40 protein-coding genes and 2 pseudogenes (1 of these 42 running past the window's edge) are annotated in these 57,671 nt (G+C 51.3%); 29 read left to right on the top strand and 13 right to left on the bottom strand.

All coding sequences use genetic code 11. The features are described 5' to 3' along the window. Positions 1-77: 77 nt before the first annotated feature. Together QW71_RS19795 and QW71_RS38115 are read right to left on the bottom strand one after the other, a co-directional pair. Positions 78-551, bottom strand: coding sequence for an S-layer homology domain-containing protein (locus QW71_RS19795; protein ID WP_235441508.1), 474 nt, complete (start codon positions 549-551; stop codon positions 78-80). Between the two features lie 68 nt (positions 552-619). Next, entirely contained in the window at positions 620-5,710 is a 5,091-nt protein-coding gene (locus QW71_RS38115) for a CBM35 domain-containing protein (RefSeq protein ID WP_052770095.1), read from the bottom strand. A 363-nt stretch (positions 5,711-6,073) separates the two neighbouring features. Between QW71_RS38115 and QW71_RS19805 the strand changes: the two genes are divergently transcribed. From QW71_RS19805 to QW71_RS19815, 3 genes are all read left to right on the top strand, one after another. Further along, positions 6,074-6,388: a DUF6442 family protein gene (locus QW71_RS19805; RefSeq protein WP_039302483.1), complete on the top strand. Its 315-nt coding sequence runs from the start codon at positions 6,074-6,076 to the stop codon at positions 6,386-6,388. An 8-nt stretch (positions 6,389-6,396) separates the two neighbouring features. Then, positions 6,397-6,609, top strand: a complete 213-nt coding sequence (locus QW71_RS19810) for a helix-turn-helix transcriptional regulator (protein ID WP_039302486.1) — start codon at positions 6,397-6,399, stop codon at positions 6,607-6,609. Positions 6,610-6,745: 136 nt separating this feature from the next. Then, the gene (locus QW71_RS19815; protein ID WP_039302489.1) at positions 6,746-7,522 is read left to right on the top strand and encodes an NAD(P)-dependent oxidoreductase; all 777 of its coding nucleotides are present in this window, start codon (positions 6,746-6,748) and stop codon (positions 7,520-7,522) included. Between the two features lie 55 nt (positions 7,523-7,577). Here QW71_RS19815 and QW71_RS19820 read toward each other — a convergent pair whose 3' ends face one another. Continuing rightward, positions 7,578-8,261 carry a hypothetical protein gene (locus QW71_RS19820; protein WP_235441505.1) on the bottom strand — a complete coding sequence of 228 codons (684 nt, stop codon included), beginning with the start codon at positions 8,259-8,261 and terminating at the stop codon, positions 7,578-7,580. A gap of 350 nt (positions 8,262-8,611) precedes the next feature. On the opposite strand from QW71_RS19820, the gene QW71_RS19825 reads away from it, so the two are divergent. After that, on the top strand, positions 8,612-9,034 hold the full coding sequence (locus tag QW71_RS19825; protein ID WP_039302492.1) for a hypothetical protein: 423 nt from the start codon (positions 8,612-8,614) through the stop codon (positions 9,032-9,034). Between the two features lie 41 nt (positions 9,035-9,075). Next, on the top strand, positions 9,076-9,363 hold the full coding sequence (locus QW71_RS19830; RefSeq protein WP_039302495.1) for a hypothetical protein: 288 nt from the start codon (positions 9,076-9,078) through the stop codon (positions 9,361-9,363). A gap of 475 nt (positions 9,364-9,838) precedes the next feature. On the opposite strand, the gene QW71_RS19835 is transcribed toward QW71_RS19830, so the two are convergent. Further along, entirely contained in the window at positions 9,839-10,228 is a 390-nt protein-coding gene (locus tag QW71_RS19835) for a DNA-directed RNA polymerase subunit alpha C-terminal domain-containing protein (RefSeq protein ID WP_039302498.1), read from the bottom strand. 703 nt (positions 10,229-10,931) lie between these two features. Here QW71_RS19835 and QW71_RS41435 point away from each other — a divergent pair. After that, complete coding sequence (locus QW71_RS41435) at positions 10,932-11,045, top strand: YjcZ family sporulation protein (protein WP_235441509.1); 114 nt, start codon at positions 10,932-10,934, stop codon at positions 11,043-11,045. A gap of 29 nt (positions 11,046-11,074) precedes the next feature. On the opposite strand, the pseudogene QW71_RS39090 reads toward QW71_RS41435, so the two are convergent. Together QW71_RS39090 and QW71_RS19845 are read right to left on the bottom strand one after the other, a co-directional pair. Beyond that, positions 11,075-11,284: pseudogene (locus tag QW71_RS39090) on the bottom strand (SOS response-associated peptidase family protein); the annotation flags it as partial. 102 nt (positions 11,285-11,386) lie between these two features. After that, on the bottom strand, positions 11,387-12,028 hold the full coding sequence (locus tag QW71_RS19845) for a pectate lyase (protein ID WP_200905945.1): 642 nt from the start codon (positions 12,026-12,028) through the stop codon (positions 11,387-11,389). Between the two features lie 266 nt (positions 12,029-12,294). Here QW71_RS19845 and QW71_RS19850 point away from each other — a divergent pair, with 266 nt between their 5' ends. Further along, the gene (locus QW71_RS19850; RefSeq protein ID WP_039302505.1) at positions 12,295-12,978 is read left to right on the top strand and encodes a GDSL-type esterase/lipase family protein; all 684 of its coding nucleotides are present in this window, start codon (positions 12,295-12,297) and stop codon (positions 12,976-12,978) included. Between the two features lie 68 nt (positions 12,979-13,046). Here QW71_RS19850 and QW71_RS19855 read toward each other — a convergent pair whose 3' ends face one another. The 3 genes from QW71_RS19855 to QW71_RS19865 form a co-directional block, all read right to left on the bottom strand. Beyond that, the gene (locus QW71_RS19855; RefSeq protein WP_047013874.1) at positions 13,047-14,246 is read right to left on the bottom strand and encodes a sugar MFS transporter; all 1,200 of its coding nucleotides are present in this window, start codon (positions 14,244-14,246) and stop codon (positions 13,047-13,049) included. Between the two features lie 89 nt (positions 14,247-14,335). Beyond that, the gene (locus tag QW71_RS19860) at positions 14,336-15,367 is read right to left on the bottom strand and encodes an ROK family protein (protein WP_039302508.1); all 1,032 of its coding nucleotides are present in this window, start codon (positions 15,365-15,367) and stop codon (positions 14,336-14,338) included. A 128-nt stretch (positions 15,368-15,495) separates the two neighbouring features. Beyond that, positions 15,496-16,329, bottom strand: coding sequence for a helix-turn-helix domain-containing protein (locus QW71_RS19865; protein WP_039302511.1), 834 nt, complete (start codon positions 16,327-16,329; stop codon positions 15,496-15,498). Positions 16,330-16,504: 175 nt separating this feature from the next. Between QW71_RS19865 and QW71_RS19870 the strand changes: the two genes are divergently transcribed. The 5 genes from QW71_RS19870 (at position 16,505) to treR (ending at position 23,595) form a co-directional block, all read left to right on the top strand. Next, a complete protein-coding gene (locus QW71_RS19870; RefSeq protein WP_039302514.1) occupies positions 16,505-17,164 on the top strand; it encodes a ThuA domain-containing protein in 660 nt (219 codons plus the stop codon). A 23-nt stretch (positions 17,165-17,187) separates the two neighbouring features. Beyond that, positions 17,188-18,291 (top strand): Gfo/Idh/MocA family protein, encoded by a 1,104-nt coding sequence (locus tag QW71_RS19875; protein ID WP_200905944.1) that lies wholly within the window; start codon positions 17,188-17,190, stop codon positions 18,289-18,291. Positions 18,292-19,084: 793 nt separating this feature from the next. Then, on the top strand, positions 19,085-20,806 hold the full coding sequence (treC, locus tag QW71_RS19880; RefSeq protein WP_235441507.1) for an alpha,alpha-phosphotrehalase: 1,722 nt from the start codon (positions 19,085-19,087) through the stop codon (positions 20,804-20,806). 11 nt (positions 20,807-20,817) lie between these two features. Next, the gene (gene treP / locus QW71_RS19885; RefSeq protein ID WP_039302519.1) at positions 20,818-22,803 is read left to right on the top strand and encodes a PTS system trehalose-specific EIIBC component; all 1,986 of its coding nucleotides are present in this window, start codon (positions 20,818-20,820) and stop codon (positions 22,801-22,803) included. A gap of 72 nt (positions 22,804-22,875) precedes the next feature. Beyond that, the gene (gene treR, locus QW71_RS19890) at positions 22,876-23,595 is read left to right on the top strand and encodes a trehalose operon repressor (protein ID WP_039302521.1); all 720 of its coding nucleotides are present in this window, start codon (positions 22,876-22,878) and stop codon (positions 23,593-23,595) included. Between the two features lie 2 nt (positions 23,596-23,597). Here the strand turns inward: treR and QW71_RS19895 are convergent, their stop codons facing one another. From QW71_RS19895 to QW71_RS19910, 4 genes are all read right to left on the bottom strand, one after another. Continuing rightward, positions 23,598-24,665, bottom strand: coding sequence for a cell wall metabolism sensor histidine kinase WalK (locus tag QW71_RS19895; RefSeq protein ID WP_039302524.1), 1,068 nt, complete (start codon positions 24,663-24,665; stop codon positions 23,598-23,600). Then, the gene (locus tag QW71_RS19900) at positions 24,666-25,364 is read right to left on the bottom strand and encodes a response regulator transcription factor (protein WP_039302528.1); all 699 of its coding nucleotides are present in this window, start codon (positions 25,362-25,364) and stop codon (positions 24,666-24,668) included. A 303-nt stretch (positions 25,365-25,667) separates the two neighbouring features. Then, a complete protein-coding gene (locus QW71_RS19905; RefSeq protein ID WP_039302530.1) occupies positions 25,668-26,423 on the bottom strand; it encodes an ABC transporter permease in 756 nt (251 codons plus the stop codon). Beyond that, positions 26,401-27,339 (bottom strand): ATP-binding cassette domain-containing protein, encoded by a 939-nt coding sequence (locus tag QW71_RS19910; protein WP_039302532.1) that lies wholly within the window; start codon positions 27,337-27,339, stop codon positions 26,401-26,403. Before QW71_RS19910 ends, QW71_RS19905 begins: the two co-directional genes overlap by 23 nt. A 331-nt stretch (positions 27,340-27,670) precedes the next feature. On the opposite strand from QW71_RS19910, the gene QW71_RS19915 reads away from it, so the two are divergent. The 17 genes and pseudogenes from QW71_RS19915 to QW71_RS19995 form a co-directional block, all read left to right on the top strand. Next, the gene (locus tag QW71_RS19915; protein WP_039302536.1) at positions 27,671-29,191 is read left to right on the top strand and encodes a glycoside hydrolase family 43 protein; all 1,521 of its coding nucleotides are present in this window, start codon (positions 27,671-27,673) and stop codon (positions 29,189-29,191) included. After that, positions 29,188-30,189: a glycoside hydrolase family 43 protein gene (locus QW71_RS19920; protein ID WP_039302539.1), complete on the top strand. Its 1,002-nt coding sequence runs from the start codon at positions 29,188-29,190 to the stop codon at positions 30,187-30,189. The genes QW71_RS19915 and QW71_RS19920 overlap by 4 nt, the downstream gene beginning before the upstream one ends. Before the next feature lie 745 nt (positions 30,190-30,934). After that, positions 30,935-35,680: an InlB B-repeat-containing protein gene (locus QW71_RS38570; RefSeq protein WP_063776460.1), complete on the top strand. Its 4,746-nt coding sequence runs from the start codon at positions 30,935-30,937 to the stop codon at positions 35,678-35,680. Continuing rightward, positions 35,634-36,089 (top strand): S-layer homology domain-containing protein, encoded by a 456-nt coding sequence (locus QW71_RS19930; RefSeq protein ID WP_373604783.1) that lies wholly within the window; start codon positions 35,634-35,636, stop codon positions 36,087-36,089. The genes QW71_RS38570 and QW71_RS19930 overlap by 47 nt, the downstream gene beginning before the upstream one ends. A 127-nt stretch (positions 36,090-36,216) precedes the next feature. Then, entirely contained in the window at positions 36,217-38,040 is a 1,824-nt protein-coding gene (locus QW71_RS19935) for a sensor histidine kinase (RefSeq protein ID WP_039302545.1), read from the top strand. Then, positions 38,033-39,550 carry a response regulator transcription factor gene (locus QW71_RS19940; protein ID WP_039302549.1) on the top strand — a complete coding sequence of 506 codons (1,518 nt, stop codon included), beginning with the start codon at positions 38,033-38,035 and terminating at the stop codon, positions 39,548-39,550. Before QW71_RS19935 ends, QW71_RS19940 begins: the two co-directional genes overlap by 8 nt. Before the next feature lie 443 nt (positions 39,551-39,993). Next, the gene (locus QW71_RS19945) at positions 39,994-40,953 is read left to right on the top strand and encodes a sugar ABC transporter permease (RefSeq protein ID WP_039302551.1); all 960 of its coding nucleotides are present in this window, start codon (positions 39,994-39,996) and stop codon (positions 40,951-40,953) included. A gap of 25 nt (positions 40,954-40,978) precedes the next feature. Then, entirely contained in the window at positions 40,979-41,908 is a 930-nt protein-coding gene (locus QW71_RS19950; protein ID WP_039302555.1) for a carbohydrate ABC transporter permease, read from the top strand. A 79-nt stretch (positions 41,909-41,987) separates the two neighbouring features. Continuing rightward, positions 41,988-43,511 (top strand): ABC transporter substrate-binding protein, encoded by a 1,524-nt coding sequence (locus tag QW71_RS19955; protein ID WP_039302558.1) that lies wholly within the window; start codon positions 41,988-41,990, stop codon positions 43,509-43,511. Positions 43,512-43,634: 123 nt separating this feature from the next. Further along, entirely contained in the window at positions 43,635-45,107 is a 1,473-nt protein-coding gene (locus QW71_RS19960; RefSeq protein ID WP_039302561.1) for an ABC transporter substrate-binding protein, read from the top strand. A 125-nt stretch (positions 45,108-45,232) separates the two neighbouring features. Continuing rightward, positions 45,233-46,102, top strand: coding sequence for a sugar ABC transporter permease (locus tag QW71_RS19965; RefSeq protein WP_047013875.1), 870 nt, complete (start codon positions 45,233-45,235; stop codon positions 46,100-46,102). Between the two features lie 28 nt (positions 46,103-46,130). Continuing rightward, positions 46,131-47,048 (top strand): carbohydrate ABC transporter permease, encoded by a 918-nt coding sequence (locus QW71_RS19970; RefSeq protein ID WP_039302564.1) that lies wholly within the window; start codon positions 46,131-46,133, stop codon positions 47,046-47,048. A 90-nt stretch (positions 47,049-47,138) separates the two neighbouring features. Further along, on the top strand, positions 47,139-49,379 hold the full coding sequence (locus tag QW71_RS19975; protein WP_200905947.1) for a glycoside hydrolase family 3 N-terminal domain-containing protein: 2,241 nt from the start codon (positions 47,139-47,141) through the stop codon (positions 49,377-49,379). Positions 49,380-49,390: 11 nt separating this feature from the next. Beyond that, positions 49,391-52,676, top strand: a pseudogene (locus QW71_RS37200) (alpha-mannosidase). Between the two features lie 363 nt (positions 52,677-53,039). Beyond that, positions 53,040-54,359, top strand: coding sequence for a glycoside hydrolase family 125 protein (locus QW71_RS19985; protein WP_039302569.1), 1,320 nt, complete (start codon positions 53,040-53,042; stop codon positions 54,357-54,359). A gap of 82 nt (positions 54,360-54,441) precedes the next feature. Continuing rightward, entirely contained in the window at positions 54,442-55,440 is a 999-nt protein-coding gene (locus tag QW71_RS19990) for a glycoside hydrolase family 130 protein (protein ID WP_039302572.1), read from the top strand. 5 nt (positions 55,441-55,445) lie between these two features. Beyond that, positions 55,446-57,671, top strand: the 5' portion of a protein-coding gene (locus QW71_RS19995) for an alpha-mannosidase (RefSeq protein WP_039302575.1). The gene runs 693 nt beyond the window's last position; only the first 2,226 of its 2,919 coding nucleotides appear in the window; its start codon is at positions 55,446-55,448; its stop codon lies beyond the right edge, outside the window.

Genomic DNA, 57,671 nt, shown 5'->3' on the forward strand with positions numbered 1-57,671 from the left:
CTCCCCCGGATACTGTTCCAGGGGGAGCGCCTTGTTTATGCCTTGCAGAGCCGGCAATATCCGCTTCCGCGCAAAGCCTATTTCAAATAATTCAGCAGGATCTGCGCAGCTTCTGCACGGGTGGCGGCAGCCTTTGGAGCAAGGTTACCGTCCGCCCGTCCGTTCACGAAGCCCAGTGAAGCGGCTGCGGCTACATGTTCTGCTGCCCAGCCGGAGATGCTTGCAGCATCCTTCATAGAAATGATGTCCGCAGCAGCCGGCATTGCACCATGCTGGAGCTTGTAAGCCCGCATCAGAATAACAGTCATCTCTTCACGGCTGATCTCTGCATTCGGCTGGAAGGACACCGGACTCCGTCCGGTAATCAGCCCGGCCTGCACCATGCCGGAGAGAGCGTCCCTGTACCAGGCATCTTGTGGAACATCGGCGAATGCGATGTTGCCACTGCTGTCGCCGTTCCCGCTGTTCCCGCTGGTGCCACTGCCGGCACCGTTCCCGATGCCGTTACCACTGCTGCCGCCGCTGCCGCCCAGCTGCAGCGCACCGGCCATCAGCTGCACGAATTCAGCCCGGGTAATATTCCGGCCCGGCTGATAAACCTGCTCCGAGATTCCCTTGATCAGATGTTTCGCAGACAGCTCACGCAGCTGCCGCCGCTGCCGCCCAGCTGCAGCGCACCGGCCATCAGCTGCACGAATTCAGCCCGGGTAATATTCCGGCCCGGCTGATAAACCTGCTCCGAGATTCCCTTGATCAGATGTTTCGCAGACAGCTCACGCAAGGCTTCAAAGGCCCAGTGTGTAAGCGGAACATCGCTGAATTGCTTGGAATACTCCAGCAGCGCGTATGTGCCGCTGCCGTCAAGAAGTCCCGTCAGCCCGCCCGCTTCAGCTGCTCCGCCCAGATAGGTGAGTGTACCGTCACTGCTCACACGGTACAGGCCAAGCAGCCTCGAATCAAGCCCATCCGCTGGCCAGCGGACGCTTACCGGAACCGGATAATCCTCCAGATGGAGCGCTGTCCCGTCTGCCCTTACCAGACTCAGGTCATAATCCATTAGCTTGCCTTTGAGTGCTACGCCAGCTTCTGTCTTCAGCTTCGCAGCTTCCAGTGTCTTGGGCTGCACCTTCAGCACAATCTTGGCACCGCTGCTCCCGGCAGCAGGCACGGTTTCCGCCAGCTGCTTCAGCAGCTCCGGCGCCAGCACAAGCTCTATTCCGTCTCCCTGCACACGCAGGGAATGAGTTCCCAGCAGCTCTCCGGCATTCACCGGAAGCTCAACCACAGCCGCTTGCCCCGCCTGCACTGTAACTACTCCATTCACCGCAGGACTGCTCAGCTGAGCGGCTGTAATGACTGCAGCCGAAGGACCCGACGTTGCGGTAGGCTGTGGTGTTGCCGCAGGCTTCGTCGTAGATGAAGGCGGACTTGTTGCTGTCACCGGCGGGTCCGTTGGTGTCACCGGCGGATCTGTCGGCGTTACCTGCTGACGGCTGACAGTCAGCTCAATCGTCGCTGTAGGGACCGTATCCACATAAGTATGCTCCCCGATCATACGGGTGTTCATGACCTCAACCTTGTATGCCCCCGCATCAGATATAGCAGCCTTATCCAGTGTCAGACTGCTCCCGGCCGCACCGTCCAGCACAAGATCGTTCTTCAGCCAGCGGTAGCTCAGCTCTCCATACACAGAATTGGCTACAATGTTAAAGGTAACTGAATCCCCTTCCTTTACCGGATTTACACTTGCCGTGAACGTCTGGACCACCGGTATTTCATGTGCCGGATAGACCTTGAGTACCAGCTCTGTTCCGGTGATACGTTCCGGATTCACCTCCGCTTTGCCGGTCAGCACAACACGGTAAGCTGTCCCGTTCTCTTCCATTCCCGGCGTGAAACGGTATACTGCACCGGTAACACTCGTTAGCGGCAGCCAATCGCCGCTGTCCGGCCGCTTCATTTCCCAGCCGATAGACGCCACGTCACCTGTTGCATCAACAAGCAGCGTCAAAGGTTCGCCCTCAACGGCGTCCATGGCAGAAGGTAAATCTACCGCGAAGGCAGGGGTAATCCACTCTACTGCAGCCGGGAGCACTTGCAATATATATTCCTGCTCGCCGGTTAAGCCGCTATCGTCTGCCACAACCGCCTTATAACGGTAGCCGCTCATCGCTTCCGTCAACGCCGCCAGCGTCAGGCTGTCGCCCGAACCGACCGGCTCGCCATAACCATAGCCATCGCCCTTGTCGAGGTACCAGGTGAAGGACAGTGTTCCTTCTCCTTTACCGGCGGCGCGGAGTACTCCAGCTGAACCCGCCCGCATCAAGCCTTCACTGACAATCTGCACCTCCGGCGCCTTTTGGTTCCATTTCGCAGTCAGCGTCATTACTCCCGGCACGGTCTGATTGGCAAAATCCCATTTTTCTGAATCGTTGTACCAGCCCTCCAGCACATAACCTTTATTCATTACGGCCGGAGCAGTTAACTGCTCGCCGTATGCAGCCTGAACGACTGTCTGCGCCGGACTTCCGCCACCCGCATCAAAAGTAATATCATAGCGCCCGTTCAGCTCGGTCAGAGCGCTGATTTCACTATTGCTGAGGTTACGGACTTCAATTTTCATCCGCTGGTTATCCTTCGCCTGATCATCCGCTACTCTCACTGCTGCACCGTCACTCTTGGACGCTCCTTCTACAGTGATTACTTTATTATTGCTTTTGTTAATGATCTTGTAGTAATCTCCGTCTTTCTCCAGCTTCCACTGCTGCGTATCCGGTATCGTTCCGGAAGCTTTCGTATTCTGACACAGCTGCTGGATTGCTGAACCGGGAAGAATGTCGAGCACATGGCCGCTTTGGACCGATTGGATCTGATAATAGCCTGTACCGAGATCAAGTAATCTCCACAGCTGATTATTACCGTCACCGTTAGACCACTGGTTAATCACCGCCAGCGGATCACTGGAGACTCTGTCCACATCCAATGCTTTTCCGCTGTGCTTGGGCTGGATTTTAACCATTTTCTCCGGAATGATCTTCCCCGCAATCGAGCTCATAAATCCGCCGCTCGTCTTATCAATCGTGAGACTGTCGACATTGAATCTGCCGGTATCTCCTTGTTCGCGGATGAATTCAATCGTATTCTTGCCGGCTTTGAGGTTCACGGACTCCGTACTGTTAGCCCAGATATCCCAATTCGCTGTCGGAGTTAAGGACACTTGCTTGATTCTCTGTCCATTGACCATCATCGACATGGTAATATTCGAGCTTTGTACCCCGGAATAACGCAAAGTTGACGTATAGTCAGCCGTATTAGGAACATTTACTTCAAACTTCAGCGTGTCCCCGGTCTGCTCGAATCCGCCTACGAACCCGTTGCCTTCATACCATAAATGATCCCTGACAACCTTGAGGCTTCCTTGCCGGGTGGCATCTTCGGCCTGATACCTCCACGGAGTACGCTTGTTAAGATGAATACTGTCCATATTTAGAATGCCGGAGTTTCCTGTTTCATTCTTATAAGTAATTGTGTTTTTACCCGCCTTCAGGCTTAACGTGTCAAGCTGCTCCTTCCAAATGGTAAGTCCGCCGGTAGAAGGGAGGGTAATATTCTTAATCTTCGTGCCGTTCAAATACAGGCCATAGGTTGTGCCTGCAGCTTCCTTGGCATATCTCAGCTTCACATCATAGGAGGCCGCATTCTCAACATTTACCGCAAACTCCACGGAAGAGTTCGCTTTGGACAGCCCAGTGACATATCCGGTTCCCAGATTGCCGTCTTTGGCGTAAACGACTGCTGCATCATTCGCTCCGGACAGTTTGGCATCTTCAGCTCCATAATGCCAGGTTGTAGCTTCGGTCACTGTTATAAAATCCAGATTGACGTTGCCGGTGTCGCCTTCGTCATATTTATAAGTGATTGTATTTTCCCCTTCTTGAAGAAAAATATTGTCATAGCGGTCGGCCCAGCTGTCCCAGCTTTTTAGGCTGAAGAAATCGACCTGCTTAATCTTTTGCCCGTTTACATACATAGTCAGCGTCCGGTCATCGTTGAATCCCAGGCTGTAGCCCAGCTTAACCGAATAGCTGCCGGCAGCAGCGGCATTTACTTTGAAGGAAACTGCAGAGCTAGAGGTCCAGAGCCCTCCGGCAAATCCCGTTCCGCTGTAACCCGGATGATCTGCATCAACCTTTGCATTTCCGGACAGCACGGCATTTTCTGCTTCATACAAGGTGCTGCGCTTGATAATCATGGCATCCAGAGCCAAAGCACTCTTGCCGGACAGGCGGATTGTGTTGCTTCCGGCGTTAAGCGGAAGGTTATAAACGGATTTCAGATCGAAATTCGCCTCAAATCCGGCATTCGAAGGGAAGGAAAGATCGCGGGGTGCTCCCCCATTAACGCCTAATTTCATGGTAACCGGATTCGCCGTGTTATTGTTGTATCTGAAATCCAGCGAGTAGGTCCCGCCAGCCGTAGTGTTTACTGTAAACTCTATATAGTCATTAGTGCTGCTGTTATTGTATTTTTGGTATACGCCGCCCGAAGCATAAGCGGTTCCTCCGGGGATTCTCGCTACTCCTGACAGCTTTGCCTCCTCGGCTTCATAGATTTCGCTTCTCTCTTCTCCGGAAGGTCTGTTCAGAACTGTGCCGGGGTTGGAAGGAATGCCAAGATTGATGAAATCATGATCATCCCAGTGAATCCGCTGGGCTCTTATGCCTCTGTTCCCGCCGCCTTGCCCATGGGTCGGTATGCCGTGATACAGAATCCAATCCTCGCTGTCGTCTTCGGACTTCAGGAACAGGGGAGAGCCGGGGCCATACGAGCTGTTCTCATCCGATCTTTTCATCACAGGCTCAGGATATTTGACCCATGAATCCGCATTCATCACATCCGAGGATGCATCTGCAACGGATACGCCAACCGCATAGTTATCATTCATGAAGCTGCTGGCCGAGTAGGCAAAATAGATTTTACCGTTTCTCTCGACTACCGCAGCGCCTTCGTTGATATTATCGTTTTTCTTTTCCCAATCATATTCCGGTTTGGCCACCGTGCCTTCCGGCCCTTCCAGGGTCCACGGGTTCTTCATTTTGACAATCGTCGGACTCTCATCGAATTTCGTATTCTCCGGATTCTGCGGGTCCTTGAAATAATAGTATTTGGTATAAGTAAAGTAGGTTTCCCCTTTAATGGAGACTACGCCGCAGGCCAAACCATAACCCTGTGTGTTCAGCAGCCCCTTCTTGACCGTAACCTGCCCGTTGCTGTCTTCATTAGCGGATTCGCCCTTCAGTTCCCAGGTTCCTTCAAAAGGATCGGGTGAAGCATTCTCAAGGACGTAGGAGCTTGGATGTCCATATCCGAAGCTATTCTCAGGGCCGGAAGAGAAATAAAGATACCATTTGCTATCCAGCCTGTATATATATGGACCCCACACATAGCCGAAGCTATCCGGTTTCTTCCAGACCACTTTGCTTTTGGCCGTAGATACACCGAGAATAGTTTCATGCCTTTTCAAAGTGATGTTATTATCGCCTGAAGATGCAGAATAGTAATAACCGTCAGCAGCCCTGGCTACTGTAGGATCAGCACCGCCCATAAGCGGGTTAACGTAATTAGAGGTTACATCCGCGTAAGAGATGCCTGACAGCAGCAATGAAAGTATCAACACCAGGGGGAGCAGCTTTAAGCTTTTTTTTCTCATAGTAATCTCCTTTTCTAAGCAATTTCTGATCATTTTGACAAAAGTTATGTTCACTTGTCCTCCTCCGCAAAGAGATGACCCAGCATTTTGAAACCGCTTACCATTATTCATAGTGCTACGCATCCATTATAAATTAAGAGCGGAACTGTTTTTCCGCATCATGTTTTGCGATATTTTGAGCGATTGGTTGAGCCGGAGAGGGGGCGGGGAGAGAAGCCAGGTATTCTTGCTATATTTTTAGTTTTCTTATGTTATTTTGACTGGTCTATATTGTAATATTTCGGATTGATTATTGACAAGTAAACTTGGCGTATTATAATGAAGATGCCAAGTTTACTTGTCATAATCAAAGGAGGATTTCTAATGGAAAAGGAACTGATATTAGAAAAAAGCAGACAAGAGAAGAACGACGAAGGAAGAGAATTTGTTCATAATAGAGGCAGAAAATTTGGAGTCCTGGGTATGCTGATTATTTTTAGCATCCTGGCTGTTTATAATTTATACGATAACCACCAAGAGACGAATACTGCATTAGTAGCGGTATTTATGGGGTATTTAGGCTGTGAAAGTATCGGAATCTATAGTATAACTAAAAAAAAATTAGATTTAATTAAAGCTATCGCAGGACCTGTATTAAGCATCTATTTTTTCGTAAAGTACTTTTTAATTGCAGGATAGGAGTCAACATGAATGATAAGCTGGTTTTGAGAAACAGGCTGCGGGAGGCCAGGGCAGAGCAAAAAATATCCCAAGCTGAGCTGGCAGAAATGGTGGGTGTTTCAAGGAATACGATAAGTTCGATTGAAACCGGACAGTTCAATCCTACTGCAAAGCTGGCGCTTGTTTTATGTATTGCTTTGGATATGAAATTCGAAGAATTGTTTTATTTTGATCTGTGAATCTAAAAGCTCTGCCGGCCCGCTTACCGGCGGGCTTATTTTGGTATTGCAGCAAAATTCAAGCTGTTTGTAATCTTTTCCCCTCCAGCGGTTAATAATGCTTAGGACTAGCAGGCTGGAAAGGGGCATGGGATGAATGAAACGCAAACTTTTACTGACCGGAGCGGCTGGAAGAATCGGCAACGCACTCTTCAAAGGGCTGAACGAAGACGGCAGATACGAGGTTACCGGCGCAGATATACAGGCAGACGAAGAGCAGGGGATCGTTGAACTGGACATTAATGATGAAGCACGGCTGGCGGAGCTTACTAAGGATGTCGATACGGTGCTCCACTTTGCCTGGATTAAGGATGAAGACGATTTCCTCGGTAAAGTGCTTCAGGGGAATGTAGCGGGTGCGTATAAGCTGTTTGAGGCGGCGGTGCAGAATGGGGTGCGGCGCATTATATTCGCCAGCTCCAATCATGCGACCGGTTATTATAAGTCGGATGAGACAACGGGACCGTCTGACCCTTACCGGCCGGACAGCTTCTATGGATTAAGCAAATGTTATATTGAGCTGCTGGGCCGCCTCTATTCGGACCAGGGCAAAATCTCTTCGCTGAATATCCGGATCGGCAACTTCCCCGGGGACGACCGGCCCCATTCGGAGCGGGCAGGGCATATCTGGATCTCGGAGCGTGATTTGCTGCAGCTGGTCAACTGCTGTATTCAGGCGGATGAGGAACTGCAATATTTGAATCTGTACGGGACCTCGGCGAATAGTGACAACTATTATACGATCGGTTATCTGGAGGAGCTGATCGGGTACAAGCCTCAGGATGATGCGGCGGAGCTGCTCGAACAGGCCAAGGCGGCGGGCCGGGAAATACGCAAGGATGAAACCGAATATCAGGGAGGCCAGCAGGAGTAGGAAGCAGTGTAAACCGCGATTTCTGTTACCTGTATGAAAAGAAGGCATGCGAAGATTATCTTTCGCGTGCCTTTTTTGTGCAAGCCATATACATACCTATACATATAAATAAAAGGCTGAAACCCATCCCGAGCAAAGCGCTGCTGTCCAGAGCTCCGGGGGATTGCTGCATAATCAGCAGGGTGTATTGAGTGACTACGATGGATACCAAGGCGTCAGTGAAGCTGAATATTTTGAGTGTGGATACTATGGGACCCTTCAGATGCCGGTTAGCCGTCATACCGTAAACTGCCATTCCAAGCTTGGTGAATGAAACGGCAGCAACGAGATAGACAAGGTTTCCGCTGAAAATAAGGGCATCCCCGAGGACATACATCCGCAGGGAAACGAGCAGATAACTGATGCCCAGCAGGCAAAGGAACAGGCCGCCGCGCCTGTAAATGGTGTGCTCCAGCTGGAGCCTCTCGCCGGGTTGTTCGATTTGTTTAACGGCTGCGTACTTGTGGAGCGCCTGGCCTCTTGCCACACTGAGAATCAAATAATAAATGGCATTGGTGATCAACCAGCCGGAAAGGAGGTACACGCCAAGAATCAGCTTGCCTGCACCGATCACCGCATTAACAGCCAGAGATACGGCGTTGACCATGGCGGTGCGCTCCTGATAATCCCCCCGGTAACGGTCAAGTAGTTCCCTGATGTGAATCCCTCCGTTCATTCCGCTGAATACGGTCAATAGCATCCTACAATCCGGATGTTAATAAATTGTTAAAGCTCTGGGCGGCCGTGTCGGTTCCTGGGATACCCACCTGAAGCGGACGAATTGTCCCAGGAAGATAAGAAACGAATTGATACGCTGGAGGAAGCGGGTAAAGGGTACACAGATAAAGAGTAAATTCGCAAGCATTAAGTAGAAGAGAATTTATATAACAATAAAAATCACGTGGTATATCTATCGTTTATGGCGGACTCTTGTCTTATGTGCACCTCCCTTTCTTATTATGCAAGCATTTGTTGATGGACAAGTACACAAGCGCTGTAGCAAGTCCAATCATACTATATTGTATGTTAAGAAAAAGGGAGGTGCTTAATATGGGAACTTATCTCGATGGAAGAACATCGCAGAATGCGAGTTATGCTAACTCCATTTCTATCCCGATTTTGGTGATTAACACACCACAGCTTTTTGGCCAAGTCGGACTAATCACTCAAGGAGTAACAACAAATCCGCGTGTTCTGCTTAAAGGAACGATATCCGTGTCGCTTCCGTTAGCATTGGTAGGAATTACGATTACGATTGTCAGAGGAACGTTGCCTACTGATCCGTTGGTTTACTCGGCTACATCGACCTTCAGTCTCAGTGTTCTGGCTCCGCAGGTAATTGCTTTCTCTGCTGATGACTTTGTGCCGCCGATCACCCCGCAATTGACTTACACAGCATTTGTATCTTCTAACTTGCTTGGAACAATTCGTGTCGGTCCTGAAAGCTTCGATGCTATCCTGGTTTCTGACTAAAAATTGGATCACACAATATCTAGTTTTAGGAGGTGATTCTTATGGCGATTCTCTTACCTCAGCAGTTTTACTCTCTGGCTGCCAATATTGGTAAATCTTATTTTGAGAACTTGAACGGTGGAGCAAATGCAACAATTACCGTTAATAATAACGGTCCGGCTCCGATCAATCTTGTAGTTACACGTGTCAATGCCCCTGTTATCACTTATGTAATACCTCCAACCAATAGCCTCACGTTGGAAGTTGCTTTGCTGTTGGTAGCCGCTCTCCAGACCACAGCTGCTGGTGCTGCAACTGGTACAATTCAAATTGCTACTTCTGATTTTTAGTTCCAAAAACGACGATAGATAAATTTTAAGATTCATGCGATATCATTTATGATTGTATTAACGGAAGAACCGTATCCCACCAGTAATGGTGGGGTATTTCTTTGCGATAAGGAAAATTTTCCTTATCGTCACATACAGAGTGTGAAAAAAAGTAATTATATTAAGAGTATGTGGAAGTCCCGTGTCTGCCATCATTAGCGGGGTGTTTTGGTATAAAAGAGGGATCGTATTGAGTAATGCATACAAAGTTCTGAAAACGGATGCAGAGTTTCTTACAGCTACTTTATTACAATACCCGGTATCTATAGTTGAACGCCGTGGTAAACTCGCCGGTTGCACAATTGATAGTGGTGGGAAGGTCCGAAAGTGGAGCCCAGAAAGTGTGAAAATCGCTGATACATATTACTGAAGAGGTGAGTTTGAATTACCTGACGGGTTTGCAGGCAGATAAGTCAAACTGGTTGGGGGGTTATATTTATATATCAATTCCTAAATCAAAAAGTTGTTTCTTTACAGGAGGTATACGTTTTAATCGTTCGATTTCATCCCGCAAAGGTTTATCTAAAGACCCTGTTTCCAAAATTAACTCGGGTTTATCTGAAATAGTGTTTAATAAATCTAAAAGTATATGGAGCCCTTTTTCTCCAAAATTCCTCGTCTGCTTTAAATCCTGCACGGTTGTATTTAACACCTTATCAATTATTGTATAATCATTTTCCTGTAGTGAATTGAGAATTCTGGAGATGCTTTTATTGGAATAGTCTGGAGCTGCGATTCGTAAAAAGTGGATAGGGAAAGGGTGAAAGACTTCGGGTACGGGGATGTAGTGCATTAAAGGCATATTTCCAGACACTGCATTTTGCATATTTCATCACCTTATTAAGTAAGTATAGTAGATTCATTAAATACTAAAAAGGAGCAAGGTTAACTTCTTTTTATATAAAAACAGTTAACCAAATGAAAGACTTTTCAAACGTAACATGCGTAAAATAATACGACATTAATGCAAACAAACCCGCCGGGCAAGCTGGCGGGTTTGTTTTAAATGATATTTAATCGACATCTCATTCATTTTTTCAATATGCTTCTTAAGACTTTTTAAAGCTCGCTCTTCACAATCACTACAAATCAAAATAGGATACGTTTGATTATGCGATATTTCCGGTGGAATAATATTAAAGACTCCATTTCAATCCTCTAAATATGCCCCTTCCTTAACTGGTTGTTGGGCCTTTTTTTATAACTCAGAAAAGACTGGGTGAATAAGATAAGTATTGAGGTGAGGAGATGGCAACTATAATTTTTAAGTTTAAAGATGGCGCTATCATTGAAAGTGATTTCGATCATGAATATACAAATGAATTATTGGATGAAATTCTTAAACTTCACGAAGGAGTAGGAATTATCAAAATCAAACAACCTGATGGGTCTTTGCAAAGTTATACAATTGATTGCGCTGAATATGTATCTGCATACATTGAGTATTAATTCGTTTTCCGATATACCCAAGCAGGGTACAACGATCCGCATATCCTATGATGTACTTTAATTCAATGGAGGAAATCATAATGAGTGAAAATGTGGGAGGATACGGCGGATTTAGCGGCGGATTTACATCTACGGCAGGGATTTTAGTTCTGTTCATTCTGTTAGTAATTATCTCTAAAGCATTTGTACTGTAATACATTTTAACTAATGGGATCATCTTACTGCCGATCTTCTCATCCTTGGCCCAAAACGGTACCAGCCCCCAACGCAGTTCCCCCAAGCGGTTTCCCTCGTCACTGGCGATTACCGCTGGAACATTATGCATAGGAGCTACATTATAATTGGGTTTCAGCGTAGCTAATTTGCTGTCATCGATTAAGTAGTGCGTAATTAGTTCTTCCAGGGTGACCGTAATGGTAAAGCGTCCACACATTTAATCAACCTCCTCATCCAATTATAGCGCTTGGCTTCTTAGGATAGAGGAGGTAAGTGTTGGATTAATTATTCGGTTGTAGCTATGCCAGCTTACTTCACCTTAATATTGGGTGTTGCCCGACTGGCTGGTTTTACCTGAGGCAAAGCCCTTAAACAGGGTGGGTACATTGTGATAGCGGGTGTTGGTGATTTTTGCGGCGCTGCTGCTGTTGTCTGTACGGAAGATGGAATCTTTGACATTCGAGATGTCAGAGCTGTCCAGTGTGAAGTTCACGGCGTAGGAGGTTCCGCCGTTCTGGCGGGCCAGCTTGCCGATGTCGTCGGCTCTGAAGTTCTTAATGTTGATTGTGCCCGCAGCGTTTGCCTGGAAGACTTTATCGTAAGCTTTATATGCACCTCCGCCCGTAATATTGACTGTACCGGAGGCTTTCAGCGTCAATGCATCCTCGCCCACATCCTGCCAGGTCACGTTAGAGATTGTAGCGTTTCCATAACAGTGCACCCCGTCTGCGCCGGGAGCACCGATAATTACATTTTTGAGTGTAGCATTCTTCTCCAGCCGGAAGATTGGCTTCTGGTTCTCTGCCTGGCTGCCATCTCCAAGTGTACTGGCATTGGCGACATAAGTCTGGCCATTGCCGTTAAAGGTTTCTCCTGCTGGAACTACAATCGTTGTACTGACAACAATTGGCGTTGCAGCGGATACCTTGGCCGGACTGGCAACATAGAACGAAGACAACATAACAACCGACAGGAGTAAGCCCGCAACCTTTTTCAATAATATTCCGCCCTTCAACTGTAGAGTATAGATCCGGCGAACCGGAATCTTGCGGGTGTCCTGACCAGATGTGCACCTCTGCCCGCACCCGATATATAGGATATTCGGAACACGTGTGCATAGAACAAATTAGTTCTGCTGAGATCAATTACCATATTTCCGACACAATTTGGAGGGAGCGGCAAGCTTAGATATAGTGTATAACAATAGTAGAAATGGAGGAGATTACATTGACGCAGGAAGAACTTATCCACGAAATTATGAACAATAATATGAGAAGAGAGAAAGAAGAGAAAGTAAGAAAGTATAAGATTCTGAATACATACGCCAAGAAAGGACAGACCGTAATGGCCGGCTCCTCACTGATGGAATATTTTCCGGTTAATGAATTACAGCAGACGCTGGAGAAGCAGACGATTATTTACAACCGCGGAATTGCAGGCTATGTAACCAGTGAGCTGTTAAATTCCTTGGAGGAATGTATTGTTGAGTTGGAGCCTTCTAAGCTGTTCATTAATATTGGCACCAATGACATCAGCTCAGCAGACGGCGAATATCAAGTCGGGCATCTGCTTGCGAACTATAATGAGATTCTGACGAAGATCGGAGGAAGGCTGCCGGAATGCAAGGTGTATGTCATGGCGTACTATCCGGTGAACGCTAAGGCTGATTTCAGCGGAGTGGATCAAGAGATGAAGGCAGGAATGTTCAGCACCAGAACAAATGCCGCGTTACGCGAAGCCAATGCCGAAGTGGAGAAGCTAGCAGCGCAGCATGGATATGCGTTCATTAATGTGAATGAAGGGTTGACGGATGAGGAAGGGAATCTGAACGAAAAGTACACGATGGACGGGATTCATATGCATGCGAATGGGTACGCGGTGGTACTTAATAATCTAAAAGAATATCTATAAGCGCATGACTCAATGCAAAGCAGCGGTCCTCCGGAGCAAGAGAGCCGCTGTTCAGTTATAACACTCCCTCAGATCAGTTCCCCTTTCCGCTTCAAATACACATACAGCACAATTCCCGACACGGAGCAGACCGCAGCACATAACCCGATGAAGCCATAGCCCGCCTGCAGGCCGCGCAGCAGACCAAGCTCGCTTGAACGGCCATAGATCGTCTTAACGAGTTCAATCACCCAGCCGATAATATAGTTTCCAATAACACTGCCGAGACCCATTAGCGTCACCACAAAAGTAATCGCAGTATCACTCCCGTTAGGATAGCGGCGGGCAATAAAGGCCATGACGGTAGGGTAGATGATCGCGATCCCTGCCCCGGACAAGGCGAACAGAAAAGCCAGGCTTTCCCCGCCGGCCAGCGCTACAAAGGTACAACCTGCCGAGAGCATTGAGAAGATAATCAGCGAGAGCACGAAGCCGATCCGGTCTGTCAGCGGTCCGATTACGAGTCTTCCCAGCGAGAACAGCAGGAAGAAGGCGGACAGCATGCCGGAGGCCTTGACGGTATCCCAGGCGTAAGCTTTTTCCAGAAAATTAACCAGCCAGCCGCCCACGGCGAGCTCGGAGACAACCCCGAAGGACAGGATCATTACCATCATCCAGAGCGCAGGATCGCGCATTAAGGTCTTGAAGGAGGTGCGGTCCTCATGCGGCAGATCATCTCCGGGAAACGTACTGCGCAGCGCCGATACAATCGGCAGCAGGCAGAGCGACAGCATCACCAGATACATTCCGCGCCAGTCCAGCATATGTCCAAACACACTCAGCGACATAACCCCGGTGGCCAGCAGCGGCGCTACAGTCGAACTCAGTCCATAGAAGAAGTGGGATAAATTCATCATCATCCCCGTGTTTTTTACAAAAATACGTGCTCCCAGAATCGCCAGGCCAATCTCCAGCATCCCGTTGCCGATGTACATCAGGAAGTAGGAGGAAGCGAATAAAGGGTAGGTATGCGACAGGAAAATCAGTACTCCGGAGAGAACCATTGAACCGAATGAAATAATGCTGACCGCCTTGATGCCCCATTTGCGGACGAGAATAGCAGTGAACGAACAGGCGATCAGGTAGCCCAGCGCATTCAGCGAGAGCAGTGTACCCAACTGTCCTTCCTCCAGATTGAAAGCGAGCTGAATCCGCGGGATTGCAGGTCCTTTAATATTTTCCGAGATCCCGAAGACGACAAAGCCCAGAAAGATGGTTACGAGCTGCATGATATAGATCGTGTTGCGTTTGCCTGCAGAATTGCGTGCTTGAGCCTTCAAAGTGATGCCTCCTGAATGATGATAAAATAATGTTTGGCTTACTTCCGTTCCACCAGCTGGAACCGGTAGGTCAGGCTTTCCATGGTTGTTGTAATCAGTCCTGCCATGTATTCCCGGCGGGTGTCATTCTGGATGATCAGCTCAGGCATATGCTCGGGCGGAATAATCTCCTGGCACCCGCTGCGCAGATCCTCCAGCATCTCAGGCGACATATTGTCACCGGTGACGACGATCGTAGCAGGGTTAATAATGCTGATAATGGATACCAGTGCATGTATAGCCAGCTTGACGGAATCTCCGCCCTTCTGCAGGAGCTGCAGCTGCTGCTCCCTCGGAATGCCATAAGGCAGGTAAGACACTTCTCCGCTGAAAAAGCTGTTCCCGTTAAGCAATCGTCCATTCACCATAAAGCCGGCCCCCGGGAAATGGTTCTTGGGGAAGGTCAGCACGGCAAAATGGCTCTCCTCATCCGGAAACAGCCGCTGATACAAGCCGTAAACCGTCAGATTCATATCGTTCTCGATAATAATCTCAACCTCTTCATAGCGCTCCTTCAGCAGAATGCCAAGGGGCTGATCTGCGAGCGCCGGAACATCACAGATCCCAATCCGGTCCTGCTGGACTACACCGGGAATGCCGATGCCGACCGCCTGAACATTCGGGTGTACCTCAATAATCTGATCCAGCCAGTCCGTGAGGGTGTCTATGGTAATTTGCTCATGCACCTTATCCGTTTGCTCCATGATCTCACCATTCAGATTCGCCAGCGCATAGCTAATGGATTGAATCCCGCCCTCCGAACGCACGATCATACAGATCATGAGGGAATAATTGGCGTTGAACTGATATTTCCGTGCCGGTCTGCCTCCGCTGGATTCCTCCCACCCAAGCTCCAGAATCTCCCCGGTCTGAACCAGTTCATTGAGAATGGTGCCGCAGGTGGCAACACTCAGCCGGGTCTGCCCGGCAATAGATGCTTTGGTGCCTGTGCCGGATGTGCGGAGTATATTTTTAACCAGTTCCACATTTATTTTCTTCACCAGCTGTGTGTTATGAGACGGATTTACCATATCGTAACCTTCCTCCCGGATGATTATAATTCTATTATTAAAAGAGTTGTAACAAGTGTATTGTAGTGACTTCCCGGCAAATAAGCAAGAGATGATTAGCAGAACCGCACCGCAGCATTAACACATGATCAACGAAGCTCACTCGGTGTCCGCTGCTTGACCTGTTTAAATACACGGTTGAAGGTGCGGATGTTGGAGAAACCGCATTCCAGCGCGATATCGAGTATGCTTTTGCCGGTATTCAGCAGCAGCCGCTCGGCCTGGTTGACCCGGATACTATTGAGATAGGCGACGTAGCTCATGCCCGAGATGCTTTTGAAGAAGCGGGAGAAATAGAACAGGCTCATGTTGGCGTGATTGGCGGCGTCGGCAAGGGTGATGGGATGCATGTAATTGACGTCAAGGTATTCCAGGACCTCCTGCATGATCTTCATATTCGTAATGCGACGTTTATCCTTATGAGGATTGACTAATCCCAGCGGCATATGCCGCAGAATCAATGCGCACAGCTCGTGCAAAAGGCCGGTCATCAGCTGCTCGTGATGCGGAGGCTTCAGAAGATGCTCCTGCAGCAGCTCCTGCATAATCGCGTACAGACGGCGGTTAATGGCCTCATCCTCCGGTGTAGACGGCCGGTTCTCCCGGAAAGGGGAGGTGAGCCGCAGATTCAGGGGCCAGCCTGCAGGGAAGCCGATCAGCGCCGGGTTAAAGATGACAAGAATAAGCTTCGATGTGTTGTCCTTGCTGTCATAGTAATGAATATCTCCGCTGCTGCATACGGCTAGATCGCCTGCGCGCAGAACCCGTGTCTCCGAGTTGATCCCCATCCGGATCGAGCCTTCCAGTACATAGATGATCTCCAGATCGTTATGCCAGTGGGCCAGGAAATCTATATTGTGACTCACAAATGCAGTGAAGGGAAAAGCTGTTCCATACGTTCTGTTCTCGTGAAAAGCTCTCATGATATCTCCTGTTCTGATCTTCGCTATTTAGATCTAAACATAGCAAAAAATGACCATTCATACAAGCAAAATGGCGAGCATCCGCCACCGGTTTGGATTACAATTTCTTCAGGGTATAGACGTGCTATTCATTCCAAAACCAAATTTGATTTCAGGATAAAAAGGAGAACTTGATATGGCGAAGAAGGCATTGATTGTAAAAGGCGGATGGGATGGTCATGAACCGAATGAGGTTGCGGCTATTTTTGCCGGTATTCTGGAGGCTGAAGGGTTCGAGGTAGAGGTGTCGGATACGCTGGACAGCTTCAACAACGCCGAGGCGCTTAAGGAATTGAGCCTGATTGTGCCGGTATGGACAATGGGTGAAATTGCAGGTGAACAGGTGGCAGCGGTGCTGGCGGCTGTGGCTTCCGGGGTAGGCATTGCCGGTTGTCACGGCGGGATGTGCGACTCCTTCCGTAACAATACAGAATGGCAATTTTTGACCGGGTCACAGTGGGTGGCGCATCCCTTCAACGACGGAGTGGATTATGAAGTGAACATCGTAAGATCCGGCTCCAGCCCGATTGTGGAAGGCATCCCGGATTTCAAGGTGAAGTCCGAGCAGTATTATCTGCATGTAGATCCTGCGGTAGATGTACTGGCTACTACGACTTTTGTGCTGAGCGAAGGCGACCATTCGGCGAACGGTGTGATCACCATGCCGGTTGTTTATACGAAACGCTGGGGCCAGGGCAAGGTATTCTATAATTCGCTTGGACATCATGCGGATGTCTTCAATATTCCGGAAGCCAAGGAACTGATGCGTAAAGGCTTCATCTGGGCAGCAAAATAAACCGAGACAAGGTGGGACTCATTGTGCGTAAAGTGAAGGTAGGCATCGTCGGCTGCGGGAATATCAGCGGCATTTATTTTGAGAATTTGACCGGAACCTTTGTGAATACGGAGGTCTACGCCTGTGCCGATCTGGACCCTGAGCGGGCCGCGCAGGCAGCGGAGAAATATGGAGTTCCTCATGTATGGACGACAGAGGAATTGCTGGCTTCGGAAGAGATCGAGATTGTCGTGAATCTGACGACGCCTAATTTCCACTTCGATGTCTGTAAGCAGGCTCTGCTGGCCGGCAAGCATGTGTACGTGGAGAAGCCGCTGTCACTGACGCTAGAGAATGGAACCGAGCTTGTTGAGCTGGCAAAAGAAAAGAATCTGTTCGTCGGCTGCGCACCGGACACCTTCCTCGGAGGCGGCCTGCAAACCTGCGCCAAGCTGATTGCGGACGGCTATATCGGAGAGCCGGTTGCTGCAACCGCCTTCATGCTCTGCCATGGTCATGAGAGCTGGCATCCGGACCCTGAGTTCTACTATCAGGCCGGCGGCGGCCCGATGTTTGATATGGGGCCGTATTATCTTACGGCACTGGTATCCTTGCTCGGCCCGGCGAAGACGGTATGCGGGATCACCAAAACCTCATTCGCATCGCGGACGATCACCAGTGAGAAGAAGTTCGGCAAGGTGGTTGATGTCGAAGTCCCTACACATGTGGCCGGAACCATCGAGTTCGCCAGCGGTGCCGTGGCTACGATGATTACGAGCTTTGATGTCTGGCACAGCACCTTGCCGCGGATCGAAATCTACGGCTCGCTCGGCACACTGATCGTACCCGATCCGAATACCTTCGGCGGTCCGGTCCTGCTGCGTCCGGCGCACAGCACGGAATTCCAGGAGATTCCGCTGATCTACAATTATGCCGGGAACAGCCGCGGCATTGGCGTAGCGGATATGGCCCGCTGCATCGGGACAGGAGACACCCCGCGGGCGAACGGAGAGCTGGCGAATCATGTGCTCGAGATCATGCATGCGTTCCACACCAGCTCAGATACTAAGCGTTATGCGGAGCTGGCGACCCGCTGCGAGCAGCCGAAGCTGCTGCCGCTGGGTTTGGTTAAGGGTTATTTGGAGTAGTTAAGGTAGCTTGTATAGTCAAAAACGGCGATCTGCCCCGGGTTATGGGGATGGATCGCCGTTTTCGTGCGTGGCTCAGCTACCCTGGTACGTACCTTGTCGCGCCAGCAGTTTGACTAACTTGGTCTGTAACCCGATGCTGATCAATCGAAATAAGTGGAAAAACGACGTTTAATATCTCATCCAATACTAAAAATAGGATAATAAGTGGAAAAAGAACAATTAATTCTGCCGAATATGCCTTTCACTAGAGAAATGGAATAATTAGATGCTCTTTATCCATTTATTGTTTATAGTCTGTTTGGTTATTGGAATTTAGATGTACATTTTCCACTTAATTAATATTGGACTAGAGACAAACTTATCAAAATGAGCCACAAATGCGATACATGTACAATTTCCCGCTGCAGATTGCTCACACACCCTTGATTTAACCCAATATTACTGTTACTTATGCATAACGAGAGACTCTCTAGAGTGACGTGATCAATTAGTGTTAAAGATACTATTCAGTAACTATCACCGCTATTAGTGCAGTTCCCGCAGTTCCCGCTACACTTTCATTATCATCGCATTCACGGCTATTGCCGCTACATTCCCCCCTTATACCTTTCCCCCTGTCTTAATATCATTTATCTGTACTACGCAAACATCTGTCTTACGCACACCGCATACCACACACCACTAACGGATTACCCCTATTGACAACCTGTATATACAGGTTTAAACTGTGTGAAGTGTTTGACCTTGTATATACAAGTTTAATGATTGAAATACAGCAATTCTTTTGGAGGTGCTTAATTTGACCCAGTCCCGGTATTCAGAATGGTGGCGCCGGTCCACAGTGTATCAGGTGTATCCGAAGAGCTTCAAGGACACGACAGGTAATGGAACGGGAGATATAAGAGGCCTTACTGAGAAATTGGATTATTTGCAGGAGCTTGGTATTGATATAGTCTGGCTTCAGCCGGTCTATGTCTCGCCCCAATATGATAACGGTTACGATGTAGCGGATTATGAGAATATTAACCCTGATTTTGGCACGATGGAGGATTTCGATGAGCTGATAGAGGAGCTGCACCGGCGCGGCATGAAGCTGATGACCGATATCGTGGTTAATCATACCTCGACGGAGCATGAATGGTTCAAACAGTCGATTTCAGGCAAGGACAACCCGTATCGTAATTATTATATCTGGAAAGACCCGGCACCAGGCGGCGGCTTGCCGAATAACTGGCAATCGAAGTTCGGGGGGCCTGCCTGGCAGTTCGATGAAGCTTCAGGACAATATTATCTTACCTTGTTCGACAAGACTCAGGCCGATCTGAATTGGGAGAATGCAGAGGTCCGCAGAGCGGTCAGCGATATGATGCTGTTCTGGGCACGCAAGGGTGTGGACGGGTTCCGGATGGATGTCATTAATTTAATTTCCAAGGACCAGCAGTTCCCTAATGATGACGGGAGTATACCGCCGGGGGATGGACGGAAGTTCTATACGGACGGACCACGGGTTCATGAATACATCAAAGACATGTATGAAGAGGTATTCGGCCCGTTTGAGATGGTGACGGTCGGGGAGATGTCCTCCACTACCCTTGCACATTGTATCCGCTACTCGAACCCTGAAGAGCGGGAGTTCTCCATGACCTTCAATTTCCACCATCTGAAGGTGGATTATCCGGGCGGACGGAAGTGGGAGCTGATGCCCTATGATTTCGAGGCATTGAAACGGCTGTTCAGTGAGTGGCAGACCGGGATGCAGCAGGGCGGAGGCTGGAACGCTTTATTCTTCAACAATCATGATCAGCCGCGGGCCCTCTCCAGATTCACCGATGATGATGTCTACCGCGAAGAAAGCGCGAAACTCCTGGCTACAACGCTGCATGGACTTCAAGGAACGCCTTATGTCTATCAGGGCGAGGAAATCGGCATGCCGAACCCGAAGTGGAAGGGCATCGAAGAATTCCGCGATATTGAGTCCCTGAACATGTACCGCATTCTGCAGGAACAGGGCAAGAGCCCGGAAGCGGCCCTCAGCATCCTACAGGAGCGTTCGCGCGACAATTCCCGTACGCCGATGCAGTGGGATGACAGTCCGAATGCCGGATTCACCAGCGGTACGCCCTGGCTGAAGGTCGACGAGCGGTACCCGGACATTAATGTGCAGAAGGAGCTGGAACGGCCGGATTCGATCCTCCATCATTACCGCAAGCTGATTGCTCTGCGCAAAGAGCATGCTGTATTCATCGAAGGTGTATTCCGCAGATTGGATGAAGGTCATCCCGAAGTGTTCGCTTATGCCCGGACAGGGATAGGGGAGACCCTTGTTGTGGTCTCGAACTTCAGCAGCAAGGAAATTAGCTTCCGGTTCGCGGACAAGCATTGGGCAGACTTAAGCCAAGCGGGTACGGACAAGCTTCTAACCGGTAATACAGCCGATGCACCTGCATTAACCCAAGAGCTTCAGCTGAGTCCTTATGCTTCCTATATGTGGTTAACAACATCTAATACTTAAGGAGTGATGATATGGCTATTGACCGCAAGAATGTAGAGGATATTGTAAGGGCGGTTGGGGGCAAGGAGAATATTGAGGTCGCTACACATTGCGTAACCCGGCTAAGATTCTCGCTCTATGACGAGAGCAAGGTGGATTCAGCAGCGCTGGACGCCAATGACCTTGTCAAAGGACAATTTTCCAGCCAAGGCCAGTTCCAGATCGTAATTGGTCCGGGAACCGTTGATAAAGTGTATGACGAAATGATTCAGCTGACCGGCGGTGCCCGTTCTTCCAAGGATGAGGTGAAATCGGCAGCGGCCCGTAAGCAGAATCCTCTGCAGCGGGCGATTAAGACGCTGGCCGATATCTTTATTCCGATCCTTCCGGCCATCGTGACTGCAGGTTTGCTGCTCGGGATCAATAATATACTGACGGGCCCGGGTATCTTTTTCAGCCAGTCGCTGGTCGATGTCTATCCGCAGTGGAAAGATATTGCGGCGATTATCAATACGATTGCCAGCACAGCCTTCACGTTCTTACCGGCCCTGATCGGCTGGGCGGCAGTGACCCGGTTCGGCGGCAGTCCGCTGCTCGGGATTGTGCTCGGACTTATTCTCGTTCATCCGGATTTATTAAGTGCATACGGTTATGCCAGTGCTTCTACGGAAGGAACAGTTCCGACCTGGAATTTGTTTGGCTGGCATCTGGAGAAAATCGGTTATCAGGGACAGGTATTGCCGGTGCTGGTCTCGGCCTATATTCTGGCCAGCATTGAGAAGTTCCTGAACAAGAGGGTACATGACTCGATTAAACTGCTGGTTGTTGCGCCAGTGACTCTGCTGATTACAGGTTTTCTGGCGTTCACAATCATCGGACCGGTTACCTTCGGCATTGCCAATGCGATCACTTCCGGACTGGTCTATGTGTTCGATCATTTCGCGATTCTAGGCGGCTTAATCTATGGCGGATTCTATGCGCTGCTGGTCATCACAGGGATGCACCATACCTTCCTGGCCGTTGACGTTCAGCTTATCGGCAGTGAAGGAGGCACATTCCTCTGGCCGATGCTCGCTCTCTCCAACATTGCACAGGGGGCAGCGGCACTGGCGATGATGTTCGTCATCAAAGAACAGAAGACGAAGGGACTTGCGGTGACCTCTTCGATCTCTGCCTTCCTCGGAGTTACGGAACCGGCGATCTTCGGGGTCAATATCCGCTACCGCTATCCGTTCATCTTCGGGATGATCGGCTCTGCACTGGGCGGGGTTCTGCTCACGATTAACCAGGTCCGCGCTTCTTCCATTGGCGTTGGCGGGGTTCCCGGCTTCCTGTCCATCTTCCCGAACCAGTGGGGCGTATTCTTCGTGGGTATGGCGATTGTGCTGATCGTGCCGTTTGTGGCTACTGTGCTGTATGGCCGTTCCGTCGTCAGCCGTGCCGAGAAGAGTTCAGCTGCAGCCGCAGCTGCAACCGCAACAACAACGGTCCCCCCGGCCGGAAAAGATGAACTCAGCAGCCGCCAGTCCGTTCAAGGCTCACAGGAGCCGGTGAACATACTGGAGCTGGCTGCACCGCTCAGCGGTACGGCAGTACCGCTTGCGCAGGTACCCGATCCTGCTTTTGCTGAGGGGCAGATGGGTCAGGGGGTTGCAATTGAACCCTCCGAAGGGAAAGTATATGCACCGTTTGATGCGACAGTCGCCCATGTAATCAAGAGCAAACATGCGCTTATTCTGGAGCATGCCAGCGGCGTGCAGGTACTTATCCACGTAGGGATTAATACGGTGTCGCTCAAGGGCAGCGGGTTCACCCAGCTTAAGAATATTGGCGATAAGGTGAAGGCCGGCGAGCTTCTTCTGGAATTCGATATGGATGCTATCCGTGCAGCCGGTTACCCGGTGATTACCCCAATCATCATCCCTGCGGGGCAGGAGATGGTAGAGAAGATTGAGGAGAAGATAGGACCAGCGGCGGCGAAGCAGACCAGTATTCTGACTATTCATCTTAAGGGTTGACCGGACCCGCCCCCGAATTGAATCCATGCGTCCAGAGCCACGGCGTGATACAATATAGGGCGGTGATCTATAATGAGAGAAAATATATATTTGCAAATCTATAATGAATACAGTAACCAGATCCATTCCGGCCAGCTGCTGCCGGGGACTAAGCTTCCTTCTGAAAGTGAGCTGGCCGAGGCGTACTGCACTTCGCGGGAAACGGTGCGCAAAGCGCTGAATCTGCTGTTCCGTGAGGGCTACATTCACAAAATCAAAGGCAGAGGCTCGTTTGTGTTGGATATGACCCGGATGGATTTTCCCGTTACCGGTCTGATCTCGTTCAAGGAAATGGCAGGTACACTCGGTGCTCCCTCACGGACACTGGTAGAGGAAACGGTGATGGAGCCGGCCGGCTCTGCGCTGGCCAGACAGCTGCAGGTTCCGGAGGATACTCCGGTATGGAAGGTGATCCGCGCCAGAGAGATTGAAGAAGAACGGATCATTCTGGACAAGGATTATTTCCGGGCGGATATTGTGCCGTTCTTAAGCGCAGAGATCGCGGCAGGCTCTATTTATGAATATCTGGAAGTGGAGCTGGGGCTGAAAATCAGTTATGCGAAGAAGCTGATATCCGTTGAGCCTGCGACGGAGGAGGATCACCGCCTGCTTGATCTGAAGAAATACACGCATATTGTCGTAGTGCGGAACTATGTGTATCTGGAGAATACGGTGCTGTTCCAATATACCGAATCCAGACACCGGCTGGATAAGTTTCAGTTCGTGGATTTTGCCAGACGGGTGCGGCGGTAATACTATGAAGTAAGCGGCAACGAAAAGAAAAATACATTGCCGGCACCCGGCAAGGTGTGAACATCGATGTCCCCGCCATGTGCTTCAATAATGTATTTGCAGATGGCAAGCCCCAGGCCGGCTCCCCCCCATTGGCTGGAGCGTGATTTATCCCCGCGGTAGAACCGCTCAAAGAGGTGGGGCAAGTGCTCGGGTGCGATTTCTTTACCGTTATCACTCACACTAACCTTCAGCCGCTTCCCGGTATGGGAAGCGGCTATAGTTATATGTGCCTCTTCACCTGCATATTTGGTGGCATTGCCGACTAAGTTGTTAAATACCTGCGTGAGGCGGACTGCGTCTGCCCGCATTCTTCCAGCAGGAAAGGGACGGACCACAGTTAATCTGGCCCTGGCCTCAGTAAATTCATATTCCAGCGGCTGCACGATGGACTCCAGCAGAAGATCGCATTCGATCTCTTCGTAATTCATTTGCAGCTGCCCCGACTCCAGCTCCGAGAAACGGAACAAATCCTCAATCAGATCGTTTAGCTTGTCTGTCTTGTCCCGGATGATTGATAAATAACGCTCGAATTTGACCTTATCCTGTGCGACGCCATCCTGCAGACCTTCCACATATCCCCTGATGGAGGAAAGAGGGGTCCGGAGATCATGAGAGATGCTCGCTATGAGTTCATTGCGTGCTTGTTCATAAGCGTCCTGGTTCACCTTGGATTCCAGCAGACGGGTTCTCATTAGCTCGAACACGGCGCTGAACCTGCCCATTTCGTCATTGGCCCGGTATGTGATCGGGCAATCCATGTTGCCCTGCACAATATGTTCAGCCGCGAGCGTAAGCTCCCGGAGAGGCCGCAGGATTTTGCGGGTTATGATTCGGGTCATCCAAATCGTACAGCAGATCAGCGGAAGCACCAATAGGACCACAGGAATCATTTCATTATAAAATTTATCTGCGGATGAGCTGGTATTGCTCCCGGTGCCGACTGCTACAGAGCAAACGAGAAGCAGCGGAAGCAGAATAATGATAACCATCGAAGTAACCATTTGAAAGCGGAGGCCCGGTTTCTTCATTTAGTTCCCCCCGTAAAATTTATAGCCTATGCCTCGAACGGTAAGAATGTACCGGGGATTGGCCGGATCTAATTCGATTTTTTCCCGTATCTTTTTGACATGCACTGTTACCGTATTCAGATCCCCGTATTCGTGTATTCCCCAGGCACTCCCGAAGATCTGTTCACGGGTAAACACCTGATTGGGATGGATCGCGAGAAAGCGGAGTACCTCGAATTCCCGCGCTGAGAAATGAACGGTCTCCTTGCGTACCCGGACCTCATAGGCTTTGAGATCAAGCTCCAGGCCGGGATATACGACTGTACTCTGTTGCTTTGAAGGTAAGGTTAACCCGTTGAAACGCCTCAGCTGAGCCTTAACTCTGGCCACAATCTCACCTGGACTAAAGGGCTTCACCACATAATCATCCGCTCCCAGACCTAGCCCCAGAATTTTGTCGGAATCCCGTTTTTTTGCGCTGAGCATAATGATGGGAACATCGGACTCCGTACGTATCCTGCGGCATACCTCCATTCCATCAAGCAGCGGCAGCATAATATCAAGGACTACCAGCTGCGGATGAAACTGTCCGAAAGCCCGGAGCGCTTCTTCACCGTCAGGGCAGATGATCACCTCGTACCGCTCTATCTCCAAATAATCCTTGATCAGCTCGGCGATCTCCAGCTCATCTTCGACAATCATAATCCGTTCACTTGCCATAGTAAGGACACACCCGTTTTTTATAGGATTGTTGTTCTATATAAGAAGCACTATAGAAATTAACTAAAAGCAAAAGAAGCGGCCGGAAGTCCAAATGTTCACCGCAGTGACGACTCAGCTTTAAGTGGGGCTCTTTAGTGCGTCTTATATAGTGATCATCATATATGATTTGGATATTTCCGTAAATCAGGACGTTTCAAAACCGATCATGGATAATAAAATTAATACTGCGCCAGCAACGATGATCACCAGATAGAGAACGCGTTTTTTCATAGTTAGGTCTCCTTGGATTTAATTTATTGATTATTTGATTTCCATGTTCCGGAAGCTCATGATCCCCAGCCAGGCAAATACGAGAATAGTCGCAATGGGAATCAGGATTAAGAGAGTAAGCTCATACGTTGTCTGCGTTGGGGTGGCGATATCCATAACAAGCTTAAATACGGAATGCTCATAAAATTCCCTGTACACAGCCCATTTCCCGCTCAGCCATTGTGAGAGGCTGTCGAAGAAAAGCATTACCAGCAGCACCGCGCCAATCGTTATGCCGCTTATTGTTGTTGTGACAGCGAACACGGCAACCATGGAGGCAAAGGCTGCTGCATATAGTATCGTGAAGGCAAGTGTACGAAATAAATATAGGGCGGCATGAATTTCCGGGAGGCTGCCGAAGCCATTCAGCAAACTGCCGGCTATCACACATATGACAGGGACGATTAAGGACAAAATGATGATTCCGATAGAATAGGCCGTCAGCTTGGCAGTATAAATCTGTCTGCGGCTGTACCCCGAAGCAACCGAGATTTTCATAATCCCAAGGCCATGCTCACCTGAGAGAAAGAAGCCTCCCACTACGGCTAAAGAGATTTTAAGCACAAGCATATTCACTTGTACACCTTGGCCGAGCCCTGATATCCCGCTGAAAACCTTCTGATCTGAGCCCATATAATGGATAACTCCGGATAAGATGACCGCCACGAAGATAAAAGTGAAACAGAGAATCCGGAACGAGGGCTCTTTGTACAATTTGTACAGCTCAGACCGTAACAGATTTGCCATTTGCCGCCCCTCCAATCAGCTTGGTATAATATCGTTCCAGCTTTTCGCCCTTCGGCATGAATTGCTGGACTTCCAGACCTGCTGCAAACAGCTTAGCCGAGAGCGCGCCGGGACGGCCGAACGGTTCATACAAGCGGATGATACCGTCAGCATCTAATTCATATTCCGTTGTCTGCCATTCTTCTTGTATAATTCCTATGGCTTTCTCTGGTGAGTCTACCTTGATGTGCAGGTATTGCCTGCACTTGGCCTGAAGCTCGCTTACAGACAACTGCTCCAGCATTCGCCCGTTATGAATAATCCCGTAATCCGTTGCCAGCAAATGCAGCTCACTCAGAATATGGCTGGATATCAGAATACTGATGCCCTTGTCCCTATTTAAATGAAGCAATAATTCTCTTAATTCAACAACCCCCACAGGATCGAGTCCATTGGTGGGTTCGTCAAGAATAAGCAGCTCAGGGTTGCCGAGCAGTGAAACCGCCAGACCCAGCCGCTGCTTCATACCCAAAGAGAAGTTGGCAGCGATTTTGCTGCCGGCCTGCTCCAGTCCTACCAGTGATAAGGTTTGGCGGATCTGCGTTTTGTCGCGGATTCCCTTTTGCAGCCGGAATACCTCCAGGTTCTCTGCGGCTGATAGATGAGGGAAAAGGGCGGGTGTCTCAATAGTCGTGCCAATCCTTTTTCTCGCCTGTACAAGCTGTGCGCCTTCCTTATATCCGAATAATTCAATTTGGCCTGAGGTTGGCCTGGAAAGTCCTGCCGCTATCCGCATAAGGGTTGATTTCCCGGCGCCGTTCTGGCCTATGAACCCATAGATGCTGCCCCGGCGTATCGACAGGTCGACACGATCCAGTGCAGGGTGATGCTTGTAATGCTTGGATAATTGGTGTGCCTGTAGCACATATTCGCTCATGCGTTCTCCCACCTCATTAGATTTCTATGTACTTAAAGTGTCTGCCGGCTTTCTCTCATTCTAGCGGCCCGTTATAAACGTTCACCCCATCTAATCTGAACAGGCCATAAAGATTTCATTAACATTTGATAAACATTCAGCAAAAAATGACCAATCCTTCAAGTAAAATGGCGAGCAGTGGCCCCTTGTTTAAATTACAATTTCAGTAGGATGGCAATCCTCATAATTTTCGGGGTAAGTCCTTTATTCTGCGTATGGGAAAAAATAATATCGGCTTGTAGAATGGTACTGAGGATTGTAAACGCTTGCGCACAATTTCAGGGAGGCTATTATGCACTCAATAAATGTCAGGAACCCCGTGATCTCCGGCTACTATCCAGATCCAAGTGTAGTCCGCGTAAATGATGATTACTATTTGATTAACAGCTCTTTTGAGTATTTTCCCGGCGTCCCTATATTCCATAGCAAGGATCTGATTCACTGGACGCCGATAGGACATGTATTGACCCGGAAGTCCCAGGTGGACCTGCGGACAAGCGGCAGCTCTGACGGTATATATGCCGCTACGCTACGCCATCATGCGGGCCGCTTTTATATGATTACTACGGATGTGAGGGGAATCGGTAATTTCTTCGTGACAGCGGACAAGCCGGAAGGTCCCTGGTCAGAGCCGGTCTTGCTGCCTTATGGCGGGATCGATCCGTCCCTGTTCTTCGATGAGGATGGGCCCGCTTACGTGACTGTGCAGAATGGAGCCGGCTATGAATCCCATATTATCCAGTACGAGATTCATCCGGAGTCCGGTGAAGTGCTGTCTGAGCCTGTGGAGATCTGGCGGGGGGATGAGGGTCCATGGGTAGAAGGGCCGCATCTGTATAAAATCAAAGGCGTCTACTACCTGATGACGGCATCGGGCGGCACCGCCCGAGATCACCGGGAGATCATTGCCCGCAGCAGCTACCCTTACGGGCCGTTTGAGGATAAGCCTGAACCTATACTGACCCACCGCGGGCTGAAGGAGCATCCGGTTCAATGCCTGGGCCATGCGGATCTGGTAGAGGATACGTCCGGGAAGTGGTGGGCCGTCTTTCTGGGCATGCGTCCGGTGGATGGCAAATACTCTCCGCTGGGCAGAGAGACCTTCCTGGCTCCGGTTACCTGGACGGAAGAAGGCTGGCCGGTGATTGACAACAATGAAGGAACCGTTGTCTCCGCTGAAGATTCCAGTCCGGATGACATTGTTCAGCGTATGGAGCTGAGCGGAGGCTTCGGCCCGGAATGGGCTTTTCTGCGCAGCTATGAGCAGGAACGGTATTCCTGGACAGAGCGCGATGGCAAGCTTGCCATCCGGGGGAATGCCTACACGCTGGATGATGAGGCGCCGGCTGTGTTTGCCTGCATCCGCCAGAAGCATCACCGGATGGAGACGGGCGTAAGTCTGGATTTTGATCCCGTGAAGGATGGGGAGTATGCCGGACTGGCCGCCCGCCTGAACAACCGGGGATACATCTTCTGGGGACTCGCCAGCCGGAGTGGCAGACGGGTTATGGAGCTTACCGTCAAGGACGGGGATCAGAAGCAGATATATCATTACCCGGCGGGGCGCTCCGGAGAGGTACGGCTCCGCCTCCGTTCGGACGGAGAGGTCTATACCTGCTCGTATTCTGAGGATGGCATCTCCTGGCATGACGCAGAGCAGAGGGTACATGTATCTGTCCTGTCACCTGAGGTGAACGGCGGATTCACCGGTGTCTGCCTGGGACTTCACGCCTCGGGAGAGGGTGCGGATGCTGCGGCTCCAGCTTATTTTGCAGAATTCTATTACACAAATACAAAAGGAGATGTCTTATGACACATTTGCCGAAACCTAATGAACCGCTCGTTACCCACATCTATACTGCGGACCCGTCCACCCATGTCTATGAAGGGAAAATCTACATTTATCCTTCCCATGACCTGGATCACGACGGACCGGATAATGATAACGGGGACCAATATGCGATGGAAGACTATCATATTCTGTCACTGGATAACTTTGAGTCACCGGTAGTGGATCACGGCCAGGCGCTCCATCTGGATCAGATCCCCTGGGCCTCCAAGCAGCTCTGGGCTCCGGATGCAGCCTATAAGAATAATACCTATTATCTGTTCTTCCCGGCCCGTGATCACGACGGAATATTCCGGATTGGTGTGGCAACCTCTGCTTCACCGGCAGGCCCGTTTGACCCGCAGCCCGATTACATCGCTGGCAGCTATAGTATTGATCCGGCTGTATTGGTGGATGACGATAACCAGGCTTATATCTATTTCGGCGGTCTTTGGGGAGGGCAGCTGGAGAAATGGCAGACAGGCACATTCGTGGCGGATGCAGAGGGGCCTGCTCTGGATGCGCCGGCGATTGGGCCGCGTGTGGCTCTGCTGAGCGAGGATATGCTGTCTTTTCAGGAGCAGCCTGCTGAGATCTCCATTGTAGATGAAGAAGGGAACCCGATTCTTGCCGGTGATGAGCAGCGGAGATATTTCGAAGGACCGTGGGTCCACAAGTACAACGGGTATTATTATCTCTCTTACTCGACAGGAACACAGCACACGCTGGTGTATGCCGTCAGCCGGAATCCGCAGGGTCCCTTTACCTTCAAGGGCGAGATTCTCTCTCCGGTCATTGGCTGGACCACCCATCATTCGATTGTTGAGTTTGAAGACAAGTGGTATCTGTTCTATCACGACAGCTCATTATCAGGCGGCGTGAACCATAAGCGCAGCGTGAAATACACCGAGCTTAAGTATAATGCCGACGGAACGATTCAGAAGATTGATCCATACCCGGCCTCTGCTGAATCAGCGGAGTAATCCGCAGGCTCAGCAGCTTGCATCACAGCAGCCTGAATGACAGCAGAACAAACGGCAGCTTCCCCGCGGAGGCTGCTTTTTTGCTGTATGTAGAATGAATAATCCGGCAATGTGAACCGCACGTTAGAGTACAATCAGACAAGTCGCCCGTCCACGTGAACGAGATAAGGGAGCTCTTCTGATTTCTTACACCGGATTCGTGCCGGCAGCGCTGAGGTTCTTAAGTTCACATCGTATTCGCGTTAATGTTGTACGTAGTACAACTTTGATACCTGAATATCCGCATGTTCGGCAGGATTGTTGTACGAAATACAGCAATTATCCTGCTAAACCGTCTGGAGGCAGTGAAATGATGCCTTTTGTACAACAATTTCGGATTTGTGCCGGGATAGTGAGGGAAATGTTGTATTTGGTGCAGGATTAAATAAAGTAAGCTGCTCCTGCTTCTGCCCGAAGGGAATCTGGACAGTAAAAAAGTAAGATGTACCGTCAATTTAAACAGAGCATGTCTCGGGATTATTGGAGATGCTCTATTTGGTTATGGGCTGTCGCAGACTTTCCTTTAATTTGGCCAGTGTATCTTTAATTTCGCTTCTACTTGGACCGGCAGCTCCTGCTATATATTAAATTTGGACAAAGAATAAAAGGGGGGTACAGCAGGGATTTTTATGAATGCGTTTCCAATAATACACCGTTTGAACTAGCAGTATCGAAGATCATCCCCATTACATGAGGAGAGTGGACAATGATATCTCATACCCAAACACGCAAACTTCGCAGACTGACTTCAACCGTAATAAGTGCGGCGCTACTTGCAGGCTTGTTGCCGCAGACCGCTCTGGCCGGAGATACCTGGCCGTTCAAAGGGGACAGCGCGCATGGAGCTAACCAGCCGAGTATACATGGCTACACCAGCAATCAAATCGCGGGTTGGAGTCCTGAGACCGATCCGGATGCGGAACTGCTTCGTTCCCGCGTGCCTTTACAGAAGCGGATTTCATCTTTCACGGCTACACAGGCTAATCCTAAGCTGAGTCCGGATGTCAAGATGATGAATGTCGCAGGCGATTATGGAAATGCCTTCATTGAAAATGCTCCTTATACCAACAAGTTTGCCCAATATCACTTCAATTTCTGGCAGTATGTTGATTATTATTCGTATTGGCATGGTACTGCAACGGCATATACGCCGCCGGAATATTACGATGATCTGGCCCAGTCCGACTGGCAGCAGAAGTGGTTTGAGTTCGGCATGCTGAATATTCCGAATCCAACCTATACGGATGCCGCACATAAGAATGGGGTTATGTCGCTGGCCGGTGTGTTTTTCTCCAACAATGACCGCGGACAGCAAACCTACAAACAAATGATTGTGAAGGATGAGAACGGTGACTTCCCGGTCGCCAGGAAAATGATTGAAATGGCAAATTACTTCGGCTTCGACGGCTATTTCCTTAATCAGGAAGAGGTGAGCCCGAATGTCGCTACAGCCGATATTCCCGATTACATGGCTTTCATGAAGGTGCTTCAACAAGGCGGGTTATATGTCCAGTGGTACGATTCATTAACTACGAACAACGGTTCCAATACCTTTACAAGAACCTTTAGTAATAACAATATTTCGATGCTGTATGATAAAACGGCAAAAGAGCCGGTTTCAAACTCCTTTTTCTTCGATTACGGAGTGAATAGTACCCATATTAATACAGCTATAGGCTATTTGGCTGGAATGAATGAGGATGAAGGGACAAATTACAATCTGTTTGATATTGGCTTTGCCGGACTTGAAGCAGGCCGTGACCGTTTCAAGAGCGTACAGGGAACAGCTCTGAAAGACAAGTTGACAGCAGGCGGAGCTCCGCGTTTGAGCATCGCAACGCTCGGAGCTGATTTCGTCCATGCCGGTCTTGACGAGGATATGGGACAAGCGTGGCCTGTCTCCAAACGTACAGACAATGATTACCAGTGGATGACCCATCTGCGGGAGCAGCTCTGGTGGTCAGGTCCGAATGTGAACCCCGGCAATACAACCGTTTCGCCCGCGAATACGGTGGCGGATGTCTATGCGGATAACCGCTACTGGCCGGGGATTTCTTCGGTCATTGCGGAACGCTCAGTGGTTCAGAATTCCAACTTCTATACGAATTTCAATACCGGGCATGGTATTTCCTATTATGTTAACGGGGAAAAGTCAAATGAGGAAGAATGGTCCAACATGAGCCTTCAGGATATTCCTGTAACGTGGCAATGGTGGCAGGATACCCTGGGCAACCGCTTGACGGTTGATTACGACTACGGTCCGGAATATACAATGACAGACAATTCACGCATGAGCTATAAGCAGATCGGCGGCTTCAACGGAGGCAGTTCACTGGTTGTGAACGGGGCGCTGGACAAGGAGAATTTCCTCCGCTTGTACAAGAGCGACCTGTCCGTACAGGCAACGTCCCAGCTGTCGATTGCTTATAACAAGACTTCAGCCGACGATGCTTCTGTCTTGAGTGCAGGCCTGATCTTCAAGGACAATCCGTCCAAGGTAGTCAAGGTACCTGTGGAGAACAGCGGTAAACAAACCATGGGCTGGGCAACGGCTGAGGTGGATCTGGGGGCTTACGCAGGTAAAGAAATCGCAGCCTTTGGCCTGGTGTTTACACCGGGTGCAGGCACAATCGCCGATTATCAGGTAAACATCGGCCAAATCCGCATCTCTGACGGTTCAGCCGTGAAGCCGGCCGCGCCAACCCGTCTGGTGGTTTCGCAGGCCTTGCCGAATACGAATGAAATGATTTTGAAGTGGGATCTGAACAGCGATTATTCCCAGGTGAAGCAATACAATGTATATGTGAACGACATCTTTATGGGCGGCAAATATGACGAGACGTTCTACATCAAACAGCTGCCAGCCAAATCCGGTATAATTAAAGTCATTCCTGTAGGCGCGGACGGAGTAGAAGGGGAAGCGGCCACAGTGTCCTTTAATTTGGACTCAGCAGTATCGGGAGTTGAAGCCGAATCAAGCGAGAACGGCGATCTTCTGGTCAAGTGGTCCGGTTCAGACGCTGCCGGGAACGTTAAGGTGACGGTGAAATCGGTAAACTGGATTACAACCGCAGAACCTGTCTCCAGACAATTGATCCTGCCGCAAGGGACAACCTCGGCATTGTTCAGCGATATGCCAATTAATGGGGACGAGTTCACTGTAACCATCCAGGCAGGCAACTCGGATATTGTAACCTATAATGGTACGTTCATTGACAAGCTGTCGGAGCCTTATGCCGAAGCATGGTCCTGGAATGGAAATACACTGAGCCTGCCAATGCCGAACACACGGGACTGGAGGTACATGTACGTCTATGAAGACGGAGTTCCTAAGTCTTTTGCGGTAACCTATTTATCAGGGGCAGCAGCGCAAAAGCCGATGATTATCCGCGGCCGCACCACGAAGGCGAGCCTTAGCTTTACGTCGACCAAAGCAGTAACAGTGGTGATGGAGGATTACAGCGGGAACAAATCTCAGCCGCTGCAGCTGGATAAGCGGTACAATGTAACCTTTAACAGTAACGGCGGCCAGCCGAAAGCGAAGGTTGTCCAGGTTATGAACGGTGCGCTTGTGACTGCACCGAATGTGGCGAGAGAAGGTTATGTGCTGGAAGGCTGGTACAACGGTAATGAGAGATGGCACTTTGCCTCTGACACGGTAAATGGTCCGCTTACGCTGCAGGCGAAATGGACCGCGCTGCCGCCGGATGTACAGGTGGTCAGTGAAGGCTCGTTCCGGGCAGAACAGGATGGAGTGCTTCGTGCTGTTGGTAAAGGTTCCGGTACATTGGTCTATGCCTGGTATGTCGATCAGGGAGAAGGATACGGTGAAGTTATTGCCGCTGGCGACACGCTGACACTTACAGATCTGACAGAAGATATGAGCGGTTACCGCTATAAGGTCATTGTGACCGGCGAAGGCGGCTTGACCGCAGAGAAGGAATATAACCTGCAGGTGCTTCCGGCGGAAATCCAATGGATGACCCCGGCCTTTGTGATGGACTTGCCATCGGTACTTGAGACTGTTGCCGGGGAGCCGATCGCGCTTGCCGTCGATACATCAGGAGATATTGCCTCCATTGAGTGGGAAATGAAGCGTGCTGCCGATGAGGAATGGCAGACGGTTCCGGGCGTTACCGGCGCGGTATACCGGTTCAATCCATTATTTGAAGAGGATGGAACGAATTATCGTGTTGTGCTGACCGGCAAAGAGACCACAGACCCGGTGCGTATTGTTGGCTCACCACTGGCACTGAAGGTCTATCCGCAGCATGAAGCTCCGGCGATTGCTTCATTTACGGCGACGAGCCAATCGGTAATGGAAGGTAACGATGTGACCTTTACAGTTGTTGCCGATTCCGTATATGGTGAACTGGGCTACAGCTGGTTCAAAGATGATCTGGTTATAGAGGGTGCTCTTGGCAGCAGCCTGACCATTGCCAAGGCACAACTTTCTGATACAGGCGTTTATAAGGCGCGTGTAGAGAATACCCGCATCGTTGGCGACCGCCCTTATGTGGACGCGGCGGATACAGAGGTTATTACTCTGACTGTAAACCGTCAGCCGGTGACGCCGACTAATCCCCCGTTGACGGCAACCAATCCTCCGGTGGCTGCTCTGCCAACGGCAACACCAGTACCGGCTGCAACACCGGCGCCTTCGGCTGCAGTGATATCAGCCGCACAGCTGGGCAGTCCGGCCGTGAACGGTGTAGTTACCGTGCAGGTACAGCAAGCGGTTACAATTGAGCTTCCGGTTAACGCCGGTGAGCTGCTGGGAACCAATACGCTCCGCGTACAGGGAGACGGAACAGTTCTTGAACTGACACCGGACCTGCTGAAGCAACTGGCCGAAGCCGTGCCCGCTGCCCAGGGCAACGGTGCAAAGATCGTGCTGCAAGCAGAATTCAAGGCACTTGCACAAGCTTCGCTGAAGACGGAAGCCGGTGTATCGCTTAAGGGACAACTCCTGGACTATGATCTGAGCCTGTCCTTGGCAGATGGAACCGTTAAGCGTCCCGGCAATTACGCTTCTCCTGTTAGGATAAGCTGGGCAGCCGGTGAAGGACTTTATCCGAAGCTGCTTGGCCTGTACCGTGTAGGAAGTGACGGCACACTCACTTATCTGGGAGGATCTGCTGCGGCCGGCAGTCTTACAGCCGAACTTGACGGCAACGGCACTTACGCACTGCTGGAGTATACGAAGCAGTTCAACGATGTTCCGGTTACGCACTGGGCCTTCGAAGCCTTGCGTGAGCTGTCTGCGAAGCATCTGATCAAGGGGATATCGGAGCAGGCTTATCAGCCGGGCCGGAATATTACCCGGGCTGAATTCGTGCAGCTGATGGCCGGCACGCTGCAGCTAAGCGGCAGCGGCACCACTTGCGAAGCATCTGATCAAGGGGATATCGGAGCAGGCTTATCAGCCGGGCCGGAATATTACCCGGGCTGAATTCGTGCAGCTGATGGCCGGCACGCTGCAGCTAAGCGGCAGCGGCACCACTTCCTTCAGTGATGTTCCGGCAGGCGCCTGGTATCAGCAGGCACTCTCCGGCATGGTCGAGGCCGGTCTGATTACCGGCCGTACGCCGGAGTCCTTCCAGCCGGCTGCAGCAATCAGCCGGGAGGAGATGACCGTCATTCTGATGCGCGCTTACCGGCTGCAGCAGGGTTCAATCCCGGCCGCAACGGGCAGCCTGTCTATTAAGGATGCTGGAGACATCTCCGGCTGGGCAGCGGATCAGGTGGCTGAAGCCGCTGCGCTTGGCCTCGTGAAAGGGCGGGCTGACGGAACCTTTGCGCCCAAAGCTCCCGCCACCCGGGCAGAAGCTGCGCAGATGCTGCTGAATTATTTGAAATAGCTTAACCGGGAAGGATGCATGAACCGGTTCTGTGAACTATAGCCAAGGCGCTCACCCTCTGAAGATACCAGGGGGGAGCGCTTCTTGCATATCATATTTATGCCAATAACCTTTAAGGAGGTGGAGCATGCGGAGAAATACCCTGTACCGCAAGTATTTCAAAGATAATCTGTTTATGCGCTTTACCCTGATTGTATCCTGCGTCTTCATTGCAACGATTATTGCCTTCTCTTATCTTGTCTTAACGCTGATTTCGGATTCCGCCGTGGAGCGGCAGATGGATACCCAGCGGAATACGATGGAGAGCATCAGCAATTATGTGGAGAATAAATACCAGTCTGTACAGGATATGATTCGCGATGTGTACCGGGACGGGAGCCTGGCGAGCAATACCACATTTCTGCTGGAGCATCCGTTCAGCGAGTATGTAGAGCACCGCCTGGACCGTTATTTCGCGGCAGGTCAGCCCACATCCGATACCGTGCAGTATTTCCAGAACAAGATCGACGATGATCCGGATATCCGCAGCCTGATGCTGTACAGCGCGAACCAGCAGGTGATGTATTATTACAAGAGCCGCCGGCAGTTCGATGTGGTACCTACCAATGCCGCCCACTCCTTTGTTCCGGATTCTATGGTTCTGGATGAGGAGAGTCTGGTGTCTGTGCCGAATATCTGGGTGCTGCAGAGTATCGGAATGCAGCGCTCACCCATGTTCTCGGTGAAAATTCCGATCAACAACAAGTCGTCGCTGCTGAATATCGGCCAAATCCTGGTCTACTTCGATTCCACAGCGATCGGGAAGGCCATGAGCAACTACAAGGAGGAATTCAAAGGCGAAATTCTGGTGCTCTCCGCCCAGAATGAAGTGATTTTTGACAGTACGGGCAAGGGATATGGAACCAAATACCGGGAACTTGCGGGAATGAACTCCGGCGAGGAGGTTACGGTGGACGGTATGGTGGTGACGAGCCTGACCCAGGGCCAGGCCGGCTACTCTGTAGTCAGCTTAATCTCCAAGAAGGAGCTTGCCGAGACCTACCGCAGTGCACGCAACACCATTATTTCGATTGCGCTCATCTGTATGCTGTTCGCTGTATTGCTGCCGGCGATGTTTATTTCTAATTTTGCCAAAAGAACACACCGCATCATCCGCTTTACCCGCAAAGTGAAAAACGGGGATTTAAATACACGGATTATCGACAGCAAGGAAGACGAGCTCGGCCAGATTGCCAAAAGCTTCAACAGTATGCTCGATGAGCTCAACCAGTATATTGATCAGGTATATAAAGCTGAAATCAAACAGAAGCATACGGAAATCGCTACGCTTGAGGCCCGCGTGAATCCGCATTTTCTGTATAATACTTTGGAAGTCATACGGATGCGGGCCATTTCCAGCGGTGCCAAGGATGTCGGGGAGATGATCTACAGCCTGTCGGTGCTCTTCAAGTCCTATGTCCGTCCCAAAGCGAGATATACGTTCAAAGATGAGCTGGAGGCGTGCCGCATGTATCTGGAGTTATTCCGCATTCGTTATAAGGACCGGTTGGTCTACACAATCGAATGCAGCAAAGAGCTGGAAGAGCTGCCTATCCTCAAAATGTCGCTTCAGCCGGTGATAGAAAACTATATCCTGCATGGCATGCGGACCGGACAGGCGGACAATAAGATCAGCATCAGGGCTTATCCGGATCAGCAGGGCATCCAGGTTGTCATTGCCGATAACGGGCTGGGCATTCCCGCTGAGCGTCTGGAAGAGCTCAGGCTGGGGCTGGAGCATAACGGGGGAAAGTCCGGCTCAGAGTCGTTCGGGCTGCGGAGTATTCATGAGCGGTTAAGGCTGATGTACGGGAAACAGTATGGCGTAGGCCTGATAAGTGAAGCAGGAGCAGGAACGGAAATAACCGTTACATTCCCATATCCCGCCAAGGAGGGGACAGAACATGTATAAGGTATTTATTGTGGATGATGAGCCGTTCATTCTTAGCGGCCTGCAGGATATACTGGACTGGGAGCTTCTGGGGCTTACGGTTACAGGGCAGGCAGAGAACGGGAAGGAAGCCCTTGAGCAATTACGCGAGACTCCCGCTGATATTCTGATTACTGATATATCCATGCCTGTGATGACGGGACTCGAGCTGATCCGCGCGGCGCAGGAAATCAATCCGGAGATGAAAGCGGTTGTGCTGAGCGGGTACGATGAATTCAAGTATGTAAAAGAAGGTCTGTCGCTCGGGATTGAGAACTATCTGCTCAAGCCCATCAACCTGGAGGAATTCCGCAGCACGCTGGAGACGATTGTCGAGAAACTGGATGTCTCGAGGCTGGATACGGAGTGGTCCCGGTATACGAATTCCGTGCTGAAGGATAATGTGCTGCTGCGCTGGGTACGGGGCCAGATCGATGCCGGGGAGCTGGCTGAACGGCTGCACCTGCTCGGCTTATCGGTCAGCAAACGTTATGTTCAGGTTGCGCTGATCCAGGCAGAACCGGCTACGGAAGCCTTCAGGACCAACGCAGCTGCGCTGGTCGGCGCCCACCCTTCATTCTTCATGTTCTGGGATTCGGATAACGACCTGGTGCTCATTCATAATTTCGGGGATGAACTGTCCGGGGCTGAGGGGATGGCCTCCTTGCTGCAGGAAATGACCTGCTTGAGCATTTCCGGCCAGCAACTGCGTATTGCAGTCGGTGCGGTTGCGGAAGCGGAGCACGCGGCTCCTTCAAGCTATGAGCAGGCGAAGCAGGCACAGGAATTCCTGGAGATCCACCCGGAGCGCAGCATGATTTATTATGAGCAGCTGAAGGACCGCAAGGGGAATCTTGAAGCAGCCCTGCCGGAGGACTGGAGTGAGTATTCCAAACTTATCATGTCCAAGAATTACGGGGAGCTGGCAGAGAAACTGGATGCCTATACCGCGGATACAAGCATGGAGGGCTTGACGCCCGAGCTGCTCCGCGAGATTTCCCTGGAGTGGATTCTGTACTTCCGGATGCTGATCAAGGATATCCGCAGCGAGATGGAGCGAGAGTTCATTGCAGAGGGACTGACCGCGATCCGCAGGGCGCATTCACTGCCCGGCCTGTCGGCGGCGCTGAAGCAGACAGCGGCCAGCATCATCGGGCTGCTGGACCGGGAGATGAAGAGTCCGGTAGTGAACCAGGTGCTGAATTATATTGAGAAATCCTACAGCGAGAATCTGTCCCTGAAGAAGCTGGGCTTCATGTTCAATATTCATCCCGTGTACCTGGGGCAGCTCTTCCACAAATCAACCGGCGAATCGTTCGCAGAATATTTGAACCTGTACCGGATTGAGCGGGCCAAGGAGCTGCTGCGCTCGACCAACCAGAAGGTGCATGAGATCGCCAGGAATGTGGGCTATTGGGAGATGGGGTACTTTTACAAACAATTCAAAAAATATGTCGGTATTTCACCGACCGAATACAAGGGGCTGCTCTAGGGCAGTCCTTTTCTAGTGTCCCCGCAAAGTACCTGTGGAATCATCAGCCCCAGAGCCCCACTTTGTGGGGTTATCTTGAAATATAAGAATTTATATGTTTCACGTAATAAATTATCCTTCTATTTCTCGCTGAAACACCCCGTCCTCTAGAGGACGGCGTAGCCGTTTCCACTTGTGCGCCCGGGAGATAAGCGGTCAGCTTTAGCAGATTGTTTCCCTGGCTTGTTATGTTCATGTGAGAACGCTTTCTATAGAACTTTAATCTGTACTATTGTTTATTTACTTTGTTAACTATTTGCTGAAAAATCTCTTTGATATAATTTAACTATGTTAACCGGAAGTAATAAAGGGCCTTACATTCAGTTCTATTGGTAGCGCTACCTTTGTGTTGAAAACGCTTATAAAAATCAGTAAATACCTTTACAACAGAAAGGATCGTCAACATGAACACTAAGAAGACAAAGGGGATCAAGAGAAAAAGATCCCGCTGGACCAAAGACGATACAGAGCTTGCGTTACTTGCCTTGCCAACAACGGTATGGTATATCCTCTTCAGTTTTTTGCCTATGTTCGGCATCATTATTGCGTTTAAGGACTTTAGGATAAAGGGGGGCTTTCTATCCAGTATTGTGAACAGCTCCTGGGCTGGAGGCAATGGACTCAAAAACTTTGAATCCTTATTCAATTTTGGAGATATCGGGATTATTATCCGCAATACGCTCTTGTATAATATCGTTTTTATCATATTAGGGATTGTAATTCCTGTTATATTAGCGCTTATGATTTACCAGCTGCACAGCCGAAAGGCGACGAAGGTCTATCAGACGGCACTCTTTATGCCTTACTTCCTTTCCTGGGTAGTAGTGGCCGCAGTTGTCTTTGGTTTCCTCAGTTATGATAAAGGTCTTTTAAACGGTTTCGTAGAGCAGGCAGGCGGAGAACGGATACAGTGGTACATGCAGCCCGGTTACTGGCCGTACCTGCTGACCTTTATGAACCTGTGGAAATCCCTGGGTTATGGAATGGTGGTGTATCTGGCTTCAATCGTAGGCATGGATGGAACTTATTATGAAGCCGCTGTCATCGACGGGGCAAGCAAATGGAACCAAATGAGATATATCACTTTACCGCTTATGAAGCCGGTCATTATCATTATGTTCATTCTCAACATAGGAAGAATCTTCTATTCGGACTTCGGACTGTTCTATCAGGTGCCGCAGGCATCCAATTCATTATTTGATGTGACTTATACCATTGATGTCTATGTGTATTCCATGATGAAATCCGGAACGACCGGTATGGCTTCAGCTGCTGCATTCGTTCAGTCTGCAGTGGGGTGCCTCACGATTCTTGCGGCCAATGCTATTGTGAAGAAAATCGATTCAGACAGCGCAATGATATAAGGCTCGTAATTAGGAGAGGTGAACTATGAAAGACGAAGCAAGTGTACAAAGCGGCTTGGACAGGCATAACCGGATCAAGCCATTAACTAATATTCTGTTCAACTTAGTGTTCATAATTCTCGGAATCATCGCTGTATTCCCGGTATTGTTTGTAGTCATGATTTCTTTGACCGCCGAATCCTCTATTCAGGAGCATGGGTATCAGATCATTCCCGCAGCCTTCTCGCTGGATGGTTACAGATTTCTATACCAGCAAAGCGATATGATTCTTAGAGCTTTAGGGGTTTCGCTTTTTGTAACAGGGGTAGGGACAGTGCTGGGCGTAATGCTTACGACTAGCATGGGGTATGTCATGTCCCGGCCGCAGTTCCGTTTGAAGAAGTTTGTAACCTGGCTGGTATTCATTCCAATGATCTTTAACGGGGGACTGGTCTCGTCTTACTATGTCACAGCAAATCTGCTGCACCTGAAAGATTCGATCTGGGCACTGATCCTGCCGCTGGCGGTGAGTTCATTCAATGTAATTATATGTAAAACATTCTTCCGCTCGACTATTCCGGATGCCTTAGTGGAATCGGCCAAAATCGACGGAGCATCGCAGTTACGTATCTTCTTACGCATTGTTCTGCCTATATCGCTTCCTGTTCTGGCTACGATAGGGCTGTTCCTGAGCTTCTCCTATTGGAACGACTGGTTCCAGTCCATGCTCTATATTGATAATCAAAACATGTATTCCCTTCAAGCCCTGCTCAGCAAGATCATGGGCCAAGCTGATTATCTAGCCAAGAACGCCTCTTCTCTGGGCGTCAGTATTGCAGAGGCGGCATCCAAAATGCCAAAAGAGTCCGCCCGTATGGCGATTACAGTCTTAATCGTTTTACCTATAGCCTGTGCCTATCCGTTTTTTCAAAAGTATTACACCTCCGGGCTGACCATTGGAGCTGTAAAGGAATAAGCGGTTATCGTATAAGGTTCCCAAAGGCATCACATGTTTCAACATCATATAAAATTTCAATCTTAGGGGGAAAGTGTTTATGAACAAGAAATTCAAGATTTCTACATTAGCGTGTTGTCTGGCAATGACTACGACGCTGCTTGCCGGCTGTAATTCGGGAGGGAATAACGCATCTCCTTCACCAGCTGCTGCAGGAACAGAAGCTCCTTCCGCACAGCCTGCCGAATCTGCAGGAGACTCCGGATATAAGCAGGCATCGCCTGAGGATGCTCCTACCATCGTATGGTGGCAGATTGGTACCCAACCCACGAATCTTGCCGAAGCTGTAGCCAAGATTAATGAGTACACTGCCGAGAAGATTGGCGTAAAAGTGGATATTAAAGTGGCCGGCTGGGGTGATTATGACACGAAAATGAACACAATCATCAATACAGGTGAAGATTTTGATATTATGTTTGTAAATAACACCAACTATAACCGCTTTATCAATCTGGGTGCACTCGCTGACATCACCGATTCGGCGCAGAAGGATACTCCTGAGCTTTACAGCTTCATTCCTGAGACGGTATGGAACGGTACCAAGATGAACGGCAAAATTTACTCCGTTCCTACCTATAAAGATTCTTCAATGACGCAATATTTCGTCTGGGATGACAGCATTGTGCAGAAATATAACATTGATTATGCTAATATCAAAACGATTCAAGACCTAGACAAACCGTTCCGGGACATTAAAGCGGGTGAAGGAAAATCTTATTATCCGCTGCAGCTTTCCAAAGGTGACGGCTTTGCAGGGTTACTCAATGATTATGATGATATGACACTCGGTTTGAAAGCCCTCGGGGTTAAGGTTGACGATACCTCCCGGAAAGTCGTTTCCGTGTTTGAACAACCGGAAATCATGGATAAACTGAAGCTTATTCATAGCTGGTATAAAGATGGTATTATCAATCCGGACGCACCTACACTAAGTGAGCCGCCTAAAATGCTTCCGTTCTTCAGTGCACAGGGATTCCCGGGTGCAGAAGCCGGCTGGCAGGTTAACAATGGTGTGGATAAGTATGTGATGACCCAAATCTTTGGTCCGATGTATACAACCAGCACGATTCAAGGATCACTCAACGCCATTTCACAAAATTCAAAATACAAAGTGGAAGCCTTGAAATTCCTGGAGCTTGTGAACACGGATCCTCAACTCAGAAACATGCTTGCCTACGGAATTGAAGGACAAGACTGGAAGACGGTCGGAGATAATGTGATTGAGAGACTGAATGATACCTGGAGCCTGCCGGGATACTCTCAAGGAACCTTCTTCAATATGGCTGCGGTTGCCCCGAATAGCGGCGACCAGTGGGATGCCGTGAAGAAATTGAATGAAGAAGCAAGCGCCTCCGCACTCCTGGGATTTGCTTTGGACATCAACAATTTATCTACAGAAGTTGCAAACTGCAAGGCAGTGATGGATAAATATCAATATGAGCTGTTAACAGGTGCTTCTGATCCTGAAGTGGTCGTTCCGAAATTAGTAAAAGAACTGAAAGCTGCGGGAATGGAAACAATTATGGAAGAAGCCCAAAAGCAGATCACAGAATATTTTAAATAATGTAGATCCGAACGATGGTTTATACGCCATCGTTCGGATGTTTTTCAGATAGCTGAAGGAGAAACTGAAGCTGGTTTTAACAGGGAGTCAGAGCTTCCGGGTAGATTATAAGGGGGAACACAAATGAGCAAGAAAAAGAAACACTTCTCCTTGTTATTCACAACGCTTGTGACCATTACTATGGCACTCAGCGCATGCGCGGGGAACAACAATACTGCTAATACCAATCCTTCAGAAGATCCGGTAGAGCTGATCTGGTACACCATCGGTACACCGCAAAAGGACCTGGGCAAGGTGGTAGCGGAAGTTAATAAATATACGCTGGATAAAATCAACGTCACGCTCGATGTGAAAATGATTGATTTCGGTGATTATACGCAGAAAATGCAGGTTATGGTCGCTTCCGGTGAGCCGATGGATATTCTCTTTACCAGTTCCTGGGCCTTCGATTATGTACAGAACTCCCGCAAAGGCGCGTTTTTGCAGCTGGATGATCTGCTGAAGAACCAGGGCAAGGGGATCGTCGATACCATTAATCCGGCCTTCATGGAAGGCTCCAGGGTTGACGGCCACAACTACGGGATTCCGGCGAATAAAGAGCTTCCGGCCCAGGAGGTGTTCCGCTTCAATAAAGAGCTGCTGGACAAATACAATCTGGATCTTAGCTCTGTGAAAACGATGGCCGACCTTGAGCCGCTGCTCAAAACCATTAAGGAAAATGAGCCTGAAGTTACACCGTATGCGATGGTTAAGGACTTCATGCCGGTCATGCCGTTTGACTATGTGATTGAGAAGATGCCCATGGCTGTTTATATGGACACCACGGACTATAAAGTTGTAAATATCTTTGAAACGCCGGAAATAAAGGAAGCGCTTCATACCGCCCGTAAGTTCTATCAGGCAGGTTACATCTCCCCTGAAGTAGCTACATCAACATCAGTGGATGACCTGTACAAAGCCGGCAAATGGTTCACTGACCGTGCGGCAACCCAGCCGCTGGCCGACAATCTGTGGAGCGTAAGCTATGGTTATCCGGTTGTCTCCACACCAGCCAGCCAGCCTTATATATACAACTGGTCCGTGATGGGCTCCATGCAGGCCATCTCCGCTAACTCCGAGCATCCGGAGAAGGCAATGGAGTTCCTGAATCTGCTGAACACAGACCCTGTACTGCGTAACATGATGGATTCGGGGATCGAAGGCGTGCATTACGAGAAGATCAGTAGCAACATGATCAAGAACCTGCCGGATGCAAAGAACTATGACATGGCTACCTTCTCCCTGGGTAACATCATGATCAACTATCTGAATGAAGGTGACCCTGAGAACAAATGGGAACAATTCAAGCAATTCAATGATTCCGGTATCCCTGCACCGCTGCTAGGCTTCAACTTCGATACATCCAAGATTACGAATGAAATTGCCGCCGTTCAGAACGTCAAGGAGGAATTCTGGGCACCGCTGATGACAGGATCAGTAGATCCGGATCAATATCTGGCCAAAGCCAATGAGAAATTCAAAGCTGCCGGTCTGGATACCATCATTGCCGAAGCACAAACACAGCTTGACGCCTGGAAAGCAGCGAATAATAAGTAATCACTTATTTAAGACCGGGCGGGTGAATGGACCCGGCCCGGTTTTTGTGTACAGGAGGAGCTGGGTACGTGGGGAAAATAGGAAAGTCCGCCAAAGATATCGTCAAAAATAAAGTGCTCCTGTTTATGGTTCTCCCGGGCACCCTTTGGTTTGTATTGTTCTCCTACCTGCCCATGGCCGGTACAGTGATTGCCTTCAAGGAATACCGGTTCAGCCGGGACGGCTTCTGGGCGAGCATTATGAACAGCAAATGGGCCGGCTGGGATAACTTCAAATTTCTGTTCAGCACGAGGAATGCCTTCCTGATCACACGCAATACGCTTCTATATAATATGGCCTTCATTATTCTTGGTCTGCTTGTCTCCGTGCTGCTGGCGGTTGTGCTGTCTGAGATTGCTAACAAGAAGCTGGCTAAGCTGTATCAGACGGGGATGTTCCTGCCCTATTTCCTGTCATGGGTCGTTGTCGGATACTTCGCCTTCAGCTTCCTCAGCTCGGAGAGCGGGCTGCTGAACGGACTGTCCGGCACGAAGATTTCCTGGTATTCAGAACCGGGGTACTGGCCGTTCATTCTCGTGTCTGTCTATTTGTGGAAGACCGCCGGATATAACAGCGTAATCTATCTGGCTGCGATCATGGGCATTGACAAGTCCCTGTACGAAGCGGCGATGATCGACGGGGCCGGCAAGCTCCAGCAGATCCGCAATGTTACGCTGCCGATGCTGAAACCCATCATCATCATCATGACCTTACTTGCGATCGGGAAGATTTTTTATGCCGATTTCGGGCTGTTCTATCAGGTGCCGAGAGATTCGGGGACGCTCTATAGCGTGACCAATGTTATTGATACGTATGTGTACCGTGGGCTCAAGAACACCGGCGAGATCGGGATGAGCACGGCTGCGGGCTTATATCAATCGGTGGTTGGGTTCGTTCTGGTGCTTACCTCCAATTATATCGTGCGTAAATCCGATAAGGACAGCGCATTATTCTAGGGGATTTGAAGGGAAGAGAGGTCACCCCATGTCCGCCAAGCCTGTGAAACCGCGCGACTTCCATCAGCTGCCGTTCTGGTGGAATATCGTCTTCAACTGTATTGCCGGAGGCTTTGCCCTGCTATGCATCTTTCCGTTTCTGTTTGTGGTACTCCTGTCTTTCACGGACGAAGGGATGCTGGCGCGGGACGGCTATCAACTTATCCCGGCAAAATGGAGTGCCGAAGCATATAAATACGTTTTTGGCACGGGGGACACGCTGCTCCGTTCTTACGGGGTGACTATGGCCGTAACGGTAACCGGCACGCTTCTCAGCCTGCTGCTTATTTCACTCTATGCCTATGCCATTTCATGTAAAAGCTTCAAGTACCGCCATTTCTTCGCGTTCTTCGCGTTCTTCACGATGCTGTTTAACGGCGGGCTGGTTCCCACCTATATGATCGTGACGCAGCTGCTTGGCCTGAAGGACAGCATCTGGGCGCTGGTGCTACCGCTGGCGATGAATGCTTTTTACATTATGATTCTGCGCACCTTCTATACGACCAGCGTACCGGGTGCCCTGATTGAGTCGGCCACAATAGACGGCGCCGGAGAGTTCCGGACGTTTCTGAGCATCGTTCTGCCGCTGTCTCTGCCCGGCCTGGCTACCATTGGGCTGTTCAGTACACTCGGGTATTGGAACGACTGGTTCAATGCCCTGCTCTATATTGATAATCCCAAGCTGGTGCCGCTGCAGTCGATGCTGATGCGGATTGAGACCAGCATGCAGTTCATTCTGCAGAATTCGCAGAACAGTTCACTGAGTCTGGAAGCGTTGCGCTCCATGCCTCAGGATACCTCGCGCATGGCGATGGTGGTGCTGGCCACTGGCCCCATTATATTCGCTTATCCGTTCTTTCAGCGTTACTTCATCCAGGGCCTGATCGTTGGAGCCGTCAAAGAATAGCAGTATAACCAAAGAAAGGTGTGGGAGAAAGTGTTATATAGAGACCGTACGAAGCCTGCTGAGGAGCGGACAGCGCACCTGCTGGAGCTGATGACGCCGGAAGAGAAGGTTGGCCAGCTCGTTCAGCTATTCGGGTGGCAGACCTATGATCATACAGAAGGAACGATAGAACTGACAGAAGACTTCAAACGCCAGATTCGCGAAGGCGGCATCGGCGCATTATATGGCACACTGCGGGCAGATCCCTGGACAGGGGTCACCCTGGAGAGCGGACTTGGGGCGCGGGCCGGAGCCGAAGCGGTGAATACCATCCAGCGTTATGTGCTGGAGCATTCCAGGCTGGGCATCCCCCTGCTTATCGGCGAAGAATGCTCCCACGGGCATATGGCAATCGGGGCGACGGTATTTCCGGTTCCCCTGCTGATTGGCAGCACTTGGAATGTCGATCTATACCGGGAGATGTCCCGCGCGGTAGCGCTGGAGACCCGGGCCCAGGGCGGTGCAGTTACGTATTCGCCTGTGCTTGATGTGGTGCGTGATCCGCGCTGGGGCAGGACTGAGGAATGCTTCGGCGAAGATCCGTATCTCATCGGTGAATTTGCTGTAGCTTCTGTGGAAGGACTACAGGGCGACCGGCTTGACAGTGGGTCCAGTGTCGGGGCGACTCTGAAGCATTTTGTCGCTTACGGCAGCTCGGAAGGCGGCAGGAATGCAGGTCCGGCGCATATCGGCAAGCGGGAGCTGCTGGAGGTCGATATGTATCCGTTCCGCAAAGCGGTGGAAGCCGGTGCAGTATCCATCATGCCAGCCTATAACGAGATTGACGGAGTGCCTTGCACAACCAATCAGGAGCTGCTGGAGGATATCCTGCGCGGCGAATGGGGCTTCAAGGGCATGGTCATTACCGATTGCGGCGCTATCGACATGCTGGCCTCGGGCCATGATACAGCGGACGGCGGGGAAGATGCGGCAGTGCAGGCGCTAAGCGCCGGTATTGATATGGAGATGTCCGGCGTCATGTTCGGAGGCTATCTGCTGGAGGCGCTCCGTTCCGGGCGGCTGGATGAGAAGCTGGTGGATCAAGCGGCTGCACGTGTGCTGGAGCTGAAGTTCCGGCTGGGCCTGTTCGAACAGCCGTTTGCCGATCCGGACCGGGCAGAGCAGGTGATCGGCAGCCCGGAACATGCGGTGCTGGCACGGAACATTGCGGCGGAAGGGATCGTACTGCTGAAGAATAACGGTATCCTCCCCTTGTCTGCGGCCACAGGAAAAGTGGCTGTCATCGGACCCAACGCGGATACCGGCTACAATCAGCTCGGGGATTACACTTCACCCCAGCCGCGTGACCGGGTAGCGACAGTGCTGACCGGGATACGGGCCAAGCTTGCCGCTGAACCGGAGCGGGTACGTTACGCACCGGGCTGCCGGATCAAGGACAGCTCCACCGAAGGCTTCGAGCTTGCACTCCAGGCAGCGGCAACAGCGGATACGATTGTGCTGGCACTGGGCGGGTCGAGCGCCAGAGACTTCGGCGAAGGCAGCATTGATCTGCGGACCGGGGCCTCGAAGGTAACAGAGAATGGGCTTAGTGATATGGATTGCGGCGAAGGCATTGACCGGATGTCGCTACATCTGTCCGGCGTTCAGCTGGAGCTGCTGAAGGAGCTGAAGACGCTCGGCAAGCCGGTCGTTGTCGTATATATCAACGGACGTCCTATTGCCGAGCCTTGGATTGACGAACAGGCGGATGCCATTCTGGAAGCCTGGTATCCCGGGCAGGAGGGCGGTCATGCCATTGCGGACATCCTGTTCGGCGATGTGAATCCGTCCGGCAGGCTGACCCTCTCGCTCCCGGTGGACGTAGGACAACTGCCCGTCTATTATCTGGGCAAACGGTCCCGTGGTGCACGGTATCTTGAAGGGGATTCGCAGCCCCGTTACCCCTTCGGCTTCGGGCTCAGCTATACCGAATTCAGCTATAGCGGGCTGCAGGTAGAGCCTGCTGAAATTCCAGCGGACGGAAGTGCTGAAGTTACGGTGGAAGTGGAGAATACAGGCTTACGCGGAGGCGCGGAGGTCGTTCAGTTATATATTTCCGACCGGGTCAGTAAGGTGACCAGACCGGCCAAGGAATTGAAGGGCTTCCGGAAGATTTACCTGGAACCGGGAGAGAAGCAGACGGTCACTTTCAGGCTCAGTGCTGAACACTTGAGCTATATCGGGGCGGAGTACAAGCGGGTCGTTGAACCGGGGATCTTCCGGATCGGAGTCGGCCGGAATGTCAACGATACGCTCGATATGGAGCTTGCAGTTATGGAGGAGCAGATATGAAGCGAATAGACATGGAACGCATAAACAGGTTTATCCGTGAATGTTCGCAGCAGCAATGGCTGGAATACCGGGAGATTGAGGATTGGCAGGTGTTCTCCACAGCCTACCGGCAGCCGGGGCAGTATGACGAATTACAGCCGTATTCGGGCAGCGAATCCTTCGGATTGTTCCCGAGCGTACAGGGAACGACTTATATGTTCCGCACGACGCTTGATATTCCGGCGGACTGGACGGGTGCGGACACAGGGATCATCTTCCACTCCGGCGGAGAAGGGCTGCTGCGTGTAGGCGGAGCTTCCCGGCAGGGGCTGGACCGCAATCATACCTTCGTTTCACTTGACCCTGTTGCCGACGGAAGAAACCCGGAGCTTGAGATCGAACTCTACGATCCGATTCCCGAGCCGGATGATCCGCTGAACAAGCAGGCGGTGATTCAGCCGCCGGTCCGGTCTATAACCGCTGCGCTCGTCAGGGTTAACCTGCCGGTGCAGTCGCTGATGTATACCGTTACCGTGATCCGTGATTCGGCGCTGCTGCTGCCAGAACAGGATTTCCGGCGTGTCCGTATCCTGGAGGCGCTGTATCAGGCGATGGATGCGTATGTGTCTATGGGACCTGAAGTTGGACGGGACGATGGCAGGATCAGAGACATTGAGCAGGCGCTGGCCTCAAGTGTGCGGGCCATCGGCGGCAACAGTGAGGGCTTCATTCATATGATCGGGCAGTCACATATTGATATTGCCTGGTTATGGCCCACGAGGGAAACTGTTCGGAAGACCAGCCGGACCTTCTCGACGGTTCATGCCTTGATGGAGGAATATCCCGATTACCGCTACGCTCAGAGCCAGCCGCAGCTGTTCGCTTATCTGAAGGATAACGACCCTGAGCTGTATGAGAAGGTGAAGGCGCGGATACGGGAAGGACGCTGGGAGCTGGTGGGCGGCATGTGGGTGGAGCCGGATCTGAATATTCCAAGCGGCGAGTCCCTGATGCGGCAGATGCTGTACGGGCAGCGGTTCTATCAGGAGGAATTCGGACGGCAATCCGAGATTGAATGGCTGCCGGACACCTTTGGGTATTGCGCTTCCCTGCCGCAGATTCTGAAGCACGGCAAGGTCCGCTATTTCATGACGACCAAACTCGGCTGGAATGATACGAATCTGTTCCCTTATGATTTGTTCCACTGGGTAGGCATCGACGGAACGGCACTTCTGTCTTATATGAACCACGGAGTGAATGAGAGTACGCTGCCGAAGGATATTCATGAGCACTGGCAGTCCTACCGTGAAAAAGCCGTGCACAGCGAACAAATGCTGCTCTACGGACACGGGGACGGGGGCGGCGGAGTGACCCGGGAGATGCTTGAATATCTCTCTCGCTCCGAGCTCATGGTGGGCCAGCCGGCCTCCGGCTACAGCACGGCGGCAGATTTCTTCGCAGGCATCGAGCAGGCGAAGCCTGAGCTGCCGGTCTGGCAGGGCGACCTCTATCTGGAGCTGCACCGGGGAACCTATACCACACATGCCCGGAACAAGCGCAATAACCGCAAGGCCGAGATTCTGTACAGGGAGGCGGAACTATGGCAGACGCTGGCCGGACACCATCTGCAGCCGCAGCAGCGGGAAGAGATCGGGCAGGACCTGCATGAAGGCTGGAAGCTGATTCTGCTCAACCAGTTCCATGATATTATTCCCGGCTCGTCGATTCCCGAGGTCTATCAGACCTCGGACAAGGAGTATCAGAGCATCTTCGCTCTTGGAGGTAGCAGCCTAAAGTCGGTCATGGAGGCCGCCGTACCAGCCCTGGGACAAGGAGTATCAGAGCATCTTCGCTCTTGGAGGTAGCAGCCTAAAGTCGGTCATGGAGGCCGCCGTATCGGATATCAATACCCGTGGAGAGGGCCAGCCTTATGTCGTCCTGAACGGTCTGGGCTGGGCCCGGGATATGGTGGTTGAGCTCCCGGCTGCCGGAGACGAAGCGGATAACACTGCTGCCGCCGTATATGACCGGAACGGAATGCGGCTGGCCGCGGAGCCGGTTACAGCAGGCGGGCCAGCTGCTCTCCGCGTGCGGGTGCCGGAGGTTCCGGCATTCGGGTATGTTACCGTGTGGCTGAGAGATGAGGAACTGCCAGCGTTGCGCGAAGATGGCGGAGTTGACGGTAACGACGGAGTTGGCAGAGATAGCGGAGATGAGCCGACACCGGTCGGAACATCTAATGCAGCTTCGGTTGCAGCTTCGTTCGGCCAGGACTGGGAGACGGAATATTACCGGCTCCGGTTCAATGAACAGGGCGAGATCATCAGCCTGTACGATAAGGAAGCCGGGCGTGAGATTGTCAAGGCCGGAGAGCGGCTGAACCGGCTGCATTTCTTCCATGACCGCCCTATCCTATGGGATGCCTGGGATATAGACAGCCGGTATGAGGAGCAGCCTGCCGGAGAAGCAATTCTGCTGGAGCAGAAGCTGTTGTCCTCAGGCCCCGTCAGCGATGTGCTGTACTTCCGCTGGAGCATCGGCCAATCCGAAATAGAGCAGGAGCTGATCCTGTATAACAGTGACCGGCGGATCGACTTCAAGACGAAGGTGCAATGGAATGAAGCCCATAAGCTGCTGAAGGTGGGCTTCCCGGTAGATGTAGTAACCAGCAAAGCGACCTATGAGATCCCGTTCGGCGCGCTGGAACGGTCAACGCACCGCAACACCAGCTGGGAGCAGGCGCAATATGAAGTCTGCGGGCACCGCTATGGCGATGTGTCTGAGCATGACTATGGCGTCAGCCTGCTGAATGACTGCAAATACGGCTATGACACGCAGGGCAGCACGATCCGTCTGTCGCTGCTGCGCGCGCCGCGCTGGCCGGATCATTCCGCGGATCTGGGCACACATGAATTCACGTATTCACTGTATCCGCATACCGGAGACTGGCGCGGGGCGCATACCCTCCGCAAAGCCGCTGAGCTGAATCACACTTCCTATGCGGTTGCCTGTGATTCAAGTGCAGGACAGCTGCCGCCTTCAGGCTCATTCCTCCCCTATGACGGGAAGCAGGTTATCCTGGATACAGTCAAATTGGCGGAAGACGGAAGCGGCAGTATTCTGCGGCTGTATGAATCCGCTGGCGGACGCGAGACCGTCAAGCTCGGCTGGCCGCTGCCGCATTCGGCGATATACCTGTCCAATGCACTGGAAGAAGAGACAGAGCTGCTGCCGGATGAGGCTGGAGAGCTGACGCTTACGTTCCGCCCGTTTGAGATCAAAACCATCAAAATTGTTCATTCAGAATTAGCTGAATAAAAGATAATAACAAAAAGTGAGAAGGAACGGAGGGGGATTTTGGAACTGTAGGAGCGTTAGCGATCGCCTTTGTCACCGGGTTTCCACCGCGAAAAGCGGGTTGAATCAAGAAATCTGGGGACAACAGCGGCCGGAAGTCCAAATATTCACCGGAGAAGGAACGGAGGGGGATTTTGGAACTGTAGGAGCGTTAGCGATCGCCTTTGTCACCGGGTTTCCACCGCGAAAAGCGGGTTGAATCAAGAAATCTGGGGACAACAGCGGCCGGAAGTCCAAATATTCACCGCAGTGACGAGTGAACTTTAAGTTAGTACCTTAAAATCAGCTTCTACCCTATAGATTAAGCCGAAGGAGACTATCACCTTGGAACAATTCAGACTTCCCCAGATTCAAATGCCGGAGCTGCCGCTGCCGTCATCCATTCAGGCCGTATTGGCCGAGGCCGAAGAGAAGCTGGCCCACCGGCCCAAGCTGCAGCGCCTGTTCCGGAACTGTTTCCCGAACACGCTGGAGACTACTACCAAGCTGCTTGACGATGGAACCACATTTGTCATTACGGGCGATATCCCGGCCTGCTGGCTCCGCGATTCGGTCGAGCAGGTGATTCATTATGTGCCTTTTGCCGCCAAAGATCCTGATCTGCAGCGAATTATCGGCGGGCTGATCAAGCGTCATACGCAATATGTGCTGACCGATCCTTACGCTAACGCGTTCAACGAAACAGCCAACGACTGGCACTGGAATGCCGGGGATGTGACGGAGATGTCGCCCTGGGTGTGGGAGCGCAAGTTCGAGATTGACTCGCTGTGCTTCGTGATCCGGCTGGCCCATGCCTATTGGGAGGAGACGAAGCGAACGGATATCTTCACGGCTGATTTCAAAAAAATGCTGCGCACCATTACCGATCTCTTCAAGCGGGAGCAGCATCATGCGGAACAATCCCCGTACCGCTTCACCCGGAACAACGGGATTTTGGAGGATTCGATCCGTAACGGCGGCCTTGGCATGCCGGTCAACTACACAGGGATGATCTGGTCCGGCTTCCGCTCCAGCGACGATGCCTGCGATTTCCATTACAACATTCCGGGGAATATGTTCGCCGTAGTGGCTCTGCGGCAGATGCAGGATTTCGCCGAGTGGGTGTTCCGCGATCTGGATTTCCTGGCCGAGCTGAAGGCGCTGGAGCAAGAGGTGGATCACGGCATTAAGCTGTACGGTATCTATCGCCACCCTGAATTCGGGCCGATCTATGCCTACGAAACAGACGGCTACGGCAATTACTGCCTGATGGATGATGCTGGAACACCGGGCCTGATGTCCATTCCGTATCTCGGGTATTTGAAGAATGACGATCCCATCTATCTGAATACAAGACGTTTTGCGCTGAGCAGCGGGAATCCGTTCTATTACGAAGGCACAGCCGCCAAGGGCATCGGCAGTCCGCATACCCCTCCGGGTTATATCTGGCATATGGCGCTGTCCATGCAGGGGATCACGGCAAATAGTAAAGAAGAAAAGCTGGCGGTGATTGCCATGCTTGAAGCAACGGACGCGGATACCGGCTATATGCATGAAGGCTTCCTGGCCGATGATCCGTCGGTTTTCACCCGCAAGTGGTTCGCCTGGTCGAACAGCCTGTTCTCCCAGCTGGTCTGGCGGGCGCTGCAGGAAGGGATTCTCTAGGTCCGGCCTGCATGGATACAGAATACAGGAAGCTAATTATGATTGTGTAAAGCACTTTTTCATATACAAAGGAGACCTGAGCATGAGTACAATTATTGGAGAAACATTGTCAAATATCCCTTGGCAGGAGAAACCGGCGGACAGCAACGCGCCTGTATGGAGATATTCCGCCAACCCGATTATTCCGCGCAACGCTATTCCGAACTCGAACAGTGTGTTCAATTCGGCGGTGATTCCCTTTGAGGGCGGCTTCGCAGGCGTGTTCCGCTGTGATTCGCGATCGGTCAGCATGGACATCTTTGCCGGCTTCAGTGAAGACGGTGTGAACTGGAAGATCAACCATGAGCCTATCGTATTCGAGGGCGATGAAGAGATTATCAAGCGGGAATACCGTTATGATCCGCGCGTATGCAAGATTGACGACCGTTATTATGTCTCCTGGTGCAACGGCTATCACGGGCCGACGATTGGACTGGCGTATACGTTTGATTTCAAGACGTTCCATCAGCTGGAGAATGCCTTCCTGCCGTATAACCGGAACGGCGTACTGTTCCCGCGCAAGATCGGCGGCCATTATGCCATGCTCAGCCGTCCAAGCGATACCGGGCATACTCCGTTTGGCGATATCTTTTACAGCGAAAGTCCTGACCTTACCTTCTGGGGCAAGCACCGCTATGTGATGGGCACGGTGAACGGCGATGCCTCCGCCTGGCAGTCCAAGAAGATTGGCCCGGGTCCGATTCCGATTGAGACCGACAAGGGCTGGCTGCTGATCTACCACGGCGTAATCAACACCTGCAACGGGTTTGTCTACCGCATGGGCTGCGCGCTGCTCGATCTGGATCAGCCATGGAAGGTGAAAGCCCGCTCACGCAACTATATTCTCGGCCCTGAAACCTTGTACGAATGTGTGGGCGATGTGCCGAATGTGACCTTCCCCTGCGCGGCTTTGACGGATGCGGCTACAGGACGGATTGCCATCTACTACGGTTGTGCAGATACGGTTACGGGTCTGGCCTTCACTACCGTGGACGAATTGCTTAACTATATGGAGGAATATCCTCTGGAGACTGAGGTGTAACAGCCATGGACAAACATCAAACGGCCCATATCATCTCCCATACGCACTGGGACCGGGAATGGTATCTTCCTTATGAACGCCATCATCTCCGGCTGATCCGGCTGGTCGACAGCCTGCTGGACACGCTGGAGCAGAACCCGGGATTCCGGAGCTTCTTCTTCGATGGACAGACGATCATTATCGAAGATTATTTGCAGGTCCGCCCGGAGAACCGGGAACGGCTGGAACGCCATATCCGTGAAGGACGGATCTATATCGGGCCTTGGTATATCCTTCAGGATGCCTTCCTGACCAGTCCGGAAGCCAATGTGCGCAATCTGCAGATCGGGCATCAGGATGCGGGAGTCTACGGGGAGGTATCGAAGATCGGTTATTTCCCCGACACCTTCGGCCTGACCGGACAAATTCCGCAGCTCATGGTACAGGCCGGAATCACCAATGCCTTCTTCGGGCGCGGGGTGAAGCCGACAGGCTTCAACAATACGGTCTCTAGCGATGGCTATGAATCCTCGTTCTCGGAGCTGGTCTGGGAAGGTCCGGACGGCTCCAAGGTGCTGGGCATCCTGTTCGCCAACTGGTATTCGAACGGCAATGAGATTCCAGCCGGGGCGGAGGACGCGGGGAGCTTCTGGGAGCGCAAGCTGGCAGATGCGAAGCAGTATGCAGCCACGGATCAGCTGCTGTTCATGAATGGCTGCGATCATCAGCCGCTGCAGACCGATCTGCCGGAAGCGATCCGGACTGCGGAGCAGCTGTACCCGGAGATATCCTTCGTTCATTCGAACTTTGCCGATTATATTAAGGCTGTGCAGCACTCTCTTGCCGGCCGCAGCCTCTCCACGGTTAAGGGCGAGCTGAGAAGCCAGCGCACTGATGGCTGGGGCACACTGGTCAATACCGCCTCCGCCCGGGTGTACCTGAAGCAGTTGAACCAGCGGGGCCAGGCGCTGCTGGAGAAGGTAGCCGAGCCGCTGGCTGTTATCGCCAGGCTGCACGGCAGGGAGTATCCGCAGCATTTGTTGACCTACGCGTGGAAGACGCTGCTGCAGAACCATCCGCATGATTCCATCTGCGGCTGCAGTGTGGATGAAGTGCACCGGGAGATGGTAACCCGGTTCGACAAGAGCCGTCACACCGCCGAAGGCATCGTGGCGGACAGTATGCAGGCGATCACCGGAGCGGTGGACACCTCCGGTTTCGCCCGTTTCGGGGAGGCCGCGATACCGCTGGTTATCGCGAATACAAGCGGCTGGAGCCGCACGGGTACAGTCAGCGTGGAGCTGGATGCGGCACGCCTGTATCTGCGCGAAGGCTTCACGCTTGAAGAGACCGCCCGCCGGATGAAGGCGGTTGACCTGGGCGGACGGGTCCTGGTGGATGAACAAGGCAACGAAGTGCCTTGTACGATTCAGGACCTGGGCCTGTCATTCGGCTATGATCTGCCGGATGACAGGTTCCGGCAGCCGTACAGTTGCCGCAAGGTGCAGCTGACCTTCGAAGCGGCGGATGTGCCAGCGCTGGGGCTGCGCGCTTATGCCTGGGTCCGCCCGCTGGAAGGGACCGCTGCCGGGCGATCCGGCCAAGGCATAGCAGGGTCGGCCGCAGCGGGTGGGGCCGCGGTCCGCCCGCTGGAAGGGACCGCTGCCGGGCGATCCGGCCAAGGCATAGCAGGGTCGGCCGCAGCGGGTGGTGCCGCAACGAACGGGGCGGAGATTCCGGCAGGTGCCGGAGCCTCGGCGTCGCTTGTCCACGGCGGGCGTATTCTGGAGAACGAAACGCTGCGGGTAGAGATTATGGCAGACGGTTCCTTCACGCTGGAGCATAAGCCAAGCGGCAAAGTATACCGTGATCTCGGTGTCTATGAGAATACCGGAGATATCGGCAATGAATATATGTACAGACAGCCTGCGGGCGAAGTACCACTGACTACCCGGGGGCTGACGGCTGATATCACCATCATAGAAGATGCGCCATACCGGGCGTCCGTGGAGATCACCCATGAGTGGGTGATTCCAGCTTCGGCAGATGCCGTGCTGGAAGAAGAGCAGCGTGCACTGGTCTATTATCCGGAGCGGCAGGCGCAGCGCTCAGCGGACACGGTGCTGCTTAAGCTGCGGACAGTGTTAAGGCTGGAACGCAGCGGCAAAGGCCTGGAAGTCAAGAGTTATATCCATAATACGGCGAAGGATCACCGTCTGCGGATGCTATTCCCTGCAGATCTGGCCGCAGCT

The organism is Paenibacillus sp. IHB B 3415 (assembly GCF_000802655.2).
GTDB lineage: Bacteria > Bacillota > Bacilli > Paenibacillales > Paenibacillaceae > Paenibacillus_AQ > Paenibacillus_AQ phytohabitans.

Bases quoted from the DNA above. Each gene is read 5' to 3' on its own strand.
- QW71_RS19960 (WP_039302561.1), top strand. From the start codon at position 43,635: ATGAGCAAGAAAAAGAAACACTTCTCCTTGTTATTCACAACGCTTGTG.
- QW71_RS19865 (WP_039302511.1), bottom strand. From the start codon at position 16,329: ATGAGAGCTTTTCACGAGAACAGAACGTATGGAACAGCTTTTCCCTTC.
- QW71_RS19820 (WP_235441505.1), bottom strand. From the start codon at position 8,261: ATGCTATTGACCGTATTCAGCGGAATGAACGGAGGGATTCACATCAGG.
- QW71_RS19990 (WP_039302572.1), top strand. From the start codon at position 54,442: ATGAGTACAATTATTGGAGAAACATTGTCAAATATCCCTTGGCAGGAG.
- QW71_RS19805 (WP_039302483.1), top strand. From the start codon at position 6,074: ATGGAAAAGGAACTGATATTAGAAAAAAGCAGACAAGAGAAGAACGAC.
- QW71_RS19835 (WP_039302498.1), bottom strand. From the start codon at position 10,228: ATGCAAAATGCAGTGTCTGGAAATATGCCTTTAATGCACTACATCCCC.
- QW71_RS19975 (WP_200905947.1), top strand. From the start codon at position 47,139: ATGACGCCGGAAGAGAAGGTTGGCCAGCTCGTTCAGCTATTCGGGTGG.
- QW71_RS19935 (WP_039302545.1), top strand. From the start codon at position 36,217: ATGCGGAGAAATACCCTGTACCGCAAGTATTTCAAAGATAATCTGTTT.
- QW71_RS19945 (WP_039302551.1), top strand. From the start codon at position 39,994: ATGAACACTAAGAAGACAAAGGGGATCAAGAGAAAAAGATCCCGCTGG.
- QW71_RS19920 (WP_039302539.1), top strand. From the start codon at position 29,188: ATGACACATTTGCCGAAACCTAATGAACCGCTCGTTACCCACATCTAT.
- QW71_RS38570 (WP_063776460.1), top strand. From the start codon at position 30,935: ATGATATCTCATACCCAAACACGCAAACTTCGCAGACTGACTTCAACC.
- QW71_RS19970 (WP_039302564.1), top strand. From the start codon at position 46,131: ATGTCCGCCAAGCCTGTGAAACCGCGCGACTTCCATCAGCTGCCGTTC.
- QW71_RS19845 (WP_200905945.1), bottom strand. From the start codon at position 12,028: ATGTTGTCTTCGTTCTATGTTGCCAGTCCGGCCAAGGTATCCGCTGCA.
- QW71_RS19825 (WP_039302492.1), top strand. From the start codon at position 8,612: ATGGGAACTTATCTCGATGGAAGAACATCGCAGAATGCGAGTTATGCT.
- QW71_RS19870 (WP_039302514.1), top strand. From the start codon at position 16,505: ATGGCGAAGAAGGCATTGATTGTAAAAGGCGGATGGGATGGTCATGAA.
- QW71_RS41435 (WP_235441509.1), top strand. From the start codon at position 10,932: ATGAGTGAAAATGTGGGAGGATACGGCGGATTTAGCGGCGGATTTACA.
- QW71_RS38115 (WP_052770095.1), bottom strand. From the start codon at position 5,710: ATGAGAAAAAAAAGCTTAAAGCTGCTCCCCCTGGTGTTGATACTTTCA.
- QW71_RS19915 (WP_039302536.1), top strand. From the start codon at position 27,671: ATGCACTCAATAAATGTCAGGAACCCCGTGATCTCCGGCTACTATCCA.
- treR (WP_039302521.1), top strand. From the start codon at position 22,876: ATGAGAGAAAATATATATTTGCAAATCTATAATGAATACAGTAACCAG.
- QW71_RS19810 (WP_039302486.1), top strand. From the start codon at position 6,397: ATGAATGATAAGCTGGTTTTGAGAAACAGGCTGCGGGAGGCCAGGGCA.
- QW71_RS19895 (WP_039302524.1), bottom strand. From the start codon at position 24,665: ATGAAGAAACCGGGCCTCCGCTTTCAAATGGTTACTTCGATGGTTATC.
- QW71_RS19900 (WP_039302528.1), bottom strand. From the start codon at position 25,364: ATGGCAAGTGAACGGATTATGATTGTCGAAGATGAGCTGGAGATCGCC.
- QW71_RS19860 (WP_039302508.1), bottom strand. From the start codon at position 15,367: ATGGTAAATCCGTCTCATAACACACAGCTGGTGAAGAAAATAAATGTG.
- QW71_RS19905 (WP_039302530.1), bottom strand. From the start codon at position 26,423: ATGGCAAATCTGTTACGGTCTGAGCTGTACAAATTGTACAAAGAGCCC.
- QW71_RS19830 (WP_039302495.1), top strand. From the start codon at position 9,076: ATGGCGATTCTCTTACCTCAGCAGTTTTACTCTCTGGCTGCCAATATT.
- QW71_RS19940 (WP_039302549.1), top strand. From the start codon at position 38,033: ATGTATAAGGTATTTATTGTGGATGATGAGCCGTTCATTCTTAGCGGC.
- QW71_RS19855 (WP_047013874.1), bottom strand. From the start codon at position 14,246: ATGCAGCTCGTAACCATCTTTCTGGGCTTTGTCGTCTTCGGGATCTCG.
- QW71_RS19795 (WP_235441508.1), bottom strand. From the start codon at position 551: ATGGCCGGTGCGCTGCAGCTGGGCGGCAGCGGCGGCAGCAGTGGTAAC.
- QW71_RS19955 (WP_039302558.1), top strand. From the start codon at position 41,988: ATGAACAAGAAATTCAAGATTTCTACATTAGCGTGTTGTCTGGCAATG.
- QW71_RS19910 (WP_039302532.1), bottom strand. From the start codon at position 27,339: ATGAGCGAATATGTGCTACAGGCACACCAATTATCCAAGCATTACAAG.
- QW71_RS19950 (WP_039302555.1), top strand. From the start codon at position 40,979: ATGAAAGACGAAGCAAGTGTACAAAGCGGCTTGGACAGGCATAACCGG.
- treP (WP_039302519.1), top strand. From the start codon at position 20,818: ATGGCTATTGACCGCAAGAATGTAGAGGATATTGTAAGGGCGGTTGGG.
- QW71_RS19815 (WP_039302489.1), top strand. From the start codon at position 6,746: ATGAAACGCAAACTTTTACTGACCGGAGCGGCTGGAAGAATCGGCAAC.
- QW71_RS19965 (WP_047013875.1), top strand. From the start codon at position 45,233: ATGGTTCTCCCGGGCACCCTTTGGTTTGTATTGTTCTCCTACCTGCCC.